We start from the raw sequence: 54,500 nt of genomic DNA, 5'->3' as shown, positions 1-54,500 counted from the left end.
TCTACCAGGACGTCGTCACGCGCGGCCTCGACGACTGGGAGGGGCTCAACGTGCGCACCGCCTTCGCGTCGTCCTTCGAGTGCCCCATCGCCGTCGAGAACGACTCGAACCTCGCCGCGTTCGCCGAGGCGTGGAAGGGCAGCGCCGCCGAGGCCGCCTCGATGGTCTACGTGCACTCCGGCAACCGCACCGGGGCGGGGGTCGTCCTGAACAACGCCGTCGTGCGGGGCGCGAACGGCGCCGCCGGCGAGATCGGCGCACTGCCGCAGATGGGCTGGGAGCATGCCCAGCAGCACCTGCACGACGTCGAGCTCACCGACGGCCGGCGGGTCAGCCGGGAGGGCGTGTTCGACGCCGCCACCGCGGGCGACCCGCTCGCCGTGGCCGCCGTCGACCGGTTCGCCGATGTCATCGCGATCGGCATCGCCGCGCTGGTGCTCACCGTCGACCCCGAGATCGTGGTGGTCGGCGGCGGCAACGTCCAGGCGGGCGACACCTTTCTCGACCCGCTGCGCCGCCACGTCGAGAGGCTGTGCACCGTACGGCCCGCGCCCCCGATCGTCCCCTCCGCGTTGAAGGATCGCGCGTCGATCACCGGCGCGGGCGGCCTGGCCGCCACCTCCGTCATGGAACAGCTCTACGCCTCGGCCCTGGGCGGCAAGACGCTCTCCAGCGCCTCGACGCCGCCCTGGAAATGGTAAGAACCGAAGAAGGATCCCCCCGTGCCCATGCAACCCTGGTTCACCGACGCCAAGCTCGGCATCTTCGTCCACTACGGCCTCTACGCCGTCGAGGGGGTGGCCGAGTCCTGGTCGTTCTACTACGGCGACATCTCCCGTGAGGACTACCTGGCCCAGATCGGCGGATTCACCGCCGACGGTTATGACCCCGCGGCATGGGCGGAGCTGTTCGCCCAGGCCGGAGCCCGGTACGCCGTGCTCACCACCCGGCACCACGACGGCTTCGCGCTGTGGGACAGCGCGTACGGCGAGCTGAACGTCACCGCCTCCCCGGCGGGACGCGACCTGGTCGGCCCCTTCGCGGACGCGCTGCGCGAGCGCGGGCTGAAGGTCGGGCTGTACTACTCGCACTCCGACTGGAACCATCCCGACTACCCCAGCGTCGTCGGCCCGCAGGCCCACCCGAGCCCCTACGTGACTCCTCCGGAAGGGCGGGAGGACCCGGCCGCGTGGGCCCGCTACCTGGCCTACCGAGACGGGCAGGTCGACGAGCTCGTCGAGCGGTACCGGCCCGACCTGCTGTGGTTCGACGGCGAATGGGAACGCTCGGAGGAGCAGTGGGGCATCGACGCCCTCGCCGACCGCATCCTCGCCGTACGGCCGCGGACCGTGCTCAACGCGCGCATGCTCTCGCGCGGCGACTACGCGACGCCGGAACAGGGCGTCCCCATCACGCCGCCCGACGGCCCGTGGGAGCTGTGCCTCACCATCAACGACAACTGGGGTTTCCGCCCGGACGACACCAACCACAAGCCCGTGGGCCACCTGGTCCGCTACTTCGCCGAGACCATCGGCGCGGGCGGCAACCTCCTGCTCGACGTCGGCCCCACCGCCGACGGCCGCATCCTGCCCGAACAGGCCGACCGCCTGAAGGGCCTCGGCGCCTGGATCGACCGGCACGCCGAGGCGGTGTACGGCACGACCGCCGGGCTGCCGGCGGGCCACCACTACGGCCCGAGCACGCTGTCCGCCGACCGCAGGACCCTGTACCTGACCTGCTTCGACCCGCCCCGCGACACGGTGACGGTGCGCGGGCTGCGCAACACCGTCCTGCGCGCCAGGGTGGTCGGCGCCGACTGCGAGCTCGGGCACTCGATCACCGGAGAGCTCAACGGCGTGCCCGGCATCCTGTGGATCGACGCGCCGCCAGCGCACGCGATCGACCCGCACGCCACGGTGCTCGCCCTGGAACTCGACGGCGAGCTGGACCTCTACCGCGGCAGCGGCCGCGACTAGCCGTCACGGCCCGAGGTCGCGCCCGGGAGGAGCGGGCGGTTCGAGAGGGCGGTTCGAGAGGGCTACAAGTGCGTTGCAGCCGAGCCACAAGCGGGCTTCCCTAGCCTCGCGATCATGCTGACGACCCTGGTTGTGACCGCCTCCCTCCTGTTCACCGGCGCGCCCGCGCAGAGCGCGGCGACCAAGCCGCTGACCTTCCGCGGCATGACGCTCCAGATCCCCGCGACCTGGAAGGTCGGAAAAGAAGACAGGTGGGGCATTCACGTCAAGACCGGCGGCTGCGACCGGCGCGCCGTCGAGTGCCGCGGGTTCTACCTCGTCGGGCCGGAGGGCATCTCTCTGGCCCGCCACGGCAACCCCTACGACCCCGAGGAGCCGTACCACCCGGGCAACGGGCTCGCGAGCTGCGTACCCGACAAGCGCTACATAGAGGACTTCCCCGGCAAGCTCGTCGCCCGTGGCACCCGCCCGGTCGGCGCGGGACACAAGGCCACCTACCGCGTCTGGCGGGTCGGCTGCACGACGCAGTCGGCCAAGCGGACCGGCGTCTCCTATCAGGAGCGGATCTGGCACCTGCCCAAGTCGAAGATCCTCGTCTTCGACCAGTGGAGCGACGGCCGGCTCGGCACGATTCTCCAGCGGGCGACCTGGAGCTGACCCCGCCGGTCGCGGTGCTCGCGCCCCGCTCGGCCGGGCCGCTCAGGCCGAGCAGGCGCGTTCCTCCTTGCCGGCGAGCCAGAAGAAGACCGGCGGCAGCACGAGTTCGATGACCGCCAGCACGACCTGGAACCCGTGCGGCCGGCCGGACACGGCGAGCGAGAGCAGCCGGCCCACGCCGCCCAGCAGGAAGACGGCGGCCAGCCACCGCACCACCCCGGCCGGGATCGGGCGCTGCCGCGCCGCCCACACCCACGCAAGCCCGTAGCCGGCGAAGGCGGCCCCCATGAACCGGCCCCAGCTGTCGATCGTCGGCCCCGCGGCAGCGGCGCCGGGGATCGCCGCGTTGCCGAGCGCCACGTGGAGCAGGCCGATCAGCACGCAGGCCCACCCCATCAGCTGGGCGAGCGTACGCAACGCCTTGACCATGATCTCTCCCGCCATAGTTGACATGTGTCTACTACGGTGACGCGCTAGTAGACGTGTGTCAACTAGACTTGGTCCATGCCTCCACGCCGGCGACTCACCCCTGACGGGCGCCACGCCCAGCTCCTCGCCGTCGGCGCCCGGCTCTTCGCCGCGCACCCCTACGCCGACGTGCTGATGGAAGAGGTCGCCGAGCAGGCCGGCGTGTCACGGGCGCTGCTCTACCGGCACTTCCCGAGCAAGCAGGCCCTCTTCGCCGCCGTCTACCAGCAGGCCGCGGACCGGTTGCTCGCCGAGACGCGGCTCGATCCCGCCCACTCGCTGCGCGAGCAGCTCGTGCAGGGCATGGACGTCCATCTCGACTACTTCGTGGCCAACCGCAACGCCGTCCTCGCCGCCAACCGGGTGCTCGCGGGCGACCCGGTGATCCAGACGATCATGTCGAACGAGCTGGACGCGCTCCGGGCGCGGCTGCTGGCGGTCCTTCCGCTCGCGGGCGACGACGTCCGCGAGGCCGTCTCCGGGGTCCTGAAGAGCTGGCTGGTCTTCGTCCAGGTCCTCTGCGTCGACTGGCTCACCCGCGAGACCTGCACCCGCGATCAGCTACGCGACATCTGCGTCGGCGCGGCCCTCGGCGCCCTCGAACCCCTGCTCGCCGACAACCCGGCGGACCACTGAGAGACCCGTCGCGGACGCCGCTTTCCCGGCGCCGCGGCCATCGCGCTTCCCCCTTGATCCGCGAGCGCCGGTGCAGAGACCTGGGGGACGCGGCGGCGAGGCCGGTTCGAGGACTGAATGAGGGCGAATCGCGGCGGAATGCCTTACTGTCATGGGCCTGGTGGGGGGGACCAGCCTCTCACCGGTCGTGCCCGTGACCGGATAGGAGCCCACGATGGTCCACCCCTCGCGAGGGCGCCTGCCCGTGCAGCGCCCGCCGCGGTCGCGATGGCCCTCCTGCCTCCCTCACTTACGACGAGCTTCCGGCTCGTGAGCCAATTGCGAAAGAAGCGATGAAAGTATCCATCATGTCCCTCGCCGGCATGAGCGCCGTTCTGCTCGGCGTCATGGCGACGACCGTCATCCCTGCCTCCGCCGCCGAGGAGACCCTGCGCACCGTGGCGGCGGCCCGGAACCTGCGCATCGGGGCGGCCGTCAACGACCGCGCCCTGGAGACCGACAACGGCTACCGCGACAAGCTCAAGTACGAGTTCAACAGCGTGACCCCCGAGAACGCCATGAAATGGGTCAACGTTGAGCCCGAACAGAATGTGCACACCTGGGCCAAGGCGGACGCCGTCGTCTCCTTCGCCGAGGAGAACAAGCAGACGGTCCGCGGTCACACCCTCGTCTGGCACGGCGGTCTGCCCACCTGGGTCAGCGACGGCTCACTCAGCGACGAGAAACTGCGCGACGCGCTCAAGCAGCACATCCAGACCACCGTCAAGCGTTACGCCGGCCGGGTCGCCGTGTGGGACGTCGTCAACGAGGTCCTCGCCGAGGACGGCACCCTCAGGCAGTCCATCTGGCTCAAGCGCCTGGGCCCCGGCTACATCGCCGACTCCTTCCGCTGGGCCCACGATGCCGACCCCACGGCCAAGCTCTACATCAACGACTTCAACGCCGAATGGAACAACCGCAAGCGGGACGGCCTCTACAAGCTCGTACAGGACCTGCAAGACCAAAAGGTGCCGATCGACGGCGTCGGCTTCCAGACCCACGCCATGATCGCCGACCCGCTGCCCGCCACGCTGCCGCTGACACAGCTCAAGAACACCCTGCAGCTGTTCGCCGAGCTGAACGTCGACGTGGCCGTCACCGAGCTGGACGTCCGGCTCAAGCTGCCGGTGGACGCGAGCAAGCTGGCCGCCCAGGGCGAGGTCTACCGCCGGGCCGCCGAGGCGTGCCTCGCCGTCGCCCGCTGCGTGTCCCTGACCATGTGGAGCCTCACCGACAAGTACTCGTGGGTGCCGTCCGGGGTTCCCGGCTGGGGCGCGGCCCACCCGCTGGACGAGAAGCTGGCCAAGAAGCCCGCCTACCTCCAGCTGCGGTCCGGGCTGACGGAGCGGGACTTCACCTCGACCGCCGTCGCGAGCCACTCCGAGAAGTGCCTGTCCTTCTCCGGCACGCAGGTCGTCCAGGCGGTGTGCGGGACGGGCCAGCGGCTGCTGTTCCGCCGCGTGGCGACGAAGACCTACCAGATCTCCGACCCGTCCGGAGAGCAGTGCCTCAAGGTCGGGATTCCGAGGGCGGGGATCGAGAACAGCCTGACCCGCGGCTCGTGCGCGCCCTTGCTCACCGACTACCGGTTCGAGCTGCGTCCGTCGGGGGACGGGCAGCAGATCGTGTCCCTCAGCAACTCCAGATGCGTCGCCGCCAAGGACCGGAGCACCGCCACGGGAGCCGTCCTCGAACTGGTGCCGTGCTCGGGCACCCCGGTCTGGGAGCTGGCCGACATGCCGGGACACCCGTAGCAGCCGGAAAGAGCCCGATTCCCGGCGCCGGGCGGGCCGACCGCCCGGCGCCCGCCGGAACCACCCGGCAGCGGCTGGGACGCACCGGCAGGGGTTTTCGGCCCGTCGTCCCTCGCCCGGGTTCGGGGTTGTGCTTCGATGTTGCTTTGTCCGTACATCGAAGGAGAGGTCACCGATGCCAGACCTTGACGACCCGGCCGCCACGTTCAGGGAGTTCGACCGCGACCGGGACGGCTACATCACCCGCGAGGAGTTCACGCTCGCCATGAACGCCCGCGGCGAGGAGGTCACCGCGGCCGAACTCGACTCCATCTTTCACGCCTCGGACGAGCACGACGGGGACGTGGACGGGCGCATCTCGCTGGCGGAGTTCCTGGTGGCCTGGAACAGGTGACGGCACGCTCGCCCTGACCCGGCGGCCGGCGTCACCGGAGATGATCGGCCGCCCAGGTGCGGAACGTACGAGGGGGACGTCCCAGCACCCGCTCGACGTCAGGGGTGAGCCGGGCGTTGCCGTCCCGCGCCACCAGCCGGGAGCCGTCGACCGCGACGTCGGCGAACTCGGCATCCGCCCCGGCGGCGATCAGCCGCGTGCGGTAGACCTCCAGCGGCACGTCCGCCGTCTCGACGGGCCGCCCGAGCGTCTCCCCCAGCACCTCGGCCATGTCCGGGACGCTGAGCAGTTCGGGCCCGGTCAGCGTGAGGACGGACCGCACGTGCTCGTCGGACGTCAGCGCCCGCACCGCCTCCTCCGCGAGCGATCCGCTGATCGCCGCCCTGAGGCACGCGGGCGGCGACCACGGCCTGGTGCTCCGGCACCTGGCGGCGGCGCCGACGGCCGCTGGGCCGACCTGGCCACGGCCGCCGGCTACTACGACCAGTCCCACATGACGGCCGAGTTCCGTACGCTGATGGGCGTCACACCGGCCGCCTTCTTCCAGGGCCGCCTGCCCGCCCTCCAGCCCTGCTGACCCGCCGGCGACGGTCACCCGGGCCTGACAGGGGCCCGTTCACAGGGAGCCGATGCTCAGGGTGAGCGGGCCGGAGACGCCGGCGAGCCCCTGCGTGGTGAGACAGGCCAGAGGCTTCGTGCCGAACATGGCGAACGTGCCGGTCCACCGCGCTCCCTTGAACTCGCCGTCGACCACCACGCCCTTGATCAGAACGACGGTTTCGGCGCCGTTGAGCGAGACGGTGGAGGTGGAGGACAGCGTGCTGGTGTTGCCGTTGTTCCAGGTGATTTTCCGGCTTCCGGCCCTCGTGCCGGAGGTGCAGGAGAACGTCCCTGTCGCGGAGAAGGTCGACGTGGCCTGGAAAATGGTGGGATCACTGGTGGAGACGCAGTCGAGCAGAGGGGCTGTCCCGCTGACCGTGACCTCCCGGGGCTGATCGGTGAGGCCGGGGGTGTAGGTGACCGTCTGGGAACCAGTGCACTTGGTGGTCCCGATCGCGGCGCGTGCGCCGGTCGCGGCCGGGACGAGCATGGCGGCGAACGTGGCGACAAGCAGCGCGACGCCGCCGATCGCCGTACCGGCGAGCCGAGGCCCGCGTGAGACGGGCACGACCGGCGGAACGCCCTTGAGCATTGACATTCCCTCTCCTGCCTACGACGCAATGGCCACAGTTGCGGACCTCACTTGTCCCGAACCAAAGGACCCACTACTTACCGTTACCATACACAAACGTTAAGTCAACTTCCGGTCCAGGACGGCTCGGGCCACCTCGCCGATCCTTCCGCGTGAGGTACGGCGGCTCTGGAGAGGCAGGTCAGACAGTGGTCACACGCAGAACGTTCCTCGGCACCGCCACCGCAGCCGGTGCCACGACGCTGCTCGGCGGCAACGTCCTGCCCGTCGCACGTGCCGGCACATCCCCGTCGGACGCGGCCGGACAACGACCGGCCCGCGACGCGATCCGTGCGGTCAACGCCGACACGCGGCGGAACTACGCCGCGCTGAAAGCCGGCCTGGTCAACCACCTGAGCCCGGTCATCGTCGTCCAGAACGACCATCGGGGTGGCCTGTACAGGCTCGTCTCGAACGGGCGGGTACTGGAGTCGCTGCACCCGGTCGACGAGATCTACGAGCTGGCGAAGTCGATCGCGCACCTCCCGCTGGGCATCTTCGCCGTCATCGCCCCGTACCTGCCCAAGCAGGTCCCGGCGTTCCAGAGCGCCAGGATCGATCCGCACGACCTGGACATGGTCGCGTTCAAGGGGCCGGCGGACGGCTGGATCCAGCCGCTCAAGGACGTCTCCGCCACGATGACCAAGGCCCGGCGGCAACTCGACGAGGCGAGACTTCCACCTGGTCTTCAGCAGTCGTGCGCGAACATTCTCGACAGGTCACGCGAATTCATCGCGCACACCACACGAAACCGCTCCTTCGACATGGATTCCTTCGAGGACTACTCGGGCAGCGTGTATCCGAACATCCGCACCAACATGTACTGGGCGTCCAAAGTGCAGATCGAAGGCGTCGCGGACATCATGACCCGCTGGCGCGGGCAACTCGGCGACAACGCGTGGAAGGGCCTGTACGTCGTCGTCTTCACGATCTGGACCACATCCTCCCTGAACCAGAACTCCCTCATCATCAAGAAGTTCATGGACCCGGCACAGGCCGACACCCACCTGATCGACATATCCACGGCCGAGCTCCCCTCCAAGCCGATCCCCGTCGCCCTGGACAACGTCGCCCGGATCGTGCAGGACAGGATCGCCGCAGAGATGATCTTCTGCACCGACACGAAACTCGCCGACGCCCTCAAGGGCCCGGACGAGCTTCTGTCCAGCGAGATCCTGCGACTGCTCCCCATCGATCACCTAGGAGCCTAGGAGTCCCTTCATGACCACCGTGATGCTGGTCCACGGCGCCTGGCACCGGCCGAGCACCTGGACGAGGCTCCAGCCCGAGTTGCACGCGCTCGGCTACGCCACGCGCACGCCCGCGCTTCCGAGCGCCGGCGAACGTCCCACCGCGGGCATGCACGACGACGCCGCCGTGCTCGCCGCGGAACTGGCCGCGTACCTGCCGGACCGGGGACAGTCGTTGTGCACCCTCCACGGCCTGCCGGACCCCGACGACACGAGCGGCCTGTTCCCCCTCATCGACCAGCCACGCACCTCGCTCTACGGCGACCTGCCGGACGCCGAGGCCGAGCAGGAGATGAGCCGCCTGGTCAACCAGACCAGGCGGTCCTTCACGGAGAAGGCCGACACGGCCGGGTGGCACGACATCCCCGCCACCTACATCGTCACCGAGCGGGACCAAGCCGTCCCGCCCGCCCTGCAGGAGCGGATGGCAGCCCGAGCCGCCGAGATCCGCAGGCTGACCAGCGGCCACTGTCCGTTCCTGTCCCAGCCGCACCGTCTGGCCGCTCTGGTCGACGGCATCGTGCGGTCCGCGGCCGGCTGAACCCCGCTCGCCGCCGTCTGTACGCCGACCGGCGGATCACGCCGCGTGCCTGGTGGGCAGCAGGGCGGTCAGCAGCCAGCCGCCGTCCTCGGCCGGACCGGCGGTGAGGGTGCCGCCGAGCGCGTGGGCGCGTTCGCGCATGCCGCGCAGCCCTTGCCCGGAGGAGGGCAGGCTGAGCGGCGCGACGGCCGGACGGCCGTTGCGCACCTCGACGGCCAGCCCGCCGGGGGCCGCGGTGAGGCTCACCCGCACCCAGGTGCCCGCCCCCGCGTGTTTGAGGACGTTGGTGAGCCCCTCCTGGACGATCCGGGCGGCCGAGGCGCGGGCCATCAGAGGCGCCCGCGCCACTTCGGGGCCGATGTCGAGCTCGACGAGCAGCCCCGCCGCGCTCATGCGTTCGGCCGACCGGCGCATCACGGTGGCCGGGTCGGCCAGCAGGTCGGGCTGCTTGTCGGGGTCACGCAGCAGGTCGAGCAGGCCGCGGAGGTCTTCGAGCACCTGGTGGCCGGCGTCATGGATGTCGGTGAGCGCCTGGCTGGAGGGCCCGCCGGGGTCGGAGTAGCGGGCGGCGCCGGCTCGCAGGACCATGGCGCCGACGTGGTGGGCGACGATGTCGTGCATCTCGCGGGCGATGCTCTCGCGCTCGGCCAGCTGGTCGGCACGCACCTGAGCCAGGGCGCGCTGTTGCGACTCGCGACGGCGCAGCCGTTCCGCCTGGTTCGCGGCCTGCCGGGCCCGCAGGTAGCGGCCGCTCGCCACGGGGGCCACGACGAGCGTCATCAGCGCCAGGACCCGCGTCGGCTGCGACCCGGCGTCGGCCAGCGCGGCGGTGAAGGCGGCGATGGCGAGGACGGCGACGAGGTGGACGACGACCGTCCAGAGCCAGGAGGCCACGCGCATGGCGAACACGCCCACGGCGACCAGGACGAGCATGACACAGGTGGCCGTCGCCTCCTCGAAGTACCGGTCGGCCAGCAGCATGAGGACGACCTGGAGGACGAACACCAGCCCCGGCAGCCGCCGCGCGACGCCCAGGGACAGGCCCGCGAGCACCACCACCGACGCGGTGACCCAGACCGGCCCGCCGGCGGTGTCCCAGCCCGTCCAGGTGTTCAGGACGGTCAGGGTGAGCCCGCCGCCGGCCAGCAGCACGTCCGGAGTGACGTCGCGCTCGGGCAGGCGTCCGGCCGGGCCGCGCAGGTAGACGCCGATCAGGACGGGCACCACGACGGCTCCGGCGCAGTACCACCAGGCGTTGGCCGTGAAGGGGTGGGCGGGATCGGCCAGGTTGACCGCGGTGGCCACGCCCACGACCAGAGCCGAGCAGGTCACGGTGAGCGGCCGCGTCCTGTGGGCGACGACGCCGAGGGCCGCGAGGAGCAGGATCTGCACGGTGTTGACGGTGAACGCGCCGAGCTGGTCGGTGAGGACGAGCAGCCCCGCCAGGTAGCCCGCCACCGCCACCGGCCACCGCCGCAGGAACCCCATGGGAGCCCCGGCCAGCACGGAGAAGGCGCCGCAGATCACCACGGGCGCCGACGCGGTCCCCCAGGTGTGCCAGGTGGTCAGGACGTCGAAGCCGATGGCGGCCGTCACGAGCAGGACATCCAGCGCCTTGCCACGCCATCGCATGCGTCAACGGTATCCAGGCAGATCCGGAGATCGATACTCCCGTAGGAGGAGACCCCCTCCTCCTACTGGCCGGTCGAGCCGGCGCCGGCCGAACGCCCGGTGCGCGCGCGGCACGCCCGGCTACCGTCACGACGACAGATTCGGCGCGCAGCGGATCAGCCTAATTTCGGTGTCACTTGAAAGAACATCGAAAGGGCTGGTCATGAAGACGACGCGGTTGGCGGGGATGGGTCTCGCGGTCGGCACGGTGCTTGCGTTGTGCACGATCGCGAGCCCGGCTCAGGCCACTGAGGAAGGCTGGGACCGAGCGGCCGGCTGCGCCGACGCACGGGCGGAGGTCTCCTCCATCAGCGGCTGGGTGTCGCCCAACGCCTGCACGTTCATCAAGCGGCAGATCACGTTCGGCAAGGTCACCACCCCTGACCGGGTGGGCGCCTATGTCGACATCTGGTCCAAGGACGCGACGCTGTGGGAACCGGCCAAGGCGAGCACTCCGCTGCTCCAGGGCGAGGAGGCCATCAGAAGGTCGATCAGCGGAACGCTCAGCCTGATACCCGACTTCCGGTTCCGAGGCACGCGCGTCGCTGTGAACGGTCCCGCCGTGATGTTCGAAGCGCGCAACGAGGCCACGGTCAAGGGACACGAGGTCGCCTACGACGCGGTCTACCGGGTCCAGCTGACCGACGGCGGCAAGGTCGTGCAAGGCCGCCGCTACTACGACCGGCACACCCTGTTCAGGCCGCTCGCCCCCGAGCTGCCCGACCTGTTCGCCGGCGTCGCCGACGGCGGCGCCCCCGACCAGGTCCGCAGGCCGGTCCTCGGCCCCGACGAGCTCGTCGCCCGCGCCAAGGCATGGAACAACGAGGACGCGCAGGCCCTGGTGGCGCGGCTCACCGGTGCGCCGCTGTCCGCCCCCGGCCTGAACGGCGGCACGCTGCGCACCACGCAGGGCAAGCTCGCCTACCTGAACAGGTTCTTCGCACAGGTCAGCGACGTCCGGCTGGAGCCGGGGCAAGCCGTGAAGGTCAACGGCGCGACCTACCTGGAATGGCACGGCACGCTCCTGCCCAAGGGCCAGACCGACGCGATCAGCTTCGGCATCGTCGAGCGCGTCGACGACACCGGCGGCGTCTCGAACGGCTGGACCCTGACCTTCGACCAGCTGCCGCTCGTCGCCGACGAAGCCGAGATCGCCGAGCTGTACGGCAGGCTCAGGTAGCCATCGGGTCCTGATCAGGGGGCGGGCGCAGGCCCCGCCTGCGCCCGCCCGGCGACGCGTTCCGCCGCCCTCCGGTCAGCCGTTCAGTGCGGACTGCACCAGCGCGGCGTACGCTCGCTGGCCCGCGGGGTTGGGGTGGTAGGAGGCTCCGTCGGTGGTGATGTCGATCGCCCGCACGTACGGGTCGTTGTCGCAGATGGCGTGGCCGGTGAAGGCCGGCACCGGGTCGATGAAGGAGATGTCGACCCCCTGCTGGCGCAGGCGGGCGATGACGGCCGCGCTGACGGCGTTCATCCGGTCGGTCATGTCGTTGAGCCACAGGGCGTCGAGCTGGCCGATGCGCAGGGAGCTGATGCAGGTCAGCGGCGCCTCGTTCTGCACGTTGAACAGGTGCGGGTAGCCCAGGACGATGACGCGGGCGTTCGGCGCCTTCTGGTGGATCTTGGTGAAGGTGTCGGCGAGCGGGCCGTCGAGCGCCGCGATGGCCCGTTCGGTGCTGTCGTCGCGGCAGTTGAGGCCGACGGTGCAGCGGCTGATGACGTCGGAGAAGCCGGCGTCGTTGCCGCCGATCGACAGGGTCACCAGATCGGTGTCGGCGTCCAGGTAGCCCTGGTCGATCTGCGGCGGCTCGCCGTTGGCGTACGCGTCGCCCGCGACGTGCTTGGTCTGGGCGCCCGAGCAGGCCAGCAGGGCGAAGCCGGTGGTGCCGTTGCCGGTGCGCGCCTCGCTCTCGATGGTGGCGGACGAGCCGGGCCATTTGATCATCCGCGCGTAGGCGTCGGCCTTCGACCGGTGGCAGGTCGAGCCGCGGGTGCCGAGGGTGAAGTTGCTGATCTCGTCGTACGGCTCGTTGCCCTGCCCGGCCGAGTAGGAGTCGCCGAGGCCCACATAGTCGACCTTGGGCTTGCTCGTCGGGATGAAGGCCATGGCGTCGAAGGCGATGTCCCAGTCCCAGTTGCGGCCCTCCTCGCGTCTGGTCAGGTTGCTGAGCGACACGCTGGCGCCCGAGTCGAGGTGGAACACGCCGAGGTCCACCCAGGTGTTCTTCTGCCAGTACTGGCCCACGACCCGGTGCCGGGTGGGGGCGTTGCCGCCGGGATCGATGACGTAGTCGGCGAGCTGGGTGTGCGCGCCGATCTCCGGGATGTGCACCTTGATGCGCGTCCACCCGGTCATGGAGCTCGGCGGGCGCCAGATGCCGGTGACGCCGAACTTGAGCTGGCCGGCGTTGGTGGCGTCCCTGGTGTGGGTGAACCAGAAGTGGTCGCCGAAGCCGCCGCCGAGCTGGTGGAAGTCGACTCTGGAGACGTACGGCGCGGGCTCGGCCTCGTTGAAGTACAGCGTGAACGAGCCGTAGTTGCCCCAGGTCCTGCTGCAGCCCGAGCGCACGATCGGCACCGAGGACGGCACGTCGTCCACGACGTAGGCGTTGGCCGGGATGCCGCTGAGCGAGCAGTTGGGCGCGTAGTGGGTGCCGTCGGGTTGCTCGGGATAGGAGGTGTCGAAGCGGAGCAGCTCGTGACCGCACACGCCGCTGCCGCACATCCGGTACCACGTCGGGGTGTGCCACCAGCACTTCAGGTCGTACTGGCCGGAGGCGTCCTTGTGCTTGCACGGCGCGGCCGCGTCGCCCGGGTCGCAGTCGTTCTTGCCCGGCTCGCAGAAGGACGAGACGAGCGGCTTGGCGGCGTTGCGGTCATCGACGCTGACCCACCAGGCGGGACGGAAACCGGGGCCGTCAGGGGTGGAGATGGAGTAGGCGGCGAAGCCGATGACCTTCTCCTCGTACGGCCACAGCTGCGGCTCCGCGGGGTCGTGCGGGTTGCTGTTGAAGAAGTGGCGGTTGGCCGGGTAGACGGGGTTGGCGGGGTTGTTGGCCCAGCCCACCCCCCACGGCGAGCCGTCGTGCTGGTCGGGGTGGAAGCCCGAGTTGTAGGCCCAGATGGCGAAGATCCAGTTCTCCAGCCACGCCGAGTCGCCGTTGCTGTGGATCAGGCCGGCGTTGCGGGTCTGGTTCCACTTGTCCTGGAGGATGCGCAGGCCGGCGGCCATGTTCGTGGCGTAGTCGACCGCGATCTCCCGCTGCTGCCAGGCGGGCAGCGCGACCTCGCAGAAGTTCTCGTCCGGCTTGCAGGGACGCTCGTGGCCCTGCTTGCGCATGCCGTCGGTGATCTGGGTGATGCCGTACCCGCAGTCGCTCTTGTCCCAGTTGATCACCCAGTCGTCGGAGGGGTCGTCGTTGTAGAGCTCACGGCCGTAGTAGTTGCCGATCAGCGGGTTGCCGGTGCTTCCCGGCAGCACGTGGCCCGTGGCCTGCCAGAGGTTCGTCTCCTGCGACATGATGCCGAGGAACACCTGTACCGGGACCCGGCCGCCGCCCGCCAGGGAGAGCGGCGGGAACTCGCCCTGCGGCCGCCACTGCGTCAGGCCCGACTGCTTCCAGCCGGTCGGGCGCAGCATCGTCAGGTTGCCGACCACCGCCTGGTCCGCCGCCCACTCCACCTGGCGCGGCGTCGGCTGGTACACCTGCGTGTACGGATCGTTGCGCGGCACGGAACAGTAGGCGCCGGTGTCGACGGTGCCGGTCATCGACGTGGCGGCCGTCACCGCGAGGGAACCGCCGCCGGCGGCGGCGCCGGTGCCGACCACGCCGTCCGAGGTCCGTACCGTGAAGCCGGTCTCCCTGCCGGTGGTGGTGATCCTGGTCTTCAGATGGACGACCTGGGGCTCGTCGGGGCGCTGTGACGTCATCGACCGCACCCACTCCGCGGACGGCTCCCGGCCCGATCCCATCGAGGGCCGCGTCTGCGGCAGGACGGCCAGCCGCCCGTGCGAGGAGAGCCGGGCCGTGGCGGGGACGTCCACGCGGGTCACCGGGGCGGGCAGCGGCCGCGCGGTCGTGAGGCTTCCGGTGAGGAACACCTTCCCGCCCGTGCCCGCGCGCACGTCGACCTCGGTGAGCGGCCCCGAGGCCAGCTCCGCCGCCTCGCCCCCGGCGACGGGCACGCGGCGCACGCGGGCGACGTCCCCCTGGTGCTCCATGAACACCACGCCGCCGCCGGCGTCGGCGGCCAGCCTGAACGGCACCGACGCCGCCCTGGCGAGGTCGCGCGGCCTCCCGCGCGCGGGAAGGAACCGCAGGCTGCTGCCGGCGGCGGCCACGATGCCGCCGTTCACGGGGATGGCGGACGTGATCTGCCCGGCCTGCTCGACGGGCGCGGCCATCCGTCCCGAGGCCGCGTCGAGCACGGACAGCCGGGTGCGCGCCGGCGGGCCGCCCGGCTGGTCCCCTCCCCTGGCCTGTGTGATCACGCTGCGCTCTCCCTGGCCGCAGCCGGGGTTGAAGTAGGCGAGCGAGGAGTGGATCGGCAGCTTGGTGACCTTGCCGGTGGGCACGTCGATGAGCGCGGTGAAGGCGCCGCGGTCGAACAGGTCCGCCTGGTTGGTGAAGGCGCGCGGCGCGTACACGGCCACCGCCTTCCTGCCGGAGGCGGTGAAGCAGACGTTGCCGATCCAGCGGTCGGTCTCGAAGCCGGGCTCGCTCAGCGTCGCCAGCGTGCGCCAGGTGTAGCCGGTGCGTTCCTCGGCCGTCAGCAGGTGGAAGCCGGTCGCGTCGCCCTCGGTGGTCCAGGCGAGGTCCGGCGAGGTACGCCAGTCCGCGGCCAGCACGCGGTCCCGCTCGGCCGGGGCCACCGACGAGGAAGGCTCCTGTGGCGGCGGGGTGTCCGGCGGAGCGGCCGCGCCCGCCGGAACGGTCAGCCCGGCCGTGAGCAGCGCGGCGGCCGCGCCGATGCCGAGCGCTCTGATCGTGGGTCTGTTCATGACGGGCTCCAAGGGGGGTGGCGGATGGCAGGTGGAACCGCGGAACGTGGGGGTCAGCCGGTGAAGCAGGCGTAGACGTCCACCGAGATCTTGACCGGGGACGTGCCGGTGTTCCTCAGCACGACCGTGCCGTCCGGGCGGAGCGCGGCCGTGGCGAAGCCGACGGTGCTCCGGCCCGCCGTGTACGCGACCGTCCGCACGCCGGTGGCGCTGTCGGAGGGGACGACCTCGACCGTGCCGTTCGCCGTCCCGGTGGCGGTGACGGCGACGCCGACGGCCGTGACGCCCGCCGAGGGGATGTCGCCGCCGGAGGGACGCAGCACGTACGTGCCGCCGGCGGCGACCGTCACGCCGTCGCCGACCCGGACCGGGGCGATCGCCTTGACGAGTGAGGCCCGTTCGGCGGCGGTGTAGTAGCCGCTCACCTCGACCGAGACCTCGGCCGCGCCGCCGCCCAGATTGTGCAGATTGATCTTCCCGTCGGCGCCGGGCCTGACGATGGTGAAGAACTGCACGGGGGTGTTGGCGGGGTAGTCCACGTTGGCGTCGACCGGGAAGGCGTCCCCCGCGGGATAGACCCGGATCGTGCCGGTGGATCCGCTCTTGACCAGCACCGTCAGGGCGACGCTCTGCGGGGACGGCAGGCCGGGCGTCGTGAGTTCGAGATTCCCCAGCGCCGCGACCGGCACCCGGTCGGCGATCCGCGACGGCGCCACCGGGTGGTAGGTGCCGCCGACGTCGGACGCGGCGTGGTCGAGGGTGTAGCCGTGCACGTCGAGGTAGACGCGGACGGCCTGGCCGCTGCGGTTCTCCAGCTTGAGCGCGCCGTCCTCGCCGACCTTCGCCACGACCATGGTCGAGGCGTACCGGCCGGCGTCGTAGAAGAGCACGTCGCCCTTCGGCTCGGGCTCGCCGGAGGGGTAGACGGCCAGCGAGCCGGTGTTGAAGAAGTCGCCCTTGGCGGCGATGTTGACCGCGACGGCGGCGATGCCGTCGGCGGGGAGCCCGGCGACGCCCGCGAGGGGGACGGTCAACGTCGAGTTCGCGCTGATCTGGACGTTGCCGAGGACGCGGGTGCGGGTCTGGAAGAGCTGGTGCGGGCCGGGGCGGGCCACTGAGCCGAGGGCGGCCTCGTCGAGCTGGATGCGGGGAGTGCTGCCGCCGCCGTAGGCGATGTGCTTGCCGGTGTCCTTCAGCGCCGCCTCGATCTCGGCCGGCGTGGCGTCGGGACGTGCCTGGCGCAGCACCGCCAAAGCTCCGGCGACGTGCGGGGCGGCCATCGACGTGCCGCTCATGGACTGCCACCGGCCGCCCGGCACCGACGAGACGATGTCCGTCCCGGGGGCGAACAGGTCCAGCAGCGGGCCGCGATCGCTGAAGGAGGACACCTCGTCCTGGTCGGTGGTGCTGCCCACCGCGACGGCGGAGGAGACGCAGGCCGGGGCGCTGACGGCGTCGGTGTAGCCGTTGTTGCCCGCGGCCACCACCGTGAGGGCCCCGGCGGCGAGCAGCCGGTCGATCGCGGGTCTGCGCGGATCGTCGTCGCACGGGGAGGTGTACCTGCCGCTGCCCAGGCTGAGGTTGACCGCGGCCACCGGGACGCCCTCGTCGATCAGGTCCAGGACCTTCTCCATCCCCGCGAGCTGGGCGCTGACGAAGCTCAGCAGGCACGGCGGCCCGGCGCTCCCGCAGTAGGAGAAGGAGTCGAACCTGCTGTAGACCTGAACGGCGACGAGGCCGGCCCCCGGAGCGACCCCGCCCGCCGCGTCGCCGGTCTCCTGCCCGGCGACGATCCCGGCCACGTGCGTGCCGTGGGCGCAGTCCAGGTACGCGCACGGTCCGCTGTCGGCGTCCGCCGCTCCGGGCCCTTCCTGCTGGTCGGCGCCGTCCGGGCACAGGCTGGAGGCACCGTAGGCGGCGTCGCTGGGCGAGAAGCACGCCTCGGCCACGACGCGCCCGCCGAAGAACGGATGGTGAACCGCGACACCCGAGTCCAGGACGGCCACCGCGCTGCCCTCGCCGGTCAGCCCCGCCTCCCGGGTGCGGTCCGCGCCGATGAGGGGCACGCTCTCGGCGAGGGTGGGCGGGACCGGCACGTCCTCCGACACGCTGACCACGCCCGGCTGGGCCGCCAGCCGGTCCACCTCCGCGCGGCCGGCGCGCACGGTGAGCACCGGTAATCGCGACAGCGTCTGGATCACCCGTCCGTGGCCGGCCGCGGCGGCCGCGGCGGACAGGCCGGCGCGGTCCCGCGTCACCACGTTCACGCGGACCTCGCCGCCCGCGGACAGCTTCGCCGCCAGCCCGGGATCCACGCGGGGGCCGGACGCCGCCGCCGAGGCCGCCCGCGACGGCTCGGGCGGCGCCGCGACGAGGGCCGTCATGAAGGCCGTCATGACGGCGGCCGCGGTGATGAGGCGGCGGGCCAGGGGTTGCTTCATGTGCACTCCGCTCGACGAAGGACGTGCCTCGGCAGGATCACTGGCCCGCCAGTACCGCCTTGGCACGCCGCACCCAGGTGGTGAAGACGGACAGCGACTCGGTCAGCGCCTGCCGCTGGTCGCGGACCATGACCTCTTCGTAGGCGCGCTTCGCCGCGCGGTACGTCGGCAGCAGGCCGGCGCCGTCCGCGCAGGCGGCGTCGTCGGCCGCGACCTGCTTCTCCGCCTGTGTGGCGGCCACACCGGGCTCCCGGCCGGCCCAGCGCAGGTCGGCGCGGGCGCTCATCGGGCTGTCGTAGGCGTACCCCTTGGCCGTCATGCAGCTCACCCACTGGTTCAGGGCCCGTGCGACGGCGGTGTGCTCCAGGGCGAGGAAGCTCGCGTCGTCGGCCAGCAGCCGGGGGTCGGCGGCCAGCGCGTGGTCCTGGCCCAGGACGCTGGTCTCGCCGCTGGTCGCGCAGCCGCCCTGGGGGATGGACTCCCCCGGCCCGGTCGTGGCGGCGGTGCCGTCGTAGGCCGCCATCTCCTCCGCCGTGGGCGCACGCTGGTCGGCGGGCTCCGCGGCGGCGGCCGCCACGGCCGGGTCGAGCGCGGGCCTCGGGTATCCGGACCGGGAGGCCGCCGTCGCGTCGAGGGGTTCGATCAGGTCGGCCTCGACGTAGTCCTCGGGGTTCCAGTTCCGTACGACGCCCGCCGTCCAGGCGGAGAAGCCGAGCGACTGCATGCACGTGGCGGTCGCGGCGTCCTTGGCCAGGTCGATGGTGTGGATGTCGGTCATGGACGTCATGTACGGATCGAGCGGCATCGGCAGCCCCGGATCCGACGGGACGGCGGTGAGCGCCGGCTCCGGAATCGGGGACGGCTCCGGCCCGAGCGTCCCCGTGGGCCCGGGAACCGGCAGCACCTCGCCCGTGGTGGGCAGGGGGTCGGGGTCGAGGGTCGGGGAGGCTGCCGAGCTGTGCGCCGCCGGCTGGAGGTTGACCGCGGCGATCCCGATGGTCAGCAGGACGGCCCCGGCGGCCAGCAGCGGTGGTGTGCCCTTTCTCATTTGCCGTTCCTCCTCCAGAAGCACTCGCCCTTGCCGATCCATCTGCCCTCAGTGCAGTATTCGCGCGAGTAGAGAATGACGTTGGAATAATGGAAGGGCTGCAGCACGCCCAGGGTGTCGTGCCATCCGTCGCCCCGGCAGCCCTGCCAGTTGTACCAAATGAGGAATCGGCGGTTGTAGATGCGGCTGTAGACGCTGCGGCCCTTCCACTGCTGCTGGGCGCCGCCCCACCAGCTCCATTGCGTGACCGGGCACGCGGCGCCGTTGTAGTCGGGGGTGAAGGTGGAGTTCCAGCGGTCCATCGATTTGCCGCTGTTCACGTTGCGCACGCGGTAATAGCCGGCGCTGGTCTTGGTGTCCTTCCACAACTGGTTCTTGCCGCCGTTGTAGCGCCAGACGGAGACGATGCCGCCATTGGCCTTCGATTTCTGGTAGACCTCCAGATACTGGCGCGTGTATTCGTTCTGCCAGCGGTATGTGCCGTCCGCGTGCGCGGCGGCGGGGAGGACGGCCGCCACGGTCGTGACCGCGGCGACGACCGTCACCGCGGCCCGCGTGGCCGTGCGGACGGCGGGACGAGAGCCTTTCATCGTGTGGATCTCCCTTCTGCGCGGAAGGTGCGAGGGTTCCGCCCGGCACGGGGACGCACCGGCCGGCGGCGGCTGCTCACGAACCCTGGACGTGCCACCATCTCGTGCACCTCCAGCTGCTGCCGCCCTTCACGCAGGCCCTGAAGTAGCGGCCGGTCACCTCGTTGACGCCGCCCGTGGTCCCGCTGCTCGCGCCGCTGGGGATCGTCTTGTGGCAGGCGTGGTAGGACGAGCCGCCGGTGTCGGACCAGTCGAGCGAGACCTTGTCGCCCGATCGCAGGCCGCTGCCCCAGGCCCACCAGATGCTGGAGTTCCACGTACCGCTGTAGAGGCCCGCCCCGCCGCGGGAGGTCCCGGCCACGTACTCCAGCCGGGACCTGTCGCCCTTGGCGGGGTAGTAGTCGTACGGGTCGTAGTTGGGCCCGCAGGAGTAGTTGATCAGTCCCGCCGCGTGGACCTCCTCCGAGATGATCACGTCGCCGTCGTCGGTCGCCGGCTCGCGGGACGGGGTCGGCGACGGCTGGGGCGAGTGGGCCAGCGCGGGCGGGGTGGTGAGCAGAGCGGCGGCGGCCACGCCGAGTACCAGGGCGGAAGCGACTCGTACTGCTTTCACGTGTTGTCACCTTTCGGAGGGCTGGATGCCGCGCCTCGACGTGCGAGCGCGGGCGCGACATCCATCGCCACGGGTGGGGGACGGGCACGTTCGCCCGGATCTGCCTGACGGTCGGTCGAGGAACCGCTTCGAGGCGAGTTCAGGCCGGTGAGGCGGGGGCCGGCCCGCCGCACGCGATGCGGCGGGCCGGTCGTTCGTGCGCCAATGTATCCACGGGCGGTCTTGACTGTCGTCAATCAGCCGGTGGACGTACGGCTCCACCCACCGCAGTAGCCCCGGCCGCCGTGTCAACCAGCGTCGTATTCCACACCCCGGGTTCCGGGTGGCGCCCGGCCCGGGCCCCGTGACCGGGTTCCACCGAGGCGGCCGGGCTGGTGGACGAGCTGCTGCGACGGTCGCCGGAGTTCCAGGCGCTCTGGGCCGACACCGCCGAGAAGCTCGCGCTGCTGACCGTCGTCGGCCCCCCAGGCGATGCGAACCGAACCCGCCCGATGAACCGATCGAACAGGCACCGTGGTCGCCGGGCCGCGCCGGGCCTTGGGCGGAGGCGACCTCGACGCCGCATGATCACCGCCTCACGATCTCTCGCTCCCCTGCCCAAGCAGCCCTGCCTCGCGAGCATCGCGGACGAGCTGCGTCCGGCTCGGGCGCATCAGCCACACGGCGGCGGCGAGCGTGAGCACCCAGCCGATCACCTCGATGAGCAGGTGATCCGTTGCGTCGGGGACGGATTGCAGCAGGTACACCCGGACGCTGTTGATCGCTCCGTGCGTCAGGACCGCGGGCCAGACGCTCCCCGACCGCCGGCGAAGTGCGAGCAGCAGCGGCGCCCAGGGCAGCATGCCCGCGAAGTAGATGACGATGTCCCAGAGGGGTCGATCACCGATGACGGCGAGGACCGGCAGGTGCCAGACGATCCAGACCAGGCCGCTGACCAGGGCCAGCGGCCAGAATCCCCACGACGCGGCGCGCGTCGCCAGCCAGCCGCGCCAGCCGAACTCCTCGCCGATGGCGAAGACCGACTGCATGAGGAAGACCGGAACGATCCATATGGTCGCCGCGAAGATCTGGTCAAGCGGGTTGAGCCGCCAGATCCCCGATGCCAGTGCGATGGCGGTCTGGATCGCGGCGATCGCGGCGATGAGGCCGATGCCGATGCCGGCCCACTTCGGTGTGCCGCGCCACCTTATGGCGAACGTCTCCCGGAACGTCCCGGGCCGTCGGGCAAGCCACATGATGATCGCCGCGAGCAGCGGGGACTGCTGCATGATCGGAGTGATCAGGTTGTAGAGGTCCGTCGGGACGAGCCGGAAGACCATCGGAACGGACAGCGCGAAACACAGCAGGACGGCGACCGCGAAGAACCACGTGACATCGATGGCGGTTGATCTGGCAGAACGGGAACGCGGGGAGGACGCAGTCATGCTGACCTCGTTTCGTCCGGACGCGAGGATCCAGCGGCTGCGACGCCCGGCGTGCCGTGGACGGAGCGGTGGTCCCCGGCATGGGCCGGGGCTGTCCAGCCGACGAGCATGACGACGTTGCGAGGTATGAGACGTAGGAAACGCACGATGTCGAAGCTAGGGCGGAGGAATCGGCCCGGCCTCACCCGAAGGGGTGAACCCGGTACCGCCCGTCAGGATGGAATCCGTGGCGAGCGACGAGCCCGTTCTCGAAGGCGTAGATCACCACGTGCCCGCGGTCACGCAGGTCCAGCTTCTGCAGGACGGCCCGGACGCTGCGACGGCCCGGGCCAGGGCGGCGGCCCGACGTCTCCAGGACTTGAGGCCCTGGTGAGGAGAGTGCTCATTCATCGGTGGCTGCCAGGCGCCGAGTCCGCCCGGTCAGCCGACCCGGCATCTGCCATCAGGTCAGGGGGTTCCAGAAGGCGCAGCGGTGCTCGCGGGCGAGGTTCACCGCGCGGATCCCGTTCCGGCCGGTGGCGAGCGACAGCACCTGGCCGCCCTGCGCGTCGTAGGGCGGCCAGCCGGTCGCCCGGTCGCCGTTGGGGTCGCCGGTGTGGGCGAAGCGGGTCCAGTAGCCGATCATCTCGTCGGAGAGCCGCCGCTGCTCCGGTGACAGGTCATGGCCGGCGTACGCGCGCGAGAACAGGTACTGGAGCTCCCCCGCGTGGTAGGCGCCTGTCGGATAGCTCTGCGAGGAAGCCTCCTTGAACCACGGCGCCGTCCGGTCCGAGAACTCGTAGGCGAAGGTGGGCACGTACCGGCCCAGCAGCCCGTTCATCTCGACCGCGGGGCAGGCCCAGGCCCAGTCGGTGAGCGTGGTCGCCATCGCCCAGCTCGTCGAGCCCTTGTAGTCGCTCAGCGGGTAGCGGCGGATCACCTTCGCGGTCTGCCTGCCGTCCAGGCCCAGGAACGTGCCGAGCACCGCGGGGTAGTCCTTGGGGGCGATCGGGCCGCCCGCCTCGGCGTCGAAGCCGACCTGGAAGGTGACGTGCTCGTCCCGGGTGATGCCGTGCATGACCGGCGCCTTCGCGAACTCGCCGGACCTGAGCAGGCGTACCGGATCCTGCGGAAGCACTCCGGCGCCGTAGGCCGGCGCGAGCCCGCGCGGACCGACGGCCTTCAGCAGCACGGACACCGGCTTGGACCGCAGGCAGACAGCCGCCGTGCGAAGGTCGGCGCAGCCGGCCGCGGCGGCGATCTCGACGGCCTGCCGCTCCGCCTGCGCCCGCGGCTTGGGACGCCAGGTCTCCGCGTCCGGTCCGGCCGTGCTCGGGGCCCACGGCCAGCGCAGGGTGCACGGCCCGCTCTGCATGATGACGCGCTGGAACAGCCCTCGCGATCCCGGGGCGGTCAGGTGGACGCAGCTCGACATCCCGCCGGCGGACTCCCCGAAGAGGGTGACGTTGTGCGGATCGCCGCCGAACGCCGCCGCGTTCGCCCGCACCCAGCGCAGCACCGCCTGCTGGTCCTCGATGCCGAAGTTGCCGGACCCGTGCCGGGCCGGACCGCCGTCCAGCGCGGGGTGCGCCAGGAATCCGAGCGCGTTGAGCCGGTAGTTGAAGGTCACCACGATGACGTCGCCCTTGGCGGCCAGCCGTTCGGCGCCGTAGATCGCTCCGGAGCCGCCCAGGAAGCCGCCGCCGTGGATCCACACCATGACGGGCAGCTTCCCGGTGGTGCGCCTCGGCGTGGTGACGTTGAGGTACAGGCAGTCCTCGGCGGTGCTCGGCTTGTCGCCGATGAAGTCCATGACCTGGGCGCACGCGGGGCCGGGACGGGTCGCGGCGCGCACCCCCCTCCACCCGGCGGCGGGTCGCGGCGATCCCCATCTCAGCGGCCCTACGGGCGGCGCCGCGTACGGGATGCCCTGGAAGAGCCGGTATTCGTCGCGCAGCACGCCGCGGACGAGGCCCGTCTCGACGCGGACCAGCGCCGGATCGTCGCCGGCCCGGCGGCCCGCGGCCGTCGCCGGTGGGGCTGTGGCGAGCGCGGTGACCAGGCAGGCGAGCACGGTCATGGGCGTCCGAAGGACGTTTCTCATGGGATTCCTCAATGTGGGTGAGACGGGAGAGCCCTGGCTCAGGAGGCCGGAGACCCGATCACTTCGACGGGGCCGCGCCGCATGGCGGACCGGGACGAGACGAGCGTGACCGGCACCACGATCAGCACGATCACGGCGATCATCGCCGGGAGCACCCACAACGGGCCCGTCGGCACGATCGATCCGACCGCGACGGCCGTGGGAAGGACGGTGAACGCGGCGATCACCACGCCGGCCGCCATGCTGATCGCGGCCACGACGGAGACCTCCACGAGGAGCATCCGCCGTACCTGCCGGCGGGTGGAGCCGGCCAGGCGCTGGGCGGCGAACTCCCGGCGCCGGGACAGCACGGACACGGCCATCGTGTTGACGGCGGCCACGGCGGCGTACGCGATGGCCAGGGCGGCCAGCAGGTAGCTGATCCAGGCCTGCACCCCCAGCTCCGCGGAGAACATCGCCGACAGGCGGCTCCGGTCCCCGACGGCGAGGCCCGGCCGGCCCGCCGTCTGCCGTTCGAGCCTGCTGACCAGCGTGTCCTGACCCGAGACGGCGCGTACGAGGATCGCGGACGGCAGGCCCGCGGTCGTGTGCGGGGCGAGCAGCGCGGCGGGCAGCACGACGGCGCCGTGGTCGGGGGAACTGTCGAGCAAGGCGACGACCTTCACCTCGACCGGTGTGCCGTCGCCGAGCCGTACCGTGATCCGGTCGCCCAGCCTGATGCCGAGGTCCTCCGCCTGAGCCGCGGGCAGGGCGGCGCTCTCGCCGGTGAGGTCGCGCAGCGAGCCCGAGGTGACCGCGGCGGCCAGGATCGGCGCCTCGTCCTGGACGTCGATGCCCAGCAAGGTGCCCGGGTCGCTGCCGCGGGAGTCATAGGGCTTCTCGATCCAGCCCCTGCTCGACACGAGTGGCGAGGCGCCGGCCAGGCCCGGTGTCCGGCGGATCTGCGCCAGGAGGGCGGCCGGGACGCCGGTCTCGGCGGTGATGACGGCGTCCGCCTGGAATTGCTCCGCCTGGCGGCGTACGGCGGCGTCGTCCTGGGTGGTCTGGGCGTACACGTTGCTCAGCGTGATGGCCGTGGCCAGCACGAGCGGCGTGAGCACGGATGCGAAATGCACGGCTCTGACCCGCGTGTTGATGACGGCGAGCACGCTGCCCCGCCCCCCGATCCTCCTGATGAGGGGGGCCGCCCTGCCGACCAGCCGGTCGAGGAGCTCGGGGCCGACCAGCGCGACGGCGACGCCTCCGGTCAGGACCGCCGGGCCGCCCACGGCCGAGGCGGTGTCCGGGTCCAGGAACATCGTCGTCGCGGCCAGGGCCACGGTCGCGCCTGCCAGCAGGACGGCGAGCAGCCGGCGCGTCGGCCCGACGGCCCCCGCGGGGATCGCGGCCTCGGTCAATGCCTGGACGGGCCGTACGCGGGCGGCGGGCAACGCCGCGAGAGCGGCGGCCGGCCACGGGATCAGCAGGGCCAGCAGGAGCCCGGCGGCGAACGCGATGACGCTCGGCCGGAACCGCAGCTCCGGCGGCACGACACCGCGTTGCGCGCTCAGCTCGAAGATCGAACGGCCGAGCAGGCCCCCGAGCAGTGTTCCGGCGAGTGCGGCGAGCACGGACACGATCATCGTCTCGGCCACCACCATGCGATGGACCTGCCGGGGTGTCGCGCCGGCGGACCTGAGCAGCGCCAGCTCCCGCCGCCGCCCGCGTACCGAAAGACTGATCGTCGCGGACACCACGAGTGCCATGACCACGAGCACCAGGCCGCCGAAGATGCTCGACAGCAGGATCAGGGGCAGCCGGCTCGCGGCGAGGCCGGGGAACTCTGCCCTGCCGCGATCGGCGCCGGTGAGGATCGTCAGGTCCGGGGGCAGCCGGCCCTCCAGTCGCCGCGCCAGGTCCTCGGCCGAGGTGCCGGGGGCGGGCAGCACGCCGATGACGTCGGCCGTCCCGGGGCGGTGGGAGAATCGCCTCGCGTCGGAGGCCGAGAAGAAGATCGCGAGGGTGTCGACGCGGTGTCGTGGCCGCGCGACACCGGTCACCGTGAAGGGCTGCGACTGACCGCCGGCCACGACGTCCACCGTGTCGCCCGGCTGCTTGCCCGCCCGGCCGGCCAGGGCGGCGTCGAGCACGACCTGACCGGCGGCGCGCGGCTCAGCACCCCGGATGAGGGCGTACGGGGTGAGCGCGGCCGAAGCCCACCCGTGTCCCGTCAGCTGCGTCCCCAGCAGCCGGTCGCCCACGACCACGGCCGCCGGGAAGGACACGTCCGGGATGGCCCGGCCGACGCCGGGAACGCCACGGACCTGAGCCGCCAGGGACGTGTCCACGCGCGGCCGTTCGGCGTAGGGCACGGTCTCCGACTCCTCGTCGGGCAGGTGGAAACCGGCTGATCCGGCGATGACGACGGGGGTCCCGGCGAGCCGTTGCGCCGAAGCTTCGAGGCGGACGGCCGACTCGAAGAGCCCGGCGCACGCGATGAGGAGCGAGCAGCCCAGCAGCACGGCGGCGAAGGTGGCGAGGGACTGCGCGGCGCGGAAGCGCAGGCCGGCCAGGGAGAGTCTGATCACCGCCGGGCCCGCGCCGTCTCGTGCGCATTCGCCGGGGAGCCGAGCCGGGCCAGATGGTCGGCCACCTCCGCGACCGTGGGTGAGGGGAGCTCCGCCACGAACCGGCCGTCGAGGAGGAAGATCACGTTGTCGGCGTACGACGCGGCGACCGGGTCGTGGGTCACCATCACGATGGTCCGCCCGGTGCGGGCGAGGTCGCGGATCAGCGTGAGCACCTCGACCGCCGTCCGGCTGTCCAGCGCTCCCGTCGGCTCGTCCGCGAAGATCACCGGCGCTCTGCTCGCCAGCGCACGGGCGATGGCCACCCGTTGCTGCTGGCCGCCGGAGAGCTCGCCCGGCCGGTGCGTGATCCGGTCCTTGAGGCCGACCCGGCCGATGACCTCCGACACCCAGTCGGGGTCGGGGTCACGACCGGCCAGCAGGTCGGGCAGGGTGACGTTCTGGCGTACGTCGAGCGCGGGCATGAGGTTGAACGCCTGGAAGACGAAGGCGACGTGATCGCGGCGCAGGAGGGTCAGGCCGGTCTCGGTCATCCCGGTCAGCGACCGGCCGGCGAGGGTCACCGTGCCGGAGGTCGGCTCGTCGAGCCCGGCTGCGCAGTGGAGCAGCGTGCTCTTGCCCGAACCGGACGGCCCCATGACCGCGGTGAAGCTGCCCGGCGGGAAGCCGATGGACACCTCGGCGAGCGCCGTCACCGCGTTGCCGCCGTCTCCGTAGGTCTTGCGCACCCGGTCGAGGAGGACCGGCGGGTCAGCCGGCGTCATCGGGAATCTCCCGACAGCCGGCCGCGGTACTGCCCTTCGGCGGCGAGCCACACCACGCCCACCACGACACCGCCGACCACCACGCTCCATAACCACCACGCGTCGGCCAACCGCGCGGTGACGGCACAGATCACCAGCCAGACGACGAACTGGACAAGGACCATGCCGGACCACACCAGCGTGACGACGCTCAGCAGGCGCGGCAGGACCGTCGGCGCCACGCCCGGCAGGCCCGTCAGGGCCGCGCCCAGGGCGTCCCGCGTTCCGGCGGTGGACGCCTTGGCGTGCCGTTCGTCGGCCTGCTCCGCCGAGATCGATCCGCCGAGCCTGGCTTGGTCGATCCGGTCGGCCGCCGCTTGGCGCTCCTCCGGCGACACGGGGATCCGGCCGGGGCTGAGCAGGCGCGTCGGCAGAGTCCGTGCGCTGCTTGTGTCGCTCACTTCCGGCCTCCGGCTTCTGGGCGCGAATCAGTGCAGGACATGAAAGGTCTCCGATTTCTTGGAGTGGCGGTTTCTTGGAGTGGCGGCGCAGTCTTGCGCCGCCACTGCTCGACGAATGCGTGGGAGTCGCATCCTTTTCTCGCTTTTCGATCCGTTTCCGGCCTATTGCGTAGGTGCCGCGACCGCTGCCGTTCCGGCGCCGGGGGCCGCGGGGGCGGTACGGCGAGCGCCGCGTAGCAGGCTGACGCTGACGGCGAGGGTCCACAGACTCCAGAGGGTGCCCATGCTGGCGGTGGTGCCCCAGCCTTGTGCGCTGTAGAAGTCGGCGGCGTCGTCGCCGAAGTACACGGCGGGCAGGAAGGCGAGGTTGATCGCAGCCAGGACGTAGGCCGAGCGCGCCACCCAGCGCGGGAGCAGACCGAGCCGGGACACCGCGATCCCCAGGGCGATCAGGAAGAGGCCCATGAGCAGCCTGGAGACGGCGCCCTGCATGAGGTACTGGGCGCCGGCGAAGGGCCCTTCCATGGTGGTGTCGATGTCGTGGTCCACCGTGATCGCCGCGCCCACCTCCATGGACTGCGGGACGAACACCATGGCCACCCACAGCAGGCCGGCGTTCTGGACGATGCCGGCGACCCAGTCGTAGGCCGGGTCGACGTGGCGGATGAGCTGGCGGAGCCCGACGAAGTAGACGATGTAGACGGTGCAGCCGGTGATGCCGAGCAGGCTGCGGGTCAGGACGTCCCAGTCCGGCGGGGTCTCGTAGATGAAGTACAGCGGGACCTGGATGACGATCAGGAGACTGGCGACCAGGCCGGCCAGGCCGGCGTACCTGCGGATGGCGGTCTCGGACACGACGGTGTCCTCCTCACGAGAGGCGTGACAAATAAAACTGGGATCTCGTTAACCACCCTCAACGTAGCCCTACGGCTTCACTAATACAACCCTGGTTTTCTTAGCTGCCTATTTCGGCATTCAAAGGAGACTCGGGTTGCGTTAGACTGGTGGTCACGCGAGCGAAGGAGCATGTGTTGTCCGAGGACCGCCCGGCACCGGGCACGATGCGACCGCGCGGGCGTACCGAACGGGTGCGCGCCGCCGTCCTGGCCGCCACCCGTGCCGAGCTGGAGGCCCACGGGTACGCGGAGCTGAGCATGGAACGCGTGGCCGAGATCGCAGGCGTCGCCAAGAGCACGGTGTACCGGCGATGGCGCGACCCGGTGGGCCTGCTGGTCGAGCTCATCGCCGACCTGTCCAGCTCCGAGGTGCCGCTCCTGGACACCGGGTCGATCGAGGTGGACCTGCGCGGGCTCGCGGTGGGCATCCACCGCTTCTACAACGACCCGGTCCGGCGCCCGGCGATGCTCGGACTGATCACGGCGGCAGTGCTGGACCCGAGGGCGGCGCAGGCATTGCACGACTTTTTCCGGACCCGCAACGACCTGGCCGCGGAGTCGGTGCGGCACGCGATCGAACGCGGCGACCTCCCGCCCGACACCGACCCGATCCAGGTGATCCGATCGGTCGGCGCGCCGTTCTACTACCGGATGCTCGTCAGCCATGAGCCCATCGACGAGACCGTCGCCGAACAGGCCGCCGCGGCCGCCATCGCCGCCGCGAAGGCGGGAGCGTATACCGCCCGGCCGGATCAGAAGGGTTGACAGACGCGTTCACCGAGGCCGAGCCGCTCGTGATGCCGTCGTTTCCGTACAAGACGGTCGCGGTGACCGGTTCGTAGCATGGGCACAGGCGTTCCGCCGCTGCGCCGGCATGGCGCTGCGGCCCCCGCCTGCCGATCCACCTGGCGACCCCGTGTCGCCGGACCATGAGGAGAACAGCACATGCGTGATCTGATCTATACCGGTTTCATGTCGCTTGACGGCGTTGTGGACTCCCCGGGCGGCGGGCCGGGCGAGGAGCACCGCAGCGGTGGCTGGGTGGTCAAGGACATCGAATTCCTGCCCGAGGCCTTCTCGCTGAAAGGCGAGGAGCTTGAGGAGACGACGGCGCTGATGTTCGGCCGCCGGAGCTACGAGGCGTTCGCGCCGATCTGGCGCGACTCCGATGACCACGCCGCCTACAAGGATCTGCCCAAGTACGTGGTCTCGACCACGCTGTCCGAGGACGCCCTCGTCGAGGGGTGGGGGCCGACGACGATCCTGCGCTCGGCCGAGGACGTCGTCGAGCTCAAGAAGAGCGAGGGTGGCGGAATCTTCATCCATGGCAGCGCGGAGCTCGCCCGGCGGCTGTCGGAGGCGGGGCTGATCGACCGGTACCACCTTCTCGTCTTCCCGGTGCTGCTCGGGGCCGGGAAGAGCCTGTTCACCGAAGCGGACAGGGACAAGCAGGTGCTCAGCCTCCGGGCGTCGGCTGCCTACCCCAACGGGATCGTGAAGCTGATCTACGACGTCGTCAGCTGATCCAGGTCCAGGGCGATCGCACCGCCGGTGCCCTCTCGGAGTTGCCGCGCCGTACGCCCGACGTACCGGCGCAGCGCACGGGCCAGGTGTGGCTCGTCGAAATACGCCAGCCCCGAGACGACATCGGCGACCGGGACGCCCGCGGCCAGGAGCGCCGAGGCCCTGCGCGCACGCTCGATCTGCCGTATGGCGCCCTGGGTCAGCCCGGTCGCCGCCCGGAACCGGCGTTCGACGGTTCGTCCCGAGACCGCTGGACGATGACCTCGGCGAACGTCGGCGACGAGCGGGTCACGGACCAGGGCCCCGGCGCGGACCAGACGGCCGACCAGAGCCTCGGCGTCGTCGGGGGCCGGGGATTCCCAGCGGACGCCGTCCAGCACGAAGGTCCGGCCCGTGGTGTCAGGAAGCTCGATGCCGCCGTCGACCAGGGCCGGCGGGGGGACGGCGCGCAGCGACGTGCCTATGGCGAACTCGATGCCGACGAAGGTGCAGCCCTCCGGCACCGGCGCGGTGCCGGACCTGGTCTCGGGACCGGAGATGCCCGCGTGCGCCCTGCCCTCGCGCTCCCAGAAGACAAGGCCCCAGCTCACCGCTGCGACGGAGGTCATCTCGGCGACGTGCTCGCTCGTACAGTTCCACACGGCCTCGACCCACGGTGAATCGGACGCGCGTGTCTCGAACCGCAGTGCCACGAAGGAAGGATACGCGCGAGGGCCTGCGGGCCCACGAACGGATCACGGGCGAGACGTAAGGAAGTGGTGAGGAATTTCCACCAAAGGGCCCCTTACGTTGATCGCGACACCGATCCGCCCCCCGAAGGGACCTTCAGCATGCGTCGATCCCTCCGCCCCCTCATGGCCACGACCCTGACCATGGTCGCGCTCACGTGCTCGGCCCCGCTCGCGTCCCCGGCAGCCGCCGCGGCCGGCACGGCGGCACCGCTGCGCGCCACCCACCTCGGCACCCTCGGCGGCACATGGAGCATCGCCCGAGGCATCAACGACCACGGCCACGTCGTCGGGGACAGTGCGCTGAAGTCCGGGCTCAGCCACGCGTTCCTCTGGAAGAACGGCAAGATGACCGATCTCGGCACGCTCGGCGGCCAGGGCAGCTTCGCCTCCGACATCGACGACGACGGGCGCGTCGTCGGCTGCAGCGAGCTGGCCTCGGGCGAGTGGAGTCCGTTCCTGTGGGAGAACGGCAGGATGACCGATCTCGATGCGCACGGCGCCCCCGGCTTCTGCGGCGCGGACGTCGCCCGCGGGCACGTCGTGGCCACCTACGCCCCCTCCCCCGGCTTCACCGAACAGCGGGCCTTCCTGCTGTCCGGTGACGTCAGGACCGTCATCGACCGCCGTCCCGGCGTGACGGCCGCCGCCGTCAACGACCGGGGGCAGGTGGTGGGCGCCGACAACTACACGGCGAGTGACACCGGCTCGCCGCTGCCGACGTACCGGGCGTATCTGTGGTACGACGGCACCGGACGCGAACTCGGCACGCTCGGCGGGCCGAGCTCACCCAGCTCGATCAACAATCTGGGCCAGGTGGTCGGCAACTCCGACACGACCGACGGCCGCCGCCGCGGCTTCTTCTGGGACGGCTCCGCCATGACGGCCCTCCCCCTGCCGGCCGACGCCTCCGACTACGCCGGCGCCGATGCCGTCAACGACAGCGGGCAGATCGTCGGCTCCTACAGCAAGGCCGGCGAGGTGTACGGCTTCGCCGCCCTCTGGGCCGGCCCCACCGCCCTGCCGCGCAGGCTGCCGCTGCCCACCGACGTGCGGGTGAACTCCTCCCAGGCTTTCGACATCAGCAACCGGGGATGGATCGTCGGCTTCATCGACTACTACTGGAACACCGGTCTCGGCACCCAGGCCGTCATCTGGCGCGGGGAATGACGTGATCACCCACGGCCGCCGGACCCGGCGGGTGGAAGGCAGATCCGGGAGTCGTTGTCGACCCGGCGGGTGTGGCCCCGGGCGTCGAGGTACTCCAGGAGCGGTACGGCGACGCGGCGGCTCGTGCCCAGGGCCGTGCGGGCCTGGCTGACGGTGAAGGGCGCGGGCAGCGTGCTCAGCACGGCGACCGCCAGCTCCGGCGCGTCCGGCAGGAGGACGACGTTCCGCCCGATGTGCAGCAACGCCGCCGCACGCATGGCCGCGCCGAGGGCGGCGCCGGTCAGTTGCAGCTCGGTCAGGCGCTCGGCGGTGGGGGCGTCGAAGGGACGGCCGGCGAGGTCGCTCCGCAGCCGGGCGACGGCCTTCTCGACCTGCGGCGGCATCGGCGCCCGCGCCCGGTCGCCATCGACGATCACCCCTGCTCTGACCGTCAACGGCTCGGCGACCAGCGCCCGCGCCAGCCGCCGGTCGGGCAGGCCGAGCAGCCGGGCGGCGGCCTCCACCGTGATCCCCTGGTCGCGCTGCGACACCTGCTCCGTCAGGCGGCGCCGCAGCTCGGACCAGTGGCCGGGGTCGGCGAACCAGTCGCCCGTCACCGGCGGCCCATCGGGGGCGGCGCCCATCGCGGTCAGCTCGGCCCGGCTCAGCAGTCCGTGCCAGCGCAGCAGGTCGGCGGCGGTGGGCACGGTCACGCCGGCGAGCGCGGCCCCCCTGACCGCCGCGGCTCCCCGTCGTCGCAGGGGCGCCGGCCGTACGTCGAGGACGCGCACCCCCGCCACGATCATCCGGCGGCCGGGATCGCGGAGCAGGCCGTGGTCGCCGACTTTGAGCGGCAGGGGCCGGGCCAGGGTGAGACGGGCCGTGCCCGCGCCGAGAGGGCGCAGGCGGACCGGAACGGCGGCGGAGCCCAGGTGGAAGACGAGTTCCCGGCCGACGTCCGCGCCGGGCTCCAGGCGCACGTCCGCCGACCGGGTGGTGATCCAGGCGTCCGGGGTCAGCAGCGGGGTGCCCCGGGGCAGCGTGTCGCGATCGGCGCCCCTGACGTTGACGGCGACGCGGGCCGTCGCCGACACCGCGTCCCGCCGCTGGTTGAGCGCCTGAAGGCCGCGGACCTGGAGCCGGTCCGGCCCGGCGAGCAGTTCGTCGCCCACCCGCAGCGTGCCGTGCGTGAGCGTGCCGGTGACGACGGTTCCGGCCCCGGTGACGGTGAACGCCCGATCGATCCACAGTCGCACCGGGCCGTCCCTGCGCGGTTCCGGGAGGCCGGCCGCAAGCCGGTCGAGCGCGGCGGACAGCTCGGGCAGGCCCTGCCCGGTCCGGGCGCTGACGGAGACGGCGTCGATCCCGGCCAGGCTCGTCCCCTCCAGGTGGAGGCGGGCCTCCTCCAGCGCCGGCCCGGGATCGGCGAGGTCGGTGCGGGTGACCACCAGCAGGCCGTGCCGCACGTCCAGGGCGTGCAGGGCGGCCAGGTGCTCGGCGGACTGGGCCCGCCACCCCTCGTCCGCCGCCACCACGAACATGACCGCGGGGCACGGGCCGACGCCGGCGAGCATGTTGGTGACGAACCGCTCGTGCCCGGGAACGTCGACCAACGCCAGCTGCCGGCCGGAGCTGAGCGTGGTCCAGGCGAAGCCGAGGTCGATGGTCATGCCCCGGCGTCGTTCCTCGGCCCAGCGGTCAGGGTCCGTCCCGGTGAGCGCGCGGACCAGAGCCGACTTGCCGTGGTCCACGTGCCCGGCGGTGGCGATCACCCACATGCGCGCTCGGCGGCCGTCAGCCTCGTGTCCGTGCCCGGTTCGCCCGGACCGCGCGGCCGGGTGAGGACGGCGGGGCGGCTCACCCTCAGCCCGTCCGCGATCCACGCCTGGAAGCCGCCGATCACGTCGGTGGCGTTCGCCAGCCCGATCTGCCTGAGGGCCGAGGCGGCCAGGCTGGAGGAGTATCCCTCGTCGCACAGGACGATCCAGCGGATGTGCGCCGAGGTGGCCTCGGGGATCCGCGCGTCGCAACGGGGATCGAGCCGCCACTCCAGATGGTTGCGTTCGATCACGATGGCGCCGGGCACCTCGCCGCCGCTGCGCCGCTGGAATTCCGGCCGGGTGTCCACGATGAAGGCGTCACCACGACTCGCCGCGGCGAGAGCCTCGGCAGGCGGCAGGCGGCGCAGCCCGGCACGCGCCCGAGCCAGTAACGCGTCGATGCTCAGCAGGACTCCAGGGGTGAGGTCTGGCGGAGGCGGACGGGAATCGAACCCGCCGCGCCGAGATGCTCGGCGCCATCGGTTTTGAAGACCGAGAGGGCCACCAGGCACCCGGACGCCTCCGCTGGTGATCTTAACCCTCTCCGGGGCTCCGACTGAAGATCTTTCTCACGCCGGGCCGCTCACTCGCGGACGGCGACGGCGGCGCCGAAGGTGATCCACTGACGTCTGGCCACCTCCGGCGGCGAGGTGTACAACTGGATAATGATCTTCAAAGGTGTACGCAGGGGATCGATCTGGGCGGCGCTGGTGGCGCTGCTGCCGTCCTTGACCGCTTGTGCCACCGGGGAGGCCGACGCGGGAACGGCGGCGCAGTCGTCCGGCCGGCCGGGAAGCCTGGCGAATCCGCGGGTGCTGAACTGCGCGAACCGCAACGGCGAGTTCCCGGGAGAGAAGACGGCGAGCCGCACGGCCGAGCCGGACGACCTCGTGGTGGGGCCGTTGCTCATCCCCGGGCTGCTCGCGTGGGGCGACGCGCGGGCCGAGCAGTACGGAAGCGACCACAGGTTCAAGGTCGGCGCGCTGGTCAGGAAGGGCAAGACGATCACGGTGTCCATCCCGGCGAAGTTCCACGACAGCGCGGGCCTGCTTTACTCCGAGCCGTCCAGGAACGCCCGCACCCCGGCCGAGGCCGATCACTCGGTGTCCTTCACCGCGTGCTCGGACCACGACACGATGTTCGTGGGCGGCTTCTACGTGAAGGAGCCGGCGTGCGTCCCGCTGGAGTTCCGGGTGCCGGGCGAGCCCGTCGTCCGGCGTGAGATCTCCTTCTTCAACGGCGCCTGCTGACCTTCGACGCGCCGCCCGCGCGAGCGGCGGGCGGCGCGTCAGCCCAGGAACGACGAAGCGACGACGCCGGCGAACACGACCGTGAGCAGGCCCAGCATCAGCCGCCTGACCGGCTTCTCCTTCTCCATGAGCCAGTCGATCAGCCACATCGGCTCAGGGATCTCCACCAGGTCCTTCGACGACGGCACGATCGCGACCAGCGCGAAACCCGGCCAGGTGAAGCCGATCGCGTAGGCGAGACCCGCCCACCACGGCACCAGGCCGAACAGCGTGACGCCGAGCGCCGCCCAGGTGAGCGAGGTGACCCTGAACGTGGTCAGGACCAGGCCGGTGTCCAGCCCCCACAGGAGCGCTCCCCTGGCCGGGCCGAACCGGTAGAAATGCTGCTGCGGAGTCTGCCGCCGCCACATGGGCGTGCGCAGCCCGAACAGGCCGGAGTCGATGACCAGGCAGGCGAGCATCACCGTCGCCGCGGCGAGCTTGGCGCCCGTCCCCGGCATCCCGCCGAACAGGCCGGAGCCGAGCAGATGCACCAGCCCGTACGCGAGCAGCGCGGAGAGGCTGAAGCCGAGCATGAGCATGAGGATCGGCCGGTACATGGGCTTCTCCCCGGGAACTCTCCCCTGGACCAGGGGGCGGAGGTATCCGACGAAGGAAAGGCCTCAAAAGCTGAACAACTGCGCGAAGCCCGCGCTCGCGATGAGCAGGAGCAGCGCGAAGGTCAGCCAGGTGTCAAGGGACACGACATCCTCCATCCGGAGTGGCCGGCCGCGGCCATCGCGCCGGACCGGCCACCCGGTCGCTGTCAGCAGCCGTTGGCGTTGACGGTCCAGCCGGCCGAGCAGATGAACGGGCCCGAACCGCAGTCGGCGCCCTTCGTGCACTCACCGCAGGCGTACTTCCGCTGGTACGGCGCCGAGCCGCTACAGCACTGCCACACCTTCATGCTGTAGCCGGACGGGCAGACGTACTGTCCGCTGCTGTTGGTCTTGCAGAAGGTGTTGGGGAGGGCGAGGTTGCAGCAACGCCAGTTCGCCGCCGCCGCCGGCTTGGTCATCACGGTCGCGCCCGCGACCGCGCCGATCGCCGCGACGCCGACCCTGCCCATCCAGCCGAGGAATCCTCGCCGGTTCGACGCGTCCGGTCCTTCCGACATTTTGTGGAGGTGATCCATGTTGGCCTCTCTGGCCGTGGGGTGAAATCGGATCAGTGCCGTACGGAGGGCTTGCCGGCCAGGTTGTGCTTGTAGGGAACAGGGGCGGCCGCGTACATCTGCCTGACCGTCGGCACCGTGTGGGCCCGTGTCAGCTTCCCCTCGGTGACGTGGAGTGCGACGGGTGTGATGTCGAGCCCGATGCTGGTGACGATGCTCTCGTCCTCGTCGAGGACGACCCGCTCGCCGTACAGCCCGAACTCGGCGATGAACTCGTTGCCGTCCCCGGACACCGGGACGACCACGACCCACATCGATGGCGGCACCGCTCCCCCACGCAGCGCCGACGCCAGGTTGTGGCAGGTCTCGCACTTGTTGGACAGGAACAGCACCATGGCCCGCTCGGCCTCGTCGAGGGCGGCCGGCAGGCCGAAGCGGCTCGGCGGGGCACCCTCCAGGGTTCCCAGCTCCACCGGGGTGGGCTTGTCCTCCATGTCGAGGTAGCCCCGGATCTGCTTGACCTGCTGGAACAGTTCCACCTGCGCGCCGATCTGGACGAACAGCACCACGGCCAGCAGGCAGATCACGATGAGCAGCACCGTCGTCATGCGGCGTGCACCTCCGCTTCGGGTTGGGTGGGGTCGGGAAGCACCATCCGGTCCTCCCGCAGCGGGCGCAACAGGCGCAGTTCGGCCCTCAGCTTCCAGGCGACCATGGCCAGCAGCGCCACGGCCAGGCCGAGCAGGCCCTCCTGCCCGGTCCAGGTCGGCGGGTTCGCCTCGGCCAGCACGACAAGCGCCAGCCACAGCGGGAGGTACAGCACCTGGCGCCAGCCGAGCACCGCGCCGCCGTTCCCGAAACAACCGCACTTGATCTTCTCGCCGCGGCTCAGCGCGCGGATCCCGGCGCCGGCGAACGCCAGCGCCAGCAGCACGATGAGCGCGCGCGGCCACAGGGCGGACGGCGCCACCGTCAGGCCGATCACGGCCAGCATCTCGACGCCGATCACCGCGATCGCGGCATGCCTTCCCAGAGCCGCCGGACCCAGTTGTGCGATGGTCCGGCCGAGTTCGCGGTGGGTTATGGTCTTTGACAGTGTCGCTATCAGGAAAACCACGATGAGTACGGCCTGAGCAGCGGCTCCGGTCGCAACTGCCGCATTCAGATTCATCCGTCGCTCCCGTCAGGGTCGGATGAACGAAAAAGTATGGTACGGACCTTAAATGATCAACTCTTGACAAGATCGATTTCGCGGGATACCCGAGGACGGTCCTCCACCACATATCCGTGGGCGACCAGATCTCTCCCGACCTCTTCCCGCTCCCGGAAACGCGACCTTGAACTTCTCCGCCATCCGGACAGCGGTCAGCCGGGGTGGCGGTCGAGGAGGTCGGCGAAGGCCGCCGCCGCGTTGTCGGCGCGCGCCGGGTCCGCGGCGACCATGCGGTCGAGCGCCAGGCCGTCGAGTGTGGCGAGGATGAGGTCGGCGAGCGGCTCCGCCTCGCCCGCCGCGACCCCCAAGGCGAGGAGGCCGCTCCGCAACGGCTCGCGCCACGGCCCGCGCAGTTGTTCGACGGCGGCCCTCCAGCGTTCGGGTTCCTTGGCGGCGAGGACGGAAAGGTCGAGATAGAGCCGGGTGGCCTGCGTGCCGCTCGGGTGCGCGAGGCTGGACCACAGATGCCTGACGAGGTCGGCGACGCTGCGCACCGCCTCGCCGGGAGGTTCGGCCGCCGCGGCCAGCCGCTGCTGCGCGAGCGCGAGGGCGGCGCCGACGAGCCGTTCCTTGCTGCCGAAGTGGTAGATCAGCATGCGGTCGCTGGTGTTCAGGGCGGTGGCCAGCGGACGCAGCGACAACCCGATCAGACCGTGTTCGAGCACGTAGTCCAGCACTTGCTCGGCCAGCTCGGCACGACGATCCATGGCTCGACCGTAGCAGTCTCACCCACGAATGTAGCGCATGCTACATTCGTATGCATGTAGCGACTGCTACGTCTGAAGGGGGTGGCGATGATCGTGAACAGGATTGCGTCCGTACTCGCACCGCTGGTGTGGGGAGCGGTCGCGGGGGTGAGTACGCCGCGCGGGCCGCTGACCCCGGCAGCTGCGTTGACCAGCATCGGGCTCAGCCTGGTCGTGGGCGGGGTCGCCGGATACCTCGCCAGGTCGCGATGGGCGATGATCGCGGCGCCGGCGGTGTTCGCCCTGGTCTTCGAGATCGTCCGCACCGGCGCGGAAGGGCCGAGCGTCGACGCGCCCCAGGGTGGGCTGTTCGGAGTGCTCGCGTTCCTCGCCGGGCGGGGCGTGCACGGGCTGCTCGCGTTGCTTCCGATGCTCGTCGGCGCCGCTTGGGGAGCCGGCCTGGCCCGATCAGGACAGGGAACCGGCCTGGCCCGATCAGGATCGGGAGCAGGCCGCGTCCGGCGCCTGCTCGGCCGGACGCTGATCGGCGCGCTCGCGATGATCGTGGCCGCGCCGGCGATCGGCGTCGCACTGCCCGCGAGCACCGCCCCGATCGCCGGTGAGCGTGCCGTCGCCGAGCTGACGACCGTCCCGAGCGGCTCCCACCGGCTCGGACTGATGATCCGCGGCCGGGACACGGCCAAGCCGGTCCTGTTGTTCGTCCCCGGCGCGCCCGGCGCGGCCGAACGCGGAGCGGTGCGCGCGCACCTGTCCGCGCTGGAGGACCACGTCGTCGTCGCCACCCTCGACCGCCGCGGCGGCGGCAGCTCCTACCCGACGCTCGAACCCACCGCCACGCTGACCCCGGCGAGCGAGACCGGCGACATCCTCGCCGCCGCGGACTACCTCAGAACCCGATTCGGCAAGGACCGGATCTACCTCCTGGCGCACTCCGGGGGCACCCTGCCGGCGGTGCTCGCCGTGCAACGGCGGCCCGAGCTGTTCCACGCCTACGTCGGCGTCGGTCAAGCAGTGAACACCGGCGCCGCCGACCGCGTCCAGTACGCCGACACCCTCGCCTGGGCGCGCAGTCACCGTGACCGCGACCTCGCCGCCGCGCTGGAGGCCGTCGGGCCCCCGCCCTATGCCGGCATGTACGGCTACGAGCCGATGCTGCTCGCCGAGAGCAAGGTCTACGCGACCGGGAACGGACAGGGCGGCCTCGACGAGAGCCTGGCGGCGTCCGAATACTCCTTGCTGGACAAAGTTCACCTCGTCACCGGCTTCCTCGACGCCTACGACCGCTACTACCCGCGGGCCCGCGACCTCGACCTGCGGACGCGCGTCCCGCGGCTCGCCGTCCCCGTCCACTTCATCGACGGCGCCGACGAGGTCCCGGAACGCAGCCGGCTGCTGGACGACTGGTACGCCACACTCGTGGCGCCGCACAAGGAACACACCGTCCTGCCCGGCGCCGGGCACCGGTCGCTGTTCGAGCAGCCGGACAGGTTCACCGACATCCTCGTCGGGCGCGTCCTGGCCACCGGCGCCAGAACCTGAGCACTGCGACCATGTCCGAGACGGCCGGGGCTCGTCTCATGCCTGCCCGCGCCAGGCTCGCCTTCCTTGGCAGGGGCGCGACGGCTCAAGGTCTGGGCCGGGAATCCCGCACGGGGCCTCAGCCGCCGGTGCCGGGCCCGGCTCACGGCCGCAGTTGCTCTTCCGGGGCCGACCGGAGCCGCCCGACCTGTTCCGGTGCGGCACGTGGGGCGACCACGGAGGCCAGCTCGGACAGCGGCAGGCGCAACCCGCGAGCGGCCAGGGCCGCCGGATCGCCGATCACGCCATGGGCGGTCATCACCTGTGTCAGGCGCTCCCACAGCCAGGCGTCGTCGACGGCGTCCGCGATCACTTCCGGCGACGCCGGTGGCGGCAGCTCGGCCTTCCACTGATGATGGCCGGGGCCGGTCCGGAACGGCTCGCGCCCCGGCAGGTGCACGATCGCCTCGGTCCCCGGCGGCACCCGCGCTTCGAGGATGAGGGTGCCGTCACTGATCCGCCACGCCACGCCCGCATCGCCGTACGGCGTCTCCAGATCGGCCTCCGCCCAGGTCAGCCCATGTCCCGGCAGCGGGCGGACCTCGATCCGCCGGTAGCCGGGGGCGGCGGGCGCGAGGCCGGCCACCCGCCGGTGCAGCCAGTCGGCGACCGCGCCCAGCGCATAGTGGTTGAACGAGGTCATCTGGCCGGGGTTGATCGAGCCGTCGGGCAGCATGCTGTCCCAGCGTTCCCAGATCGTCGTCGCCGGGGCGTCGCCCGGCGGCGTGTCCATCTTGTGTGTCCTGCCCGAGCACGACCTCGTCTTCACGGCCTTCGGCAACAGCCCGGGGGCGATCATGCTGCATGACCAGATCCTGCGGTGGCTGCTGAGCGAGCATCTCGGTGTCCGGATCCCGGCTCTGGTCACCGGATCGGAGGATGTCGACCTCACGCCGTACGTGGGCACCTACCGCTCCAACCAGCTCCGCATCGAGGTCAGCATCGTCGACGGCCGGCTCGAGGAACGGACGACCTACGAACCGGCGGACGAAACGCAGGAGCGGATCTTCACCGAGTTCGCCGGCGGCACGACCTCCGCCCCGCCGCAGCGCTACGTGCCCATCCGGCCGGGCCTCTTCGCGCCCGCCGGCTACCCGCGGGAGACGTTCGACGGATACCTGCGCCTGCTGCTCGTCTCCTACCACGACGTCCGCGACGGCCAGGCGCGCTTCCGCAACGGCGGCGGCCGCCTCACCCGCCGGATCTGACCACTACCGGCCGGACTGGAAGGATGTCCAGCATGCTCACGATTGGCCAGCTCGCGGACTACGCCGGAGTGACCATAAAAGCCATCCGCCACTACCACGAACGCGGTTTGCTCGCCGAGCCCGACCGCGACTCCTCCGGTTACCGCCGCTACACCGCCAATGACGCCATCGACCTCGTCAAGATCAGGACCCTGGCCCATGCGGGCGTGCCACTGGCCCGCGTCAAGGACCTTCTCGACGCCGACCCGGACGCGCTCGCGGCAGCCATCGCCGAGATCGACCACAACCTCGAAGACCGCGTCGCGCAGCTGCTGCGAACCCGCGACCAACTCGCTCAGCTGCGCGGCGGCGACCGGCTCTTCGTCTCCCCGGAGGTCGCCGACCACCTGGACGAGCTGCGCCGGCTCGGTGTGAGCGAGCGCCAGATACACCTGGAGCGCGGCGGCTGGATCCTCATGCAGACCGCCCCGCCCGAGGACGCCTCCTTGTGGATCGCCGAGAAGCGCGAGCTGATGGCTGATCCCGAGTTCCGCGCCCTCTATCTCGAACATGATGCCGCCTACGACTGGCCCGCGGACGATCCCCGCCTTCCCGCCCTCGCGGACCGGACCCGGAACTGGTTCGCCAACCGCCCCAGCTGCTCCGAGATCCGCCGCGTGCCCAACCCCGCCATCGCCCGGCTGGCCGCGCAATCCCAGCCGGCGGCCTCATCCCCCGCCTGGGACCGCCTGGCCCTGCTCATCAACGGCTGACCTCCGCGATCGTGGAGTCGTCGAACGCTCCGGCGGACCGCGTCACCCGGCCGTGCAGGTCACGTGACGCCGCCGCGGGCGGTCCGCACCAGGGTCGCCGTGCGGCGCACGGCCTCCGCAGGAGGACGGAGAGTGCCTGGCTGCGCCCGGCTCAATCCCCTTCACGGTGGAGTGCCGAGCCGGCGACCAGGGCGTCGCCGAGTTCGGAGCGCAGGTAGAGGACCGAGCGGCCGTGGCGGGCGCTGGCCAGCAGGCCGGCGGCGCGCAGGGTGCGAAGGTGCTGGTTGACGGCCGAGGTGGTGACGCCCAGGCGGCCGGCGAGCTCGGTCGAGGAGGCGGGGGCTTCGAGCGTGGTGAGCAGCCCTGCCCGGGTGGCGCCCAGAAGGTCGGCGAGCACCGCCGGGGAGGTACGGGGCTCGGACTGCCAGAGCGTGCCGGCGCCCCGGGTGCCGTACATGACCAAAGGGGGCTCCGACGGCGAGATGGGGGTCGTGGGGGCCCGGCTGAAGAGGGTCGGGACCAGGGTGAGGCCCTCGCCGCTGGTGGCGCGCCGGTAGCGGGCGTCGCTGATCAGCCGCATGCGGACGACCCCGTCCTTCAGCTGGACGCGTTCGTTGAGGTCGGCGAACATCGCCGCCAGGCCGTGGGCCGAGATGACCTGGCCCCGGTGGACCACGTCGGCCTGCAGCACCGCCCGCATCCTGGGCCACCACGGCGCGAAGCAGGTGCGCCAGTAGTCGCGCAGCGCGTCCAGGATGCGGGCCGACGGGTCGCCGCGCAACGGCTCGGGGAGCCGGGGGTGGATGGCGCGCAGGTCGTCGAGCACGCGCCCGGCGGGCACGCGGGCCAGGGCGGCGAACTCGTCGTCGATGCGGGTGAGCGGCGCGTGGGGGCGGGGCGACAGGTAGTCCGGCGTCCACATGTCGTCGTTGGTGAGCGCGCGCAGCAGGGGCACGTCCAGCGTGGAGCGGACCTGCTCGGTGCGGCGCAGCCACGGCAGGTGCACCGGGTAGCGCCCGGGGTCGCGGAACGTGCGCAACGACAGCGTGAGCTCGTTGAGCGGCGAGATGGCGAAGCGGACGTCCGCGACGTCCATGCCCGCGAGCTCGTACTCGATCAGCCCCGCCATGAAGCCATACGCTACATCAATTGGCGACAAAGGCCCTATCGCGGGATAAAAGCCACCGTGATCCAGACCTTCTTCCCCAGCGACCGCGTCGCCCGCTCGCTGACCCTCAGCACGATGGCGTTCGCGCTCTCCAGCGGCGTCTTCTACACCGTCAGCACGCTGTACTTCACGCTCGTCATCGGGCTCGGCGTGCAGACGGTGGGTCTCGGGCTGGGCATCGCGGGCGGCACCGGGGTGCTGGCCTCGTACGTGGGAGGGTGGCTGGCCGACCGGTTCGGCGCGCACCGCGTCCAGACGGTGGCGACGGGGCTCAACGGGCTCGCACTGCTCGCCTACACGTTCGTCTCCGACGCCGTCGTGTTCACCCTGATCGCCTGCATGGCGGTGATCATGCGTTCGGTGGGGTCCTCCTCCAAGCAGGCGATGCTGGCCCGGTGGTACCCCGGCCCGGAGCGGGTCGAGATCCGGGCCCGGATGCGGGTGGTCACGAACGTCTTCATCGGCCTGGGCACGGGCGCCGCCGCGGCGGCGCTGCTGATCGGCACCGCGGCGGCCTACCGGGTGGCGATGGTCGCCGCCGGGGTCCTGCTGCTGGCGGCGACCGTGCCGCTGGCCGGGCTCGGGCGTCAGGTGCCGGAGCTGGCCGCCGGGATGACCGCCGTCAGGCGGCGCGCCGCGTCCGGCGGGCCTTCGCCGCTCAGGGACCGGAGGTATGTCGCGAGCGTGGTGTGCAACGCGGTGGTGGCCATGCAGTTCGGCCTGCTGACCGTCGGCGTGCCGCTCTGGGTCGCCACCACCGACGCGCCCACCGCCATCGTCTCCGTCCTGCTCGTCCTCAACACCGTGGTCGTCGCCGCGCTGCAGGTGCGCGCCTCACGTGGCACCGACGACGTGCGCCAGGCCGGGCTCACGGTCAGGCGCGCCTCGTGGCTGCTCGCTCTCGCCTGCGCTCTGTACGCCCTGGCCGCCCACGGGAACGTGATCGTCGCCTGCGTCCTGTTCGTGCTGGCCGCCTTCGCCCACACCATGGGAGAGATCCTGGGCGAGGCGGGCGGCTGGGGCATGGCCTTCGAACTGGCCGACCCGCGCAGCGCGGGCGCCTACCAGGGGCTCAGCCAGACCGGTTACGCGCTGGCCGCCATGGTCTCGCCGATCCTCGTCACCACCGCCGTCGAACACCGTACGGCGGGCTGGCTCGCCCTGGCCGCGCTCTTCGTCCTGGCCGGCACGGGCGCCGCCGCGGTGGCCAGGCACGCGGCGTAGGTGTCAGGCGGGGTGTCAGCCGTGGACTCCGAGCTGGCTCAGCAGCGTCGCGTTGTCCTCGATGTGCCAGTCTTCGATGATCTTGTCGGCGCCGACGTGCTGGATGTCGATGGCGTTGAAGTCGACGCTCTGGCCCTTGCCCTGGACGCCGTTGAAGGCGCCGGTGAAGTGGCCGCGGAAGACCAGCCGGGCGGTGATCTTGTCACCGGTGACCAGCAGGTCGGCCAGCTCGCAGGTCAGGTCCGGCACGGCGGCACGGAAGTTCTTCGAGGCGAAGACCGGGCCGGTCGGGCCCTGCGGACGGCCGGCCGGCAGGGTGTTGTCCTTGAACCGCGGGCTGACCGCGACGTCCAGGTACTTCTGCTCGCCGGTGTTCCAGAACGTGTACAGCTGCTGGGCCAGGTGGACCTCCTGGGCCGCGCGCCTGTCGCCGATCGAGCGGTCCACGGTGATCGCCTTGGGCTGGACCAGGTCGGGTGAGTGGTCGACCAGGCGCTGGGGCCAGGCGTGCGGGCCCTGCCGGTGACTTTCGTCGTGCGCATGGGCGGCCGTGACGATGCCGCCCGCGAGGCTCGCCGCCACGGCGACGACGGCGACGCGGACAAGGGTGCGTGAACGCATGAGCGGTACTCCTCGAATCAGCCGGCACGCTCGGCGCGTGCCGGGAAGGCCGTCCGGTCCCTTCGACCGGGCGGAGGAACGGGGTGATGACGGGTCAGATCTGACGCAGTGCGCCGCCGTCGACGGCCCACTCGGCACCGGTGACCTGGCCGGCGAGCGGCGAGAGCAGATAGGCGATCACCCGGGCCACGTCCTCGGGCTCGCCGAGCCGGGCACTGGGCAGCCGGCGCACCTCGCGGACGAAGTGGTCGACGGCCGCCTCCGGCGCGAGACCGAACTGGGCGCCGAGCTGCTCGGCGAACCCACCGGGGGCGTCCCACAGCCGGGTGCGGGTGGGGCCGGGGGCGACGACGTTGGAGCGCACCCCGCGCGGGCCGAACTCGCCCGCCAGGGTCTTGGACAGCGACAGCAGAGCCGTCTTGGCGGCGGCGTAGTCCACCAGCGGCACCTCCGGCAGGCGAGCGGCCTCGCTGCTGACATGGACCAGCGAACCGCCGTGCTCCAGCAGGGCGGGCAGCGCGGCGCGGGTCATGCGGACGACCGAGTGGAAGTTGAGGTCGAACGCCGTCCGCCACTGCTCGTCGGTCACCTCCAGGAAGCCGCCGCGCGATTCGAGGCCGCCCACGTTGTTGACCAGGCCGTCCAGGCGTCCGTGACGGGCCAGCACCTCGGCCACGACCTGAGCGGGCGCGCGTGGGTCGGTCACGTCGGCGGCGACGGCGCTCACCCGGGCTCCGAGTCGCTCGATGCCCTCCGTCCCGCGGGCCGTGCCGACCACGAAGGCGCCTTCGTCCGCGAGGGTGCGCACGGTGGCCGCGCCGATGCCGGCGGAGGCTCCGGTGACCAGGAAGACCTTGTCTTCCAGGTGAAGATCCATCAATTGCTCCTGATGTCAGTCGGGTCGGGATGATTCGGCGGGCCGGCGGTCAGGCGAGGCGGCCGCCGCCGTCGACATGCAGCACGGTGCCGGTGACATAGGGGTTGTCGATGGCGTAGAGAACGGCCTTGATCAGGTCCTCGGGGGTGCCCACCCGGCGGGCCGGGTTGCGTTCGGCCACCCCGCGCAGGAACGCCGCCTTGTCGGCGCCCATGCCGTCCCAGGCGCCGGTGTCGACGATGCCGGGGGAAACAGCGTTCACCCGGACCGGCGCGATCTCCACCGCCAGCGCCCGCACCAGGAAGGCCAGCGCGCCGTTGGTGGTGGCCATCACCGTGCGCGCGGGCGCCGGGCGCCAGGCGGCCACACCGGAGAAGAAGGTGAACGAGCCGTGCTCGGACACCTGCCCCACCAGGTTCTTGGCCAGCAGCAGCGGCCCGATCACCTTGGCCGAGAACGCTCGCTGCACGTCGGCCGCTTCGAGGTCCTTCAGCGGGCCGTTGGCCGGCGCCGCGGCGGTGGAGACCAGATGGTCGAACCGGCCGAGACCTCCGGCGAAGCCGGCGATCGACCGCTCGTCGCAGAGGTCGAGCACGCGCACCTCGGCGGGCCCGGACAGCTCGGCGGCCGTCCACTCCAGCTTGCGGAGATCCGGCCCGGCCAGTACGACAGCGGCGCCGGCCGCTGAGGCGGACCTGGCCAGCGCGCGCCCGGTGTGCGAACCCGCGCCCACCACGACGAGCCGTTGTCCCTTCAAGCGCGTGTCATCGGACATGGGAGAACTCCTTCGAACAGTCAGGGATCAGCCGCCCGACCTTGCCGGTGGCGGCCACGTCCACGACTCTGGCTCACCCACCTGCCATGAGTCCAAGGCTTGTTTTCTACCGGATCTATAAACTGTGCTCATGGCGATGGCGACGCTCCGGCAGCTCGAATACCTGGTGACCGTGGTGGACCTCGGCTCCTTCACCCGCGCGGCCCAGCACCTGCACGTCACCCAGCCCGCGCTCTCCCACCAGATGCGGGCGCTGGAGACCGCGGTCGGCGGCCCACTGCTCGAACGGCTTCCTCGCGCGGTACGCCTGACCCCGATGGGCAGGGCAGTGCTGCCGCACGCCCGCGCCGCCCTGGCCGAGGCCGAGCGCCTGCACAGGGTGGCGCGGCGCACGGCCGGACTGGAGGAGGGCGAGGTGGAGGTGGCCGCCATCTACTCAGTCAGCCTGGGCATCCTGCCGCCCGTCCTGCGGGCCTGGCGCGGCCGGCACCCCGGCGTACGGATCCGGCTGCGCGAGTACCCGCACGCCGACCGGCTCCAGGCCGCCATGGCCGCCGGCCGCGCCGACCTCGCCGTCGGCCCTGTGCCCGCCGGTTGGGAGGGACCGATCCGCGAACTCGGCGTCGAGGAGTTCGGGATCGTCCTGCCCGCCGACGACCCCCTGGCCGGCAGCCCCACCGGCAGGGTCGCCCTCAGCGATCTGGCCGACCGCGCCTGGGTCCACTACGCCCCCGACAACGGTCTCGCCGATCTGCTCGACCAGGTCTGCACCCAAGCGGGCTTCCACCCGCAGGCCGCGATCCGCGCCGAGCAGACCTCCGCCGCTCCTCTCCTCGCGGCCGCCGGACTCGGTCCGGCCCTGGTTCCGGCCAACATCATCCCGCCGCACTTCGACGGCGTCCTGCTCCGCCCCGATCCGCCGATCCGCCGCGCTCTCGCCGCCTACACCCGCACCCGTCCCGACGCCATCACCGTGGCCTTCGCCGACCTCCTCGCCCAGCAGGCGCGCGTCAACCCGGCGTGCTTCCCGGCGACCGCCGTCTCCCAGGAGCGAGCGGCTGCCGACGCGCCGTCGAATCCGCTCTGATCAACGTGGCGGTGGAGGTCCCGCGCCGTTCGACCTCCCAGCGCGACCCCGCACCTCGCGCCGCATCACCGCCGAGTGCGGCGCCCGTCCCCCTCGCGAGGCGCCGGCCGTGGCTCCCCTTCCAGGTCGGCCAGGAGCGACAGCGCCAGGTCCTCCAGCAGGCGGTAGCCCGTCGAGGACGCCTGGTCCAGCGCTTGACGGGCGTACTGGAGCGCGCGGCCGTGCCTGCCCAGGCCGGCATGTGCTCCTCGATCAGGTGCGCGGCGGCCGGGCCCGGTTCGGCGTGTGCCCGTGACGAGCGGGCCGAGACGACGTCGAGCAGGTTGGCGTTCGAGAGCGGTCCGGACGAGGGCGGCCGTGACGTCGTCGGGCAGCGGCTCGAACGCGCTGATCACTCGGCCTCCGTGCCGATGACGCCGCCGCCGAGGGCGGCGGGGGACGCGGCGTCGGGGATGAGGATCCGCGGGGTGCCGGTGCCGTCGGCGGGGACCGTCCAGACGTCGGCGTGCTCCCGTCCCCGGGGGAGGGCGTAGGCGACGGTCCGCTGGTCGATCCAGGCGGCCTGGTCGTCCACGCTGCGGGTCTCGGCGAGCGGGGTGACCCGGCGGGTGGCCAGGTCCAGCACCGACAGGCGCCAGCCACGGGCCGGATCACCGCCGAGCGCGGACTTGAAGGCGATCCGGGTGCCGTCCGGAGAGAGCGAGGGGCACTCGACGTTGTCCGTCAGGGCCCGCAGGCGGTGGCTGTCGAGGTCGCCGAGCACCAGGTAGCGGTGCCCGGCGGTGGACATCGTCGCGTAGAAGCGGCGGTCGTCGGGGGTGAAGGTGACGCCCCAGAAGTTGAGGTCCCTGGCCCGGTACGGCCTTCCGCCCACGGTGACCGGCCAGTCCTCCAGGGTGGGGATCAGCTCCTGGGTACGGGTGTCGAGGATGCCGACGCGGGTGGAGAAGCGGCCGCCGTTGTAGGAGTCGCCGGTGACGAAGACCGTCCAGGTCACCAGCCGGCCGCTGGGCGAGACCCTGGCCCTGTTGGGCACGCCGACCAGGGGGATCTCTCTGACCGTCCGGAGCCGCGCGTCCAGGACCGCGAGCTGGTACGTCGTCAGCCCGGGGTCCGCGCGCAGGCACAGCCCGGTGCCGCCGGCCGCGTACAGCCTGGCGCACGACAAGGCGGAGACCGCGCGCGCTCCGGCGGGGTCGCCGGCCGCGACGGACACCAGCCGGCCGGAGCTGCCGGCGGTGGTGCTGAGCGCCACCAGCCGCGGTCCGGGGACGAGCGAGACGCTGTCCGCGGTTCCGGCCCGCGAGGACGTGCCGGCCGCTCTTGCGATCATGATGGACGCTGCTGCCAGGACGGCGAGCCCGGCGATGCCGGCGACCAGGAGCCGTACGCGGCCGGTCACGGCGCGTTCTCCACGGTCGTGCGGCGGCCTGTCAGGAGGACGGCCGTGGCGGTGGCGGCCACGGCGGCGGCGACCGCCGCGGCCCCGGTCGCCGCGGTGCTGCCCCAGTTCGTCCAGGCGAGCCCGAAGACGAGGGAGGAGGCGAGGTAGGCCAGGGCCTGCACGGTCTGTACGCAGGCCAGCCCGGTGGTACGCAGGTCCGCGGGCAGGAGCGGGCCGGCCAGCGCCATCAGCACGCCGTCGGTGGCGGCGTAGAAGGCGCCGTAGCAGCAGAGCGCGGCCACCGTCACGAGGACGGCCGGCAGGGCACTGCACAGCAACAGGTAGACGGCCAGGAGCGCGGCGTACCCGGCCAGCAGGACCGTGCGGCGGCCGTACCGGTCGGCCAGCGCGCCGAAGGGGGCGGCCAGGAGCAGGTAGACGAGGTTGGTGCCCACCGCCAGGAGCGGGAACCAGCCGGTCGGCATGGACTGGCGGGCCATCAGGAGCAGGTAGACGAAGCCGTCGCCGATGGTGGCCAGTCCCAGCAGGCCGGCGGCGTAGAGCAGCCTGCGGACCCCGGCGGCCCGCAGCAGGCCGCCGGCGGCGCGGAGGGTGACGGGGAAGGCCGCGGGCCGCCTGTCGCGGCGGTCGCGGGCGAGGGCGGCCAGGACCAGCAACCCGGCGACGGCGACGCAGAAGCTGGTCAGGAACAGCGCGTCGAACGCGGCCGGGGTGGCCGCCCCGACGGCCGCCAGGACGCCGAGCGCGGCCAGCGGCCCCGCGAACGCGCCCATGCTGTCCATCGCCCGGTGGATGCCGAAGGCCCGGCCGAGCAGCGGCTCGGGGACCGACAGGGTGATGAGCGCGTCGCGCGGCGCGGTACGCAGCCCCTTTCCGGCCCGGTCGGCGACGATGACGGCGCCGAGCGCGGGCATCGAGGCGCCGGCGGCCAGCAGGCCCAGCTTGGCCAGGGCGGAGATGCCGTACCCGGCGGCGGCGACGGCCTTGCGCCTGCGCAGGCGGTCGGCGACGTAGCCGCCGGCCAGCCGCAGCAGGGCCGTCGCGCCGGTGTGGAGGCCGTCCATCAGGCCGTAGGCGGCGGGGCTGAGGTGCAGGGTGAGCACGAAGTAGAGCGGGAGGACGGCGGTGACCATCTCGGCGGAGACGTCGGTGAGCAGGCTCACCGCCCCCAGCACGACGACGTTGACGCCGATGGCGCGCAGGCCCCGGCCCGCGCGGCCCCGGGGTGGCCGGTCGATGGTGGACAGGTACACGGGCTGGTTCGCCTCCTCGGTGGCGGTGGGGAAAGGCCCCCGCCGGGCGGGCGGCGGGGGCCTGCTCGGGTCAGCCCTGGGTGATGGACAGGTCGTCGATCTGGGCTTCGAAGAGGCTGGCGGCGCCGGTGTCGGCGGCCTCGACCGACAGCCGTACCGTGGTGCCGGCGTAGGCGGACAGGTCGGCGGTGGCGCTCTGCCAGGCCCCCGCCGTCTCGCTGGCGGCACCGGTCCGTTCGATCAGGGTGGGACCGCCCGCGACGCCGATCCGCAGGTGGTCGTCGGCGCCGGAGTTGTCACCGTGGGCCAGGTTGTAGGACAGGTGCAGGGTCAGCGGGCCGGTGGCGGGCAGGGTGATCTGCGGGGAGGAGACGGTGGTGGCGCCGCCGTCCAGGTCGTTGTCGCCGTAGGCGGCGCCGGCCGCCGCGCCCGTGGTCAGAGCGTGGGTGCCGGAGGCCGCGGTCAGCTGCTTGATCTGATTGCTGTACGTGGAGGTGGTCTGCTGCGGCACGCCGCGCTCGAACGTCCCCGCGGTCGCCGTGTCGGTCCCGGACGTGTTGACCTGCCAGCCCTGGTCGGACTCGAAGTCGTCGGAGAAGACCGTGGTCCCGGGGGCGGAGGTCGTCCAGGCGTCGGTGACGGGAGACTTGCCGGCCGCGTTGCCGAGCGCGGGCAGGCCGTACATGTCCTCGATGGTGCGCAGCACGTTGTAGTGGTTGATCTGGGTGGTGGACTGGTGACCGGCCTTGACGTGGGCTCCGGCGAAGACGGTGTAGATCTGGTTGACGGAGGTGAAGTCGTCCTCGTCGAAGGTGGCGATGAGCAGGCTGTTGTGCGTCTTGGCCCACTGGACGTACCCGTCGAGCCTGCTCTTGGTCCAGGAGTCGCCGGTGCCGACCGAGCAGTCGTGCATGTCGTTGCACATGTCGGGGATGACGAACGAGACCGTCGGCAGCATGCCGTAGTCGCTGGGGAAGGCGGAGTACGCCACGTGGTACGCGGAGCCGCTCACTGTGGGGAAGTCCGCCCAGGGGGCGTGCTTGCGCCGGTACTTGCCGCTGCTGCAGCCGGTGTACCCGGCGCTGGGCAGGCCCTCGGAGTAGGCCCTGAACGTGCGGCCGGCGCTCAGGAGCTGCTGGCCGAGGTTGCCGCCGCTCAGCGCCTTGGGGCAGTCGTCGTTGGTGACGCCCTGCTGGGAGCCGGAGAACAGCGCGATGTAGTTCGGCTGGCTGGGGTGGGTGACGCCGAAGGAGCTGGTGAACAGCGTTCCCTGCGAGGCCAGGGAGTTGAGGTAGGGGGCTGAGGAGCCGCCCTTGATGGTCGAGTAGTTCTTGTTCTCGAACAGGACGATGACCACGTGGTCGAACTGCGGGACGGCCGCGGCGGCTGTTGCGGCGGCGGGCACGGCGGCGTCCGCCGGCGGTGGTGCGGCGAGTGCGAGCGCGGCCAGGAGCGCCAGAGCGGGCACACGGGCTGGGACGGCGATGCGGGAGTGCATCGTTGGACCTCCTTGCAGGGGGGGTGAGGGATCAGTGCTGGAGGAGGCGGTTGACGGTGTCGCGGCCCGCGTTCCGGATCTCGCCGTGGGTGGCGTCGGCGGGAGGACGGGACGGTCCGGACGAGGGCGCATGACACCTCTGGGAGGGGAATGGGGGGCGTGTCGAGTCCGGTGTACTCCCGTCCGCCGCCGGGTGGTGGCGATCCGTCGCCAGTGGCCGGAATGGGCACGGCGGTCCCTCGGCGGACCGGCCGCCGCCGACGCGGAAGTGGGTCCTGCGTGATCGAACCCCTGCATGACAGGATTTGCCCGGCCACGTCAAACCGGACGTGAAGGGATCCTCATGAGCGACGACGACCTGCTCGCGCACCTGCGCCGCCTCGGGATGGCATCGCAGGAGGCCGAGGTCTACCTGGCCATGCTGCACACCGGCCGGACCACCGCCGCGGACCTGGCCGAGCATCTGGGCCGGCAGCCCGGCGAGGCCGAGCGCTCCCTCGGCCGCCTGGTCGACCTGGGCCTGGCCGCCGCCGCCGGCGGCCCCGGACGGCCGGAGGCCACGGCCGTGGAGCCCACCATCGCGCTGGACCGCCTGTCCCACGCCAGGTCGGCGGAACTTCTGCAGGCGCGCACCGCGGCGGTCAACGCCTACCGTCACTACCGGCGTTCGGTGCGCCCCCAGGCCACCGACGATCTCGTCGAGGTGGTGACCGGGCCGCGCATCGTCGAGCGGATCCAGCACATCGAGGGCACGGTGGAGTCGCAGGTGCTGCGCTTCGACTCGCCGCCGTACCACGTCCGCGTGGGGGCCAATCCCACCGAGGTGCACAACCTGGAGCGCGGCGTGGAGTACCGGGTCGTCTACTCCAAGTCCGCGGTGGAGAACGGCCTCTACTACGCCGTCAACATCCGGCCCTGCATCGCGGCGGGCGAGCATGCACGGGTGCTGCCGACCGTCCCGGTCAAGCTCACCGTCTTCGACCGGCGCCTGGCGATCGTCTCGATGTCGTTCGTCGAGGCGGAGGTCAACGACTCGCTGCTGGTGGTGCGTCCCTCCAGCCTGCTGTCGGCGCTGGCGGGGCTCTTCGAGACCTCGTGGCGCTCGGCGTTCCCGATGCACCTGAGCGACCGCGTCCCGGCCGCGTTGCGGCCGATGCACGTACGGATCCTGGAACTGCTCGGGACCGGGATCACCGACGACACCATCGCGCAGCTGCTGGGCATCAGCCGCCGCACCCTGTCCCGCAACCTGGAGCAGCTCAACCAGCGCGCCGGCACCGTCACCCGCTTCCAGCTCGCCCTGTACGCGGCCCGCCAGGGCTGGATCTGACCCGCCCGTCGAACGCACTCCTGCACCGAGCACCTGCGGGTCGCCCAGGCGCGAGCAGGGCGCGTGCCAAGAGGTGCACGGCCACCCCTGCCAGGATCGGTTCCTGCCCGGCTCTGGAGAGATCTGTTGTCACCTGACTCCGGTTCAGGCCAGGGGTCGGAAGAAGGTGCGGAGCTGGTCTGCCAGGTAGTCCGGCTCCTCGTGGGCCATGAAGTGTCCGCCGCGGTCGGGGCGGGCGAAATGTCGCAGGTTGGGAAAGGCGCGTTCGGCCAGGCTGCGGGGGAAGCCTGCCATCAGGGGCTCGTGGCTCAGGGTGATCGCGGTCGGCACGGTGATCGGTGGGCGGGGCCCGGTGTGCGGATGGTCGTAGTAGGGACGGAAGGAGGAACCGATGCTGCCGGTGGCCCAGTAGAGGGTGGCCACGGTGAGCAAGTCGTCGGCCTCCCACCGGGCCGTGAGGTCGCCCCCGCAGTCGCTCCAGTCGCGGTACTTGTCGGCGATCCAGGCCAGCAGCCCTGCCGGTGAGTCCGTCAGCGCCGCGGCGACGGTGTCCGGGCGGGTTGCCATGATCGCGCTGTAGCCGCCGTCCTGGGCGTCGTAGGCCTGTTCGGCCTCCAGGTAGATCCGCTCGTCCGGGTTCACGGCCGCGGAGTCGATGCCGGCGGTGAGGCTGCCGGAGGTCATGTGGATCCCGACCAGGCTGGCCGGGAACAGGGCGCCGAGCCATTGGGTGACGCTGCCGCCGATGTCCCCGCCGAACGCGCCGTAGCGCTGGTAACCGAGAGTGGTGGTCATCAGGTGCTGCCAGGTCTCGGCGATCCGATGACCGGTGAAAGGCCCGTGGGGTGTTTCGGAGTACCCGAAACCCGGCAGTGAGGGGATGACCACGTCGAAGTCGGCGGCCAGCCGATCGGCCACTGCCAGCATCTCCACGAAGCAGCTCGGCCACCCATGGGTGAGCACCAGCGGCAAGGCGCCGCGTCGCGGAGACCTGACGTGGACGAAATGCACCCGCCGGCCGTTGATGTCGGCCAGGTGGTGCGAGTACTTGTTCAGCCCGGCTTCGACCCCGCGCCAGTCGAAGCCGTCCGCCCAGCGCTCCACCAGGGCACGCAGGTCCGTGGGGTCGGCCCCCGCGGTCCATCGCGTGCGGTCCGAGGCTGTGGTGAACCGGGTACGCGACAGGCGTACTCGCAGGTCAGCGAGCACGTGCTCCGGCACGTCGAGGTGAAAGGGTCGCATGCTCCGGCAATCGTCAGGTGGTCGGTGAGCTACGTCTGTCGAGCGACCTGATTCTGGCAGCGCTTCACGACCCGAGCCATCAGCTCACCCGCGGCAGCCGGCTTGACCTCCGGATATGTGCGCGTCCCGGTGAGGCTTCCGCCCCTCAGGACTTGACAAGAATATACATGTACATGCAACATCTACTTGCACGTACAAAGTATGCACATACAAGGAGATGTCATGAAGCGTGAGCGCGTGAGCACCACCCCCGACTGGTACGAGCCCTATGCGATCTCGCAGGCGATCAAGGTGAACGGGTTGGTGTTCGCCTCCGGCCAGGCCGGCTTCGACGAGAACGGCGTCACCGTCAGCGACGACTTCGAGGCCCAGGCCCGGCAGGCGTTCGCCAACCTCGACCGGGTGCTGAAGGAAGCGGGATCCAGCCTCGCCGACGCGGTCAAGGTGACCATC

The 54,500-nt window shown here is 71.6% G+C and carries 54 protein-coding genes and 1 tRNA gene (2 of these 55 cut by a window edge); 21 read left to right on the top strand and 34 right to left on the bottom strand.

What is annotated here, in order from left to right; translation table 11 throughout:
- The 3 genes from ACIBQ6_RS01380 to ACIBQ6_RS01370 all read left to right on the top strand — a co-directional run.
- A protein-coding gene (locus tag ACIBQ6_RS01380; RefSeq protein WP_397209627.1) for an ROK family protein crosses the window boundary here: on the top strand, window positions 1–701 show its 3' portion. Its footprint begins 487 nt before the window's first position; 701 of the gene's 1,188 nt are visible here — the last part of the coding sequence; its start codon lies off the left edge, out of view; its stop codon occupies window positions 699–701.
- A 27-nt stretch (window positions 702–728) separates the two neighbouring features.
- Entirely contained in the window at window positions 729–1,976 is a 1,248-nt protein-coding gene (locus ACIBQ6_RS01375) for an alpha-L-fucosidase (protein WP_397210357.1), read from the top strand.
- Window positions 1,977–2,090: 114 nt separating this feature from the next.
- Window positions 2,091–2,633: a hypothetical protein gene (locus ACIBQ6_RS01370; RefSeq protein ID WP_397159634.1), complete on the top strand. Its 543-nt coding sequence runs from the start codon at window positions 2,091–2,093 to the stop codon at window positions 2,631–2,633.
- Window positions 2,634–2,675: 42 nt separating this feature from the next.
- Here ACIBQ6_RS01370 and ACIBQ6_RS01365 read toward each other — a convergent pair whose 3' ends face one another.
- Window positions 2,676–3,086, bottom strand: coding sequence for a DUF4345 domain-containing protein (locus tag ACIBQ6_RS01365; protein WP_358298023.1), 411 nt, complete (start codon window positions 3,084–3,086; stop codon window positions 2,676–2,678).
- A gap of 51 nt (window positions 3,087–3,137) precedes the next feature.
- Here ACIBQ6_RS01365 and ACIBQ6_RS01360 point away from each other — a divergent pair, with 51 nt between their 5' ends.
- From ACIBQ6_RS01360 to ACIBQ6_RS01350, 3 genes are all read left to right on the top strand, one after another.
- Window positions 3,138–3,737 carry a helix-turn-helix domain-containing protein gene (locus ACIBQ6_RS01360; RefSeq protein WP_358298024.1) on the top strand — a complete coding sequence of 200 codons (600 nt, stop codon included), beginning with the start codon at window positions 3,138–3,140 and terminating at the stop codon, window positions 3,735–3,737.
- A gap of 332 nt (window positions 3,738–4,069) precedes the next feature.
- Window positions 4,070–5,530, top strand: a complete 1,461-nt coding sequence (locus tag ACIBQ6_RS01355) for an endo-1,4-beta-xylanase (RefSeq protein WP_397209626.1) — start codon at window positions 4,070–4,072, stop codon at window positions 5,528–5,530.
- Window positions 5,531–5,705: 175 nt separating this feature from the next.
- Window positions 5,706–5,924 carry an EF-hand domain-containing protein gene (locus ACIBQ6_RS01350; RefSeq protein WP_397209625.1) on the top strand — a complete coding sequence of 73 codons (219 nt, stop codon included), beginning with the start codon at window positions 5,706–5,708 and terminating at the stop codon, window positions 5,922–5,924.
- A 31-nt stretch (window positions 5,925–5,955) separates the two neighbouring features.
- On the opposite strand, the gene ACIBQ6_RS01345 is transcribed toward ACIBQ6_RS01350, so the two are convergent.
- On the bottom strand, window positions 5,956–6,273 hold the full coding sequence (locus ACIBQ6_RS01345) for a hypothetical protein (RefSeq protein WP_397209624.1): 318 nt from the start codon (window positions 6,271–6,273) through the stop codon (window positions 5,956–5,958).
- Between ACIBQ6_RS01345 and ACIBQ6_RS01340 the strand changes: the two genes are divergently transcribed.
- Entirely contained in the window at window positions 6,247–6,501 is a 255-nt protein-coding gene (locus ACIBQ6_RS01340; RefSeq protein ID WP_397209623.1) for an AraC family transcriptional regulator, read from the top strand. The two genes, ACIBQ6_RS01345 and ACIBQ6_RS01340, sit on opposite strands and share 27 nt — an antisense overlap.
- 39 nt (window positions 6,502–6,540) lie before the next feature.
- Here ACIBQ6_RS01340 and ACIBQ6_RS01335 read toward each other — a convergent pair whose 3' ends face one another.
- Window positions 6,541–7,122, bottom strand: a complete 582-nt coding sequence (locus ACIBQ6_RS01335) for a hypothetical protein (protein WP_397209622.1) — start codon at window positions 7,120–7,122, stop codon at window positions 6,541–6,543.
- Window positions 7,123–7,268: 146 nt separating this feature from the next.
- On the opposite strand from ACIBQ6_RS01335, the gene ACIBQ6_RS01330 reads away from it, so the two are divergent.
- Window positions 7,269–8,366: a twin-arginine translocation signal domain-containing protein gene (locus tag ACIBQ6_RS01330; RefSeq protein ID WP_397209621.1), complete on the top strand. Its 1,098-nt coding sequence runs from the start codon at window positions 7,269–7,271 to the stop codon at window positions 8,364–8,366.
- A 10-nt stretch (window positions 8,367–8,376) separates the two neighbouring features.
- Complete coding sequence (locus ACIBQ6_RS01325; RefSeq protein ID WP_397209620.1) at window positions 8,377–8,946, top strand: alpha/beta fold hydrolase; 570 nt, start codon at window positions 8,377–8,379, stop codon at window positions 8,944–8,946.
- Window positions 8,947–8,982: 36 nt separating this feature from the next.
- Here ACIBQ6_RS01325 and ACIBQ6_RS01320 read toward each other — a convergent pair whose 3' ends face one another.
- Window positions 8,983–10,578 carry a sensor histidine kinase gene (locus ACIBQ6_RS01320; protein ID WP_397209619.1) on the bottom strand — a complete coding sequence of 532 codons (1,596 nt, stop codon included), beginning with the start codon at window positions 10,576–10,578 and terminating at the stop codon, window positions 8,983–8,985.
- A gap of 202 nt (window positions 10,579–10,780) precedes the next feature.
- On the opposite strand from ACIBQ6_RS01320, the gene ACIBQ6_RS01315 reads away from it, so the two are divergent.
- Window positions 10,781–11,797: a nuclear transport factor 2 family protein gene (locus ACIBQ6_RS01315; protein ID WP_397209618.1), complete on the top strand. Its 1,017-nt coding sequence runs from the start codon at window positions 10,781–10,783 to the stop codon at window positions 11,795–11,797.
- A gap of 75 nt (window positions 11,798–11,872) precedes the next feature.
- Here the strand turns inward: ACIBQ6_RS01315 and ACIBQ6_RS01310 are convergent, their stop codons facing one another.
- From ACIBQ6_RS01310 to ACIBQ6_RS01260, 11 genes are all read right to left on the bottom strand, one after another.
- The gene (locus tag ACIBQ6_RS01310; RefSeq protein WP_397209617.1) at window positions 11,873–15,619 is read right to left on the bottom strand and encodes an SGNH/GDSL hydrolase family protein; all 3,747 of its coding nucleotides are present in this window, start codon (window positions 15,617–15,619) and stop codon (window positions 11,873–11,875) included.
- A gap of 53 nt (window positions 15,620–15,672) precedes the next feature.
- The gene (locus ACIBQ6_RS01305) at window positions 15,673–18,060 is read right to left on the bottom strand and encodes a S8 family peptidase (RefSeq protein WP_397209616.1); all 2,388 of its coding nucleotides are present in this window, start codon (window positions 18,058–18,060) and stop codon (window positions 15,673–15,675) included.
- Between the two features lie 37 nt (window positions 18,061–18,097).
- The gene (locus ACIBQ6_RS01300) at window positions 18,098–19,108 is read right to left on the bottom strand and encodes a hypothetical protein (RefSeq protein ID WP_397209615.1); all 1,011 of its coding nucleotides are present in this window, start codon (window positions 19,106–19,108) and stop codon (window positions 18,098–18,100) included.
- Window positions 19,105–19,698, bottom strand: coding sequence for an RICIN domain-containing protein (locus tag ACIBQ6_RS01295; RefSeq protein ID WP_358298047.1), 594 nt, complete (start codon window positions 19,696–19,698; stop codon window positions 19,105–19,107). The genes ACIBQ6_RS01300 and ACIBQ6_RS01295 overlap by 4 nt, the downstream gene beginning before the upstream one ends.
- 76 nt (window positions 19,699–19,774) lie before the next feature.
- A complete protein-coding gene (locus tag ACIBQ6_RS01290; RefSeq protein WP_358298048.1) occupies window positions 19,775–20,311 on the bottom strand; it encodes a hypothetical protein in 537 nt (178 codons plus the stop codon).
- 575 nt (window positions 20,312–20,886) lie between these two features.
- Window positions 20,887–21,735, bottom strand: a complete 849-nt coding sequence (locus ACIBQ6_RS01285) for a lysostaphin resistance A-like protein (protein WP_397209614.1) — start codon at window positions 21,733–21,735, stop codon at window positions 20,887–20,889.
- A 442-nt stretch (window positions 21,736–22,177) separates the two neighbouring features.
- A complete protein-coding gene (locus ACIBQ6_RS01280) occupies window positions 22,178–23,818 on the bottom strand; it encodes a carboxylesterase/lipase family protein (RefSeq protein ID WP_397209613.1) in 1,641 nt (546 codons plus the stop codon).
- A 38-nt stretch (window positions 23,819–23,856) separates the two neighbouring features.
- On the bottom strand, window positions 23,857–26,385 hold the full coding sequence (locus ACIBQ6_RS01275; protein WP_397209612.1) for an ABC transporter permease: 2,529 nt from the start codon (window positions 26,383–26,385) through the stop codon (window positions 23,857–23,859).
- Window positions 26,382–27,149 (bottom strand): ABC transporter ATP-binding protein, encoded by a 768-nt coding sequence (locus tag ACIBQ6_RS01270; RefSeq protein ID WP_397209611.1) that lies wholly within the window; start codon window positions 27,147–27,149, stop codon window positions 26,382–26,384. Before ACIBQ6_RS01270 ends, ACIBQ6_RS01275 begins: the two co-directional genes overlap by 4 nt.
- A complete protein-coding gene (locus tag ACIBQ6_RS01265) occupies window positions 27,146–27,589 on the bottom strand; it encodes a DUF1707 domain-containing protein (RefSeq protein WP_397209610.1) in 444 nt (147 codons plus the stop codon). The genes ACIBQ6_RS01270 and ACIBQ6_RS01265 overlap by 4 nt, the downstream gene beginning before the upstream one ends.
- A gap of 162 nt (window positions 27,590–27,751) precedes the next feature.
- On the bottom strand, window positions 27,752–28,444 hold the full coding sequence (locus tag ACIBQ6_RS01260) for a hypothetical protein (protein WP_397209609.1): 693 nt from the start codon (window positions 28,442–28,444) through the stop codon (window positions 27,752–27,754).
- A gap of 176 nt (window positions 28,445–28,620) precedes the next feature.
- Here ACIBQ6_RS01260 and ACIBQ6_RS01255 point away from each other — a divergent pair, with 176 nt between their 5' ends.
- Together ACIBQ6_RS01255 and ACIBQ6_RS01250 are read left to right on the top strand one after the other, a co-directional pair.
- On the top strand, window positions 28,621–29,250 hold the full coding sequence (locus ACIBQ6_RS01255) for a TetR/AcrR family transcriptional regulator (protein WP_397209608.1): 630 nt from the start codon (window positions 28,621–28,623) through the stop codon (window positions 29,248–29,250).
- A 180-nt stretch (window positions 29,251–29,430) separates the two neighbouring features.
- Window positions 29,431–30,009: a dihydrofolate reductase family protein gene (locus ACIBQ6_RS01250; protein ID WP_397209607.1), complete on the top strand. Its 579-nt coding sequence runs from the start codon at window positions 29,431–29,433 to the stop codon at window positions 30,007–30,009.
- Here the strand turns inward: ACIBQ6_RS01250 and ACIBQ6_RS01245 are convergent.
- The gene (locus ACIBQ6_RS01245) at window positions 29,991–30,701 is read right to left on the bottom strand and encodes a helix-turn-helix domain-containing protein (RefSeq protein ID WP_397209606.1); all 711 of its coding nucleotides are present in this window, start codon (window positions 30,699–30,701) and stop codon (window positions 29,991–29,993) included. The two genes, ACIBQ6_RS01250 and ACIBQ6_RS01245, sit on opposite strands and share 19 nt — an antisense overlap.
- Window positions 30,702–30,839: 138 nt before the next feature.
- Between ACIBQ6_RS01245 and ACIBQ6_RS01240 the strand changes: the two genes are divergently transcribed.
- On the top strand, window positions 30,840–31,907 hold the full coding sequence (locus ACIBQ6_RS01240; RefSeq protein ID WP_397209605.1) for a hypothetical protein: 1,068 nt from the start codon (window positions 30,840–30,842) through the stop codon (window positions 31,905–31,907).
- A 5-nt stretch (window positions 31,908–31,912) separates the two neighbouring features.
- Here the strand turns inward: ACIBQ6_RS01240 and selB are convergent, their stop codons facing one another.
- From selB to ACIBQ6_RS01225, 3 genes are all read right to left on the bottom strand, one after another.
- Window positions 31,913–33,664 carry a selenocysteine-specific translation elongation factor gene (gene selB / locus ACIBQ6_RS01235; protein WP_397209604.1) on the bottom strand — a complete coding sequence of 584 codons (1,752 nt, stop codon included), beginning with the start codon at window positions 33,662–33,664 and terminating at the stop codon, window positions 31,913–31,915.
- Entirely contained in the window at window positions 33,655–34,065 is a 411-nt protein-coding gene (locus ACIBQ6_RS01230) for a rhodanese-like domain-containing protein (protein WP_397210356.1), read from the bottom strand. The genes selB and ACIBQ6_RS01230 overlap by 10 nt, the downstream gene beginning before the upstream one ends.
- 69 nt (window positions 34,066–34,134) lie before the next feature.
- A tRNA-Sec gene (locus ACIBQ6_RS01225) sits at window positions 34,135–34,230 on the bottom strand.
- Between the two features lie 141 nt (window positions 34,231–34,371).
- Here ACIBQ6_RS01225 and ACIBQ6_RS01220 point away from each other — a divergent pair.
- On the top strand, window positions 34,372–34,956 hold the full coding sequence (locus ACIBQ6_RS01220; RefSeq protein WP_358298056.1) for a hypothetical protein: 585 nt from the start codon (window positions 34,372–34,374) through the stop codon (window positions 34,954–34,956).
- Window positions 34,957–34,994: 38 nt separating this feature from the next.
- Here ACIBQ6_RS01220 and ACIBQ6_RS01215 read toward each other — a convergent pair whose 3' ends face one another.
- The 5 genes from ACIBQ6_RS01215 to ACIBQ6_RS01195 form a co-directional block, all read right to left on the bottom strand.
- A complete protein-coding gene (locus tag ACIBQ6_RS01215; protein ID WP_358298058.1) occupies window positions 34,995–35,555 on the bottom strand; it encodes a hypothetical protein in 561 nt (186 codons plus the stop codon).
- Between the two features lie 206 nt (window positions 35,556–35,761).
- Window positions 35,762–36,112 carry a hypothetical protein gene (locus ACIBQ6_RS01210; RefSeq protein ID WP_358298060.1) on the bottom strand — a complete coding sequence of 117 codons (351 nt, stop codon included), beginning with the start codon at window positions 36,110–36,112 and terminating at the stop codon, window positions 35,762–35,764.
- 50 nt (window positions 36,113–36,162) lie between these two features.
- Window positions 36,163–36,717 (bottom strand): hypothetical protein, encoded by a 555-nt coding sequence (locus ACIBQ6_RS01205; RefSeq protein ID WP_358298062.1) that lies wholly within the window; start codon window positions 36,715–36,717, stop codon window positions 36,163–36,165.
- On the bottom strand, window positions 36,714–37,280 hold the full coding sequence (locus ACIBQ6_RS01200; protein WP_358298064.1) for a MauE/DoxX family redox-associated membrane protein: 567 nt from the start codon (window positions 37,278–37,280) through the stop codon (window positions 36,714–36,716). Before ACIBQ6_RS01200 ends, ACIBQ6_RS01205 begins: the two co-directional genes overlap by 4 nt.
- A gap of 194 nt (window positions 37,281–37,474) precedes the next feature.
- Window positions 37,475–38,029 carry a TetR/AcrR family transcriptional regulator gene (locus ACIBQ6_RS01195; RefSeq protein ID WP_358298068.1) on the bottom strand — a complete coding sequence of 185 codons (555 nt, stop codon included), beginning with the start codon at window positions 38,027–38,029 and terminating at the stop codon, window positions 37,475–37,477.
- Window positions 38,030–38,122: 93 nt separating this feature from the next.
- On the opposite strand from ACIBQ6_RS01195, the gene ACIBQ6_RS01190 reads away from it, so the two are divergent.
- A complete protein-coding gene (locus tag ACIBQ6_RS01190; protein WP_397209603.1) occupies window positions 38,123–39,568 on the top strand; it encodes an alpha/beta fold hydrolase in 1,446 nt (481 codons plus the stop codon).
- Window positions 39,569–39,710: 142 nt separating this feature from the next.
- On the opposite strand, the gene ACIBQ6_RS01185 is transcribed toward ACIBQ6_RS01190, so the two are convergent.
- A complete protein-coding gene (locus ACIBQ6_RS01185) occupies window positions 39,711–40,340 on the bottom strand; it encodes an alpha-L-rhamnosidase C-terminal domain-containing protein (protein WP_397209602.1) in 630 nt (209 codons plus the stop codon).
- Here ACIBQ6_RS01185 and ACIBQ6_RS01180 point away from each other — a divergent pair.
- Window positions 40,333–40,815: a hypothetical protein gene (locus tag ACIBQ6_RS01180; protein WP_397209601.1), complete on the top strand. Its 483-nt coding sequence runs from the start codon at window positions 40,333–40,335 to the stop codon at window positions 40,813–40,815. The two genes, ACIBQ6_RS01185 and ACIBQ6_RS01180, sit on opposite strands and share 8 nt — an antisense overlap.
- Before the next feature lie 32 nt (window positions 40,816–40,847).
- Entirely contained in the window at window positions 40,848–41,567 is a 720-nt protein-coding gene (locus tag ACIBQ6_RS01175) for a MerR family transcriptional regulator (RefSeq protein WP_397209600.1), read from the top strand.
- A 151-nt stretch (window positions 41,568–41,718) separates the two neighbouring features.
- Here ACIBQ6_RS01175 and ACIBQ6_RS01170 read toward each other — a convergent pair whose 3' ends face one another.
- Entirely contained in the window at window positions 41,719–42,696 is a 978-nt protein-coding gene (locus ACIBQ6_RS01170) for a DUF5937 family protein (protein WP_358298078.1), read from the bottom strand.
- 57 nt (window positions 42,697–42,753) lie between these two features.
- Here ACIBQ6_RS01170 and ACIBQ6_RS01165 point away from each other — a divergent pair, with 57 nt between their 5' ends.
- Window positions 42,754–43,959, top strand: coding sequence for an MFS transporter (locus ACIBQ6_RS01165; protein ID WP_397209599.1), 1,206 nt, complete (start codon window positions 42,754–42,756; stop codon window positions 43,957–43,959).
- A gap of 15 nt (window positions 43,960–43,974) precedes the next feature.
- Here ACIBQ6_RS01165 and ACIBQ6_RS01160 read toward each other — a convergent pair whose 3' ends face one another.
- The 3 genes from ACIBQ6_RS01160 to ACIBQ6_RS01150 all read right to left on the bottom strand — a co-directional run bounded on the left by ACIBQ6_RS01160 (window position 43,975) and on the right by ACIBQ6_RS01150 (window position 46,232).
- Window positions 43,975–44,580 carry an ester cyclase gene (locus ACIBQ6_RS01160; protein WP_397209598.1) on the bottom strand — a complete coding sequence of 202 codons (606 nt, stop codon included), beginning with the start codon at window positions 44,578–44,580 and terminating at the stop codon, window positions 43,975–43,977.
- 94 nt (window positions 44,581–44,674) lie between these two features.
- Complete coding sequence (locus tag ACIBQ6_RS01155) at window positions 44,675–45,457, bottom strand: SDR family NAD(P)-dependent oxidoreductase (RefSeq protein WP_397209597.1); 783 nt, start codon at window positions 45,455–45,457, stop codon at window positions 44,675–44,677.
- Window positions 45,458–45,506: 49 nt separating this feature from the next.
- The gene (locus ACIBQ6_RS01150; RefSeq protein WP_397209596.1) at window positions 45,507–46,232 is read right to left on the bottom strand and encodes an SDR family oxidoreductase; all 726 of its coding nucleotides are present in this window, start codon (window positions 46,230–46,232) and stop codon (window positions 45,507–45,509) included.
- Between the two features lie 130 nt (window positions 46,233–46,362).
- Here ACIBQ6_RS01150 and ACIBQ6_RS01145 point away from each other — a divergent pair, with 130 nt between their 5' ends.
- Window positions 46,363–47,319 carry a LysR family transcriptional regulator gene (locus tag ACIBQ6_RS01145; protein ID WP_397209595.1) on the top strand — a complete coding sequence of 319 codons (957 nt, stop codon included), beginning with the start codon at window positions 46,363–46,365 and terminating at the stop codon, window positions 47,317–47,319.
- Window positions 47,320–47,384: 65 nt separating this feature from the next.
- On the opposite strand, the gene ACIBQ6_RS01140 is transcribed toward ACIBQ6_RS01145, so the two are convergent.
- The 4 genes from ACIBQ6_RS01140 to ACIBQ6_RS01125 all read right to left on the bottom strand — a co-directional run bounded on the left by ACIBQ6_RS01140 (window position 47,385) and on the right by ACIBQ6_RS01125 (window position 51,475).
- Complete coding sequence (locus ACIBQ6_RS01140) at window positions 47,385–47,714, bottom strand: hypothetical protein (protein ID WP_397209594.1); 330 nt, start codon at window positions 47,712–47,714, stop codon at window positions 47,385–47,387.
- On the bottom strand, window positions 47,711–48,721 hold the full coding sequence (locus ACIBQ6_RS01135; RefSeq protein ID WP_397209593.1) for a hypothetical protein: 1,011 nt from the start codon (window positions 48,719–48,721) through the stop codon (window positions 47,711–47,713). Before ACIBQ6_RS01135 ends, ACIBQ6_RS01140 begins: the two co-directional genes overlap by 4 nt.
- The gene (locus tag ACIBQ6_RS01130) at window positions 48,718–49,977 is read right to left on the bottom strand and encodes an MFS transporter (RefSeq protein ID WP_397209592.1); all 1,260 of its coding nucleotides are present in this window, start codon (window positions 49,975–49,977) and stop codon (window positions 48,718–48,720) included. Before ACIBQ6_RS01130 ends, ACIBQ6_RS01135 begins: the two co-directional genes overlap by 4 nt.
- A gap of 70 nt (window positions 49,978–50,047) precedes the next feature.
- The gene (locus tag ACIBQ6_RS01125; RefSeq protein ID WP_397209591.1) at window positions 50,048–51,475 is read right to left on the bottom strand and encodes an alkaline phosphatase family protein; all 1,428 of its coding nucleotides are present in this window, start codon (window positions 51,473–51,475) and stop codon (window positions 50,048–50,050) included.
- A gap of 343 nt (window positions 51,476–51,818) precedes the next feature.
- Between ACIBQ6_RS01125 and ACIBQ6_RS01120 the strand changes: the two genes are divergently transcribed.
- Window positions 51,819–52,805, top strand: a complete 987-nt coding sequence (locus ACIBQ6_RS01120) for a helix-turn-helix domain-containing protein (RefSeq protein ID WP_397209590.1) — start codon at window positions 51,819–51,821, stop codon at window positions 52,803–52,805.
- Window positions 52,806–52,949: 144 nt separating this feature from the next.
- Here the strand turns inward: ACIBQ6_RS01120 and ACIBQ6_RS01115 are convergent, their stop codons facing one another.
- Window positions 52,950–54,047 carry an epoxide hydrolase family protein gene (locus ACIBQ6_RS01115; RefSeq protein ID WP_397209589.1) on the bottom strand — a complete coding sequence of 366 codons (1,098 nt, stop codon included), beginning with the start codon at window positions 54,045–54,047 and terminating at the stop codon, window positions 52,950–52,952.
- Window positions 54,048–54,269: 222 nt separating this feature from the next.
- Here ACIBQ6_RS01115 and ACIBQ6_RS01110 point away from each other — a divergent pair, with 222 nt between their 5' ends.
- Window positions 54,270–54,500, top strand: the 5' portion of a protein-coding gene (locus tag ACIBQ6_RS01110) for a RidA family protein (protein ID WP_397209588.1). Its footprint extends 159 nt past the window's final position; only the first 231 of its 390 coding nucleotides appear in the window; its start codon is at window positions 54,270–54,272; its stop codon lies off the right edge, out of view.

It is taken from the genome of Nonomuraea sp. NPDC049655 (assembly GCF_044465465.1).
In the GTDB taxonomy this organism is placed as follows: Bacteria; Actinomycetota; Actinomycetes; order Streptosporangiales; family Streptosporangiaceae; genus Nonomuraea.
The sequence above is the reverse complement of the archived record's forward strand: the minus strand, read 5'-3'. Positions and strand labels throughout refer to the sequence as shown.

What these genes read in the sequence shown, in the direction of transcription:
- ACIBQ6_RS01350 (WP_397209625.1), top strand. Translation starts at nt 5,706, where the DNA reads ATGCCAGACCTTGACGACCCGGCCGCCACGTTCAGGGAGTTCGACCGC.
- ACIBQ6_RS01175 (WP_397209600.1), top strand. Translation starts at nt 40,848, where the DNA reads ATGCTCACGATTGGCCAGCTCGCGGACTACGCCGGAGTGACCATAAAA.
- ACIBQ6_RS01155 (WP_397209597.1), bottom strand. Translation starts at nt 45,457, where the DNA reads ATGGATCTTCACCTGGAAGACAAGGTCTTCCTGGTCACCGGAGCCTCC.
- ACIBQ6_RS01300 (WP_397209615.1), bottom strand. Translation starts at nt 19,108, where the DNA reads ATGAGAAAGGGCACACCACCGCTGCTGGCCGCCGGGGCCGTCCTGCTG.
- ACIBQ6_RS01305 (WP_397209616.1), bottom strand. Translation starts at nt 18,060, where the DNA reads ATGAAGCAACCCCTGGCCCGCCGCCTCATCACCGCGGCCGCCGTCATG.
- ACIBQ6_RS01170 (WP_358298078.1), bottom strand. Translation starts at nt 42,696, where the DNA reads ATGGCGGGGCTGATCGAGTACGAGCTCGCGGGCATGGACGTCGCGGAC.
- ACIBQ6_RS01115 (WP_397209589.1), bottom strand. Translation starts at nt 54,047, where the DNA reads ATGCGACCCTTTCACCTCGACGTGCCGGAGCACGTGCTCGCTGACCTG.
- ACIBQ6_RS01375 (WP_397210357.1), top strand. Translation starts at nt 729, where the DNA reads ATGCAACCCTGGTTCACCGACGCCAAGCTCGGCATCTTCGTCCACTAC.
- ACIBQ6_RS01150 (WP_397209596.1), bottom strand. Translation starts at nt 46,232, where the DNA reads ATGTCCGATGACACGCGCTTGAAGGGACAACGGCTCGTCGTGGTGGGC.
- ACIBQ6_RS01360 (WP_358298024.1), top strand. Translation starts at nt 3,138, where the DNA reads ATGCCTCCACGCCGGCGACTCACCCCTGACGGGCGCCACGCCCAGCTC.
- ACIBQ6_RS01365 (WP_358298023.1), bottom strand. Translation starts at nt 3,086, where the DNA reads ATGTCAACTATGGCGGGAGAGATCATGGTCAAGGCGTTGCGTACGCTC.
- ACIBQ6_RS01320 (WP_397209619.1), bottom strand. Translation starts at nt 10,578, where the DNA reads ATGCGATGGCGTGGCAAGGCGCTGGATGTCCTGCTCGTGACGGCCGCC.
- ACIBQ6_RS01370 (WP_397159634.1), top strand. Translation starts at nt 2,091, where the DNA reads ATGCTGACGACCCTGGTTGTGACCGCCTCCCTCCTGTTCACCGGCGCG.
- ACIBQ6_RS01295 (WP_358298047.1), bottom strand. Translation starts at nt 19,698, where the DNA reads ATGAAAGGCTCTCGTCCCGCCGTCCGCACGGCCACGCGGGCCGCGGTG.
- ACIBQ6_RS01185 (WP_397209602.1), bottom strand. Translation starts at nt 40,340, where the DNA reads ATGGACACGCCGCCGGGCGACGCCCCGGCGACGACGATCTGGGAACGC.
- ACIBQ6_RS01280 (WP_397209613.1), bottom strand. Translation starts at nt 23,818, where the DNA reads ATGAGAAACGTCCTTCGGACGCCCATGACCGTGCTCGCCTGCCTGGTC.
- ACIBQ6_RS01310 (WP_397209617.1), bottom strand. Translation starts at nt 15,619, where the DNA reads ATGAACAGACCCACGATCAGAGCGCTCGGCATCGGCGCGGCCGCCGCG.
- ACIBQ6_RS01220 (WP_358298056.1), top strand. Translation starts at nt 34,372, where the DNA reads ATGATCTTCAAAGGTGTACGCAGGGGATCGATCTGGGCGGCGCTGGTG.
- ACIBQ6_RS01210 (WP_358298060.1), bottom strand. Translation starts at nt 36,112, where the DNA reads ATGTCGGAAGGACCGGACGCGTCGAACCGGCGAGGATTCCTCGGCTGG.
- ACIBQ6_RS01315 (WP_397209618.1), top strand. Translation starts at nt 10,781, where the DNA reads ATGAAGACGACGCGGTTGGCGGGGATGGGTCTCGCGGTCGGCACGGTG.
- ACIBQ6_RS01335 (WP_397209622.1), bottom strand. Translation starts at nt 7,122, where the DNA reads ATGTCAATGCTCAAGGGCGTTCCGCCGGTCGTGCCCGTCTCACGCGGG.
- ACIBQ6_RS01325 (WP_397209620.1), top strand. Translation starts at nt 8,377, where the DNA reads ATGACCACCGTGATGCTGGTCCACGGCGCCTGGCACCGGCCGAGCACC.
- ACIBQ6_RS01145 (WP_397209595.1), top strand. Translation starts at nt 46,363, where the DNA reads ATGGCGATGGCGACGCTCCGGCAGCTCGAATACCTGGTGACCGTGGTG.
- ACIBQ6_RS01200 (WP_358298064.1), bottom strand. Translation starts at nt 37,280, where the DNA reads ATGAATCTGAATGCGGCAGTTGCGACCGGAGCCGCTGCTCAGGCCGTA.
- ACIBQ6_RS01270 (WP_397209611.1), bottom strand. Translation starts at nt 27,149, where the DNA reads ATGACGCCGGCTGACCCGCCGGTCCTCCTCGACCGGGTGCGCAAGACC.
- ACIBQ6_RS01355 (WP_397209626.1), top strand. Translation starts at nt 4,070, where the DNA reads ATGAAAGTATCCATCATGTCCCTCGCCGGCATGAGCGCCGTTCTGCTC.
- ACIBQ6_RS01215 (WP_358298058.1), bottom strand. Translation starts at nt 35,555, where the DNA reads ATGTACCGGCCGATCCTCATGCTCATGCTCGGCTTCAGCCTCTCCGCG.
- ACIBQ6_RS01125 (WP_397209591.1), bottom strand. Translation starts at nt 51,475, where the DNA reads ATGCACTCCCGCATCGCCGTCCCAGCCCGTGTGCCCGCTCTGGCGCTC.
- selB (WP_397209604.1), bottom strand. Translation starts at nt 33,664, where the DNA reads ATGTGGGTGATCGCCACCGCCGGGCACGTGGACCACGGCAAGTCGGCT.
- ACIBQ6_RS01250 (WP_397209607.1), top strand. Translation starts at nt 29,431, where the DNA reads ATGCGTGATCTGATCTATACCGGTTTCATGTCGCTTGACGGCGTTGTG.
- ACIBQ6_RS01240 (WP_397209605.1), top strand. Translation starts at nt 30,840, where the DNA reads ATGCGTCGATCCCTCCGCCCCCTCATGGCCACGACCCTGACCATGGTC.
- ACIBQ6_RS01120 (WP_397209590.1), top strand. Translation starts at nt 51,819, where the DNA reads ATGAGCGACGACGACCTGCTCGCGCACCTGCGCCGCCTCGGGATGGCA.
- ACIBQ6_RS01195 (WP_358298068.1), bottom strand. Translation starts at nt 38,029, where the DNA reads ATGGATCGTCGTGCCGAGCTGGCCGAGCAAGTGCTGGACTACGTGCTC.
- ACIBQ6_RS01205 (WP_358298062.1), bottom strand. Translation starts at nt 36,717, where the DNA reads ATGACGACGGTGCTGCTCATCGTGATCTGCCTGCTGGCCGTGGTGCTG.
- ACIBQ6_RS01285 (WP_397209614.1), bottom strand. Translation starts at nt 21,735, where the DNA reads ATGACTGCGTCCTCCCCGCGTTCCCGTTCTGCCAGATCAACCGCCATC.
- ACIBQ6_RS01160 (WP_397209598.1), bottom strand. Translation starts at nt 44,580, where the DNA reads ATGCGTTCACGCACCCTTGTCCGCGTCGCCGTCGTCGCCGTGGCGGCG.